This window comes from Coleofasciculus sp. E1-EBD-02, assembly GCF_040218245.1.
GTDB lineage: Bacteria > Cyanobacteriota > Cyanobacteriia > Cyanobacteriales > Coleofasciculaceae > Coleofasciculus.
This window is the reverse complement of the sequence record NZ_JAVJQN010000021.1, coordinates 57,672-115,342: the sequence shown is the minus strand read 5'-3', so window position 1 is coordinate 115,342 and position 57,671 is coordinate 57,672. Positions and strand designations below refer to the sequence as shown.

The following is a 57,671-nucleotide window of genomic DNA, read 5'->3' as shown; positions in this document are numbered from 1 at the left end:
TACAAACTTTTGGCTTTGCTGATCCCAGGCGAGTAGAGTGCGTTGACCGGCTCGTTTTCCGAGGTGGCGTTTGATTTGATAACGCCCTTTTAAAATTTTACTGGTCATAGAGGCTACCTCATTCTAGAAGGAATACTCTTATGTTCTATTTTACTCGAATTATACCTCTCCAATTCATTGGATAGCGCAGAAATTATCAACAACCTCTATTTGTATGTATCAAAAATAACTTTTCAAACCGGAAAAACGGCGAAAATACCGATGGTGACGAGTTGTAGGTGCGGTATGTCAGATATAGTTTGATTAGAGTCACGAACTGCCAACATGACAAAACCTGCTCATTTGATGATTAAATCCCTGTATCAGGCAATCAACCGCAGGGATATTTCAGCCGCTATAGACTGCATCGATGATGAGTGCGTCTATGAGGATCTTAACTTTCCCCAACCCTTTCGCGGGAAAGCCGCCGTTCAGCAGCTTTTTGAAGAATCCTATCAAGGTGTACCCGATGACTTACTCTTTGTTATTGATGATATTACGACAGGAGATTCATCTTCCACGGGTGTCCTTTGGCATGTTGAACTCGATGGTATTCCCTTTCCCAATGGACGAGGGGTCAGCTTTTATCGTCTGTCTGAAACCACGGGTAAGTTAATTTTCGCCCGTGATGTGGTGGAACCGCCCATTAAACCGGGTAAAGTTGCATTCTGGATTATCCGATTGGTTACTCCTTTGGTACGACGACTGCTGAAACACCAGCCAGAAACCCTTGCTACTGCTAAATCAGAACAACCTCAGCCTGGAGTTGCGATCGCGTTGGCACTGGTGGCGATAGTCTATACTTATGTCCTCTTGCTTTCTCCACCTAATCAACTGCTTCCTGGAGAACCAATTTGGGCAATTCAACCCGAAACCCTACAGGAAATTCTGGATGAGTCGCTCAATTTTTTCTTGATCTTACCGATTCTCAATGGGGTGGGTATTCATGTCATGGAGTCCCCGACGGTTCACCCTACCCTAGAAGCACTGTTCAACTTTGCCGAAGCCTGGATATTTATGTTTCTCCCCTTATTGTTAATGGATAAAAGGGGACGCCATTTACCTAAGGTTTTGATGTGGAGTGTGGCAATGTTCCTGACGAATGTTATTCTTACACCTTATATGGCGCTGCGTTATACTGTTCCCCGTCCTCAAGAAAAGGATGAACCTGAAAAAGGCTGGTTAGCTCGTCTTTTCGGATGGATAGGGCTGATTGTGGGTACTCTAGCTATTGTATGGGGTTTTGTGGGAAGACCGGAGTTTGGAGATTTAGCACAGAGGGCGCAGTATTTTAGAGAACTGTTTATGAGTAACCGCGTGACTATCGCATTTTGTGTTGATTTGGTGCTGTTTTCCATTTTCCAGGGTGTACTGTTAACCGCCGTCATTCCCTCTAATAAAAGGGGGCGATGGCTGCGATATGTTCCCTTTTTGGGATTGGCGGTTTGGCTGATTATCTGATTAGTGATTTGTCTTATGTCATTTGTCCTTTGTCCCAGTTTTTATGCCAATCATTTAACTTGCTGAAAGTGCAAAACGTGTCAAAATAGATAGATGTAAAGAAAGATGAATTTAAACCGATGGGAGAACAACTGAGTCAAGTCCTAGAACCGATCGCGGCGTGGTTTCGCACGTTAGGCGTTCCTGAACCGATTGTTCACTGGGGACATCCTGTCATGATGGGAATCGTGATATTTGTTCTCGGTAGTTTTGTCGCGTATATGGGATGGCGTAGTCGCCTGACAAAAGATGGGGAAGTGGCGGCGAAAAGTCGTGCGTCTCACCGTCAGCTTGCACCGTTGATGTACCTGTTTATTGCGCTGGGGTATACCGGAGGCGTTCTTTCCCTGGTGATGCAGCATAAACCTATTTTTGAAAGTCCGCATTTTTGGACAGGTTCTTCTGCCGTCATTTTGTTAGGAATTAACGCGGTGATGACGTTTGGTTTTGGGGGTGAAAAGAAAGAATCGTTTCGTACTGCTCATGCTTATTTGGGGAGTACAATTATGATTCTACTGGTTGTTCACGTTGTCCTTGGTCTAAAACTGGGTCTTTCAATTTAAAATCTTAATATCAACAACTGCAAAATCGTTGTAATGCGTTAAGCGAAGCCATGCCGCAGGCTTTGCATCTTGCTCGCTACCCATGTCAACAACTCAATGGTGCAACTACAGTTAATGACGATCGCCTTTCATAATAGTCATAATTGCAAAATCCAGCAGTTCAATCGCTTCATTTTCATAATGATAGGTTTTAAACTTTTGTCCAGGTTCTATCACTTCTAGACGCTTGGAGGGACGGCGACCATAATGGGATTGATAAAGCTGGAGCGCCAATGATCCAATCGAAGTCTTTTGCCCTTTGGTAGCATCAATATTGAGTTCACGGAGTCGCATCGCCACGCTAACAAATCGTTGATTTGGCGATGCTGGAGACTGGGTAGTTCTCACCTGATTCAGTGCATCCATTAAGCTTTGATCAGACTCAGATAATAATAAAGGCAACTGAGTATATCGACGCATTGGTTTATCGACACTGACGGCAAACTTTAAGGTTTCTGGTCTACCAACGGCGATAAATCCACCGTAGCTGGCACGAGTCATTGTGGTGTAGAGAAGTTGACGAGAAAGCATCCGGTGGTTTGAAGGTGACAGAGGCATAATTACATACTGGAATTCACTACCTTGAGCTTTATGGCAAGTTAGGCAAAACGAATGCATAATCTGCTCAAAAATGCCGGGAACATAATCAACAACCGCGCCGCCTTCAAATGCCACCTTAACCCGTTCTGGCTGGGATTTAGGATGAACCTCAATTACCCAACCCCCCTCGCCATTCATCACCGCCGGGATTGTATCATATCTATTTTTCAATTGAATCACGCGATCGCCAACTCGATACACCACCTCCCCCGTTTCCACTTCTGGCTGTTCCGGTTGTTTTGGATTAAATAGAGGCTGTAATCGTTTATTTAACGCTTGAACCCCAACCACCCCTTTCTTTTGGGGAGCAAGAACCATCACCTGATCTTTTAAGTTAACCTGATCACCCTGCATCTGTGCCACTAGCTCGACAATGGTATCGGCAATTGCTTCAGGGGTGTGGCGACACAGCAGGGCGCAATCGGAAACCTTTTGCCATTGGAGAGGAGAGTTAAACCGTTGCAAATTAGGAACCACGCCACGAATGACATCTTCTGCTGCATAGATAATCGGACTTTCTTCCGGTTGGCGGTAAATCTTTTTCAGGCGAGAACAGGGTACAACTTCAGATATCAGTAAGTCGCGCAGCACCATTCCCGCGCCCACACTAGGGAGCTGATTATGATCCCCAACCAATACGATTCTCGTATGGGGTTCTAAGGCTTTTAAGAGGGAATTAAACAGGAAAATATCGACCATACTAAATTCGTCGATAATTAACCAGTCAATCGGCAAGGGGTTATCCTGATTAAACTCAAACTTTTGACCATACCCTCGCCACTGAAGTAGACGATGAATCGTTTGGGCATCTAATTCGGTGGCGTTCTTCATTCTTGTCGCTGCTTTTCCGGTAGGTGCAGCTAAAGCCACCTTGAATCTACACTCCGTTAGCCAATTGATCAAATACTTCAAAATATGCGTTTTCCCTCGCCCAGCCCCTCCCGTAATAATGCTAATTGGTTGGGCATAAGACTTTAATAGTGCCTGTCGCTGTTCTGGAGCCAGCACACTAGACTCCCGCCATTCTACTGCTTCTAGTTTTTGTAACCACTCCTCTAACGGTTCGATAGGCAGTTGGTTGCGAGAGGCAAAATACAGAATCAATTGGGCAACATTAACCTCCGCCCGATAAATTGGTTTTAAGTAGAGCGACTCTGATAACCGTCCCTCCACTACAATTTTTTGGGTGAGCGCATTCTCTAATACCTGATGAAGTAACCGGGCATTTGGTGTATGTCCGGGACAACTCAATAACCCCAGTGCTGCTTCGATGAGTTCGGAGCTGGGGAGGAAACAATGCCCCTGATTTCTGGCATCTTGTAAGGTTTGAATAATCCCTTGTTCATAGCGCAGGGTACTATCAGGCGGCATCCCCAACTTGAGCGCTAAACTGTCAGCTATCTTAAATCCAATGCCGTCCAGATCATTAATAATCTGATAAGGGTTGGTGTTGAGGACAGATGCTGTACGCTGATCATAGTAGTCAGTCAGTTTCAGCGTTAACCCCAAAGATATCCCCATCCCCAGCAACCAAGCTTGAGTCCCTCGGACTGGGTTGCTCTTGCTTTTCTCCCAAGCCGAGAGAATGGCATCAATCCGATATTGGGATAACCCAGGAATAAGTGTGAGTCGTTGGGGTGAGAACTCCAGAACCTCAAGGGTATCCGAGCCAAAATATGCCGCCAGCAAAGCGGCTGTCTTCTTGCCAATGCCATGAAATATGCCACTGGCAAGATACTGTTCAATTTCTGCTTGCTCTAGCCTGGGCAAGTGATCGTTGTCGTCTGTAGGGAAAGCCATTGACATGATTGATTGTCCCTGAACAGGTGAACAAGAAATCCCAAATTGTATAGCCTATCCGTTATTGTACAATGCAGGTGCGACACGTCAGGCTCTATTAGTCGGATTAACTTGGCAGCACTAAGTTTTTACCCAATATCTACCCCATAATTTAAATTAAAAATATGGGGAATAAGCGAAAATATAATAAAATAATTTTTAAATGTTTATTCCGTGTCAAGAATTTGAGATCACACCACGGCAAGAAAGACCAGTGGAACCCTTGTAGGGGTGACCCGCTTGCATCAAGAAAAAATTCCAGTCCACTCAATGGGGTCGGGTCGCCCTCGGCTCAACCGAGTGCATGTCAGGGAAAGCACAAAATGTTCAAGTTAACCCGCCTAGGTTGGGTTACTCGGAAAGAATTATCCGCCTAGGTTCCAGGTCTAACCTACAACATGATCGAGCTAAAACGTTATTCGACGACTTTCAAGATAGTTGAGAGGGCAGCCAGTTTAGTGGTATCAATACTGTGCCGACGACGAACCCGTACTGACGCTATTCTACCGCGAGACATTCGGTCTAAATCACCCAGCAAACTGTCGATAACTGCCACGGGACTCTCACTATCTGAATTTTCCGTGATATCTTCCGTCAAACCCAGTGGAGTCCCCGATGCACCGCGACGTCTGGCAATGTCTTGTAACCCTTTCAACGCATCCCGTAAGGGTTCTGTACTGGTGAGAACCAAAAGTTCAAAGAAACCTGGGGGTTCCTGCACCACTAAGCGAAAATCCTTGGTCGGATCACCGATTTTCTGGGGAATCACCATCGACTCGCCACCGCCTAGTTTTGCTGCTTCTTCCGGCGCCCCCCAGGTTATCGGATGCAAGACATAGATATCACCATTGGCGAAAATGACTAGCACCCCGATATAGAGGCTGCGGTTTTCGTGGTTGTGAATGACTAACTCCACCTCAGTCCCTATCTGGAGTTGGGTTATCTCTGTTTCCAGGGTTTGGGTAACAAGTCCGGCTTTCGTCTCTGAGGGGCGTCCCGTACTCACAGAAGCACCTCGCCTCCCCAAGGGATTAATGTCAACGGTAATATTCAATTGAGAGGTATCGCTATTAAGGATAGAATGGAGTATCCGACCCGCCAATAACATGGTTAGACGGGGGCGTAGGCGTTGTACCGCTTGGATTATCGATTCCTCCGGTTGTCCAAAGGAGTCGGGAACAGGCGTGAGTCCGGCGGAAAATAGCCCAATACTGCCGATGGATGCAGAGGTAACGATATCACGCTGACGGGCTTGCTGGAGCGACTCCTGACTCATTCGTCCGAGGAGATAGTCGGCGACTGTGCTAGTATTCACGGGGACAACGTTTACCCGTTCAATCGTTTCTAAAACTGCTCTAGCCGCTTCCATCTGATTACCTAAAGACTCATGCAGACCAATTTTTAATGCTAAGTTAGCGGGTACGCCGCGAATCTGTTCTCGCATTAGCGTTCCTGGGGAAATCGTCTGCCGTTGGCTGGATTTTAATCTACCATATCCGACTAAGCCAAGGCGATGGGTTTGCACAACTTCCCCGACAACCTGTCCTTTGGTATCAATCAGGTTAAATTCTGCTCCTTCTTCAAAGGCTTGTAAACTCTGAGAGGAAATCCCCCCTAACCAGAAAGTAACTTGATCTCCCTCGATACGACGCACTACGGCTTCGGCGGCGGGGGTATCCGGGTCAAGGAAATAGAGGGGTTTTTGGGCATAGTCGCTACCTGGTTTAACCTGAAAGATGGGGTCTTGTTCTAGGTGCGAGGCTTGAGCCACATCCCGCGTACTCCGAGCCAGATTCGCAAAGACGGTAGCCAGGGGTTTATTGAAGGGCTGCTGCCAAAGGTAGCGGGTGAGGAGATAGGTAAACGCCCCGGCGTAGAAGTCGCCAAAGGGCGCATCCGCCGCCAGTTGATTAGCCTGGGCTGAACCTAGTGCCATTCCCTTGGCGATACCCTGGGTGCGTAAGGTTTTGAGTTGACTCAGTGACAATCCCAGTTTGGTCATCCACCGTTCTTGATAGGCTAACTCGGCGGCGCTGGGTTGAGCATTGTTTCCCGATAACCGAGAATCGAGGGCGCGATAGACGAGGTTTCCCCTGGTACCACCGCCAGAGTGACAGCTATCGAGGACGACGGTGACGTTTTCTGTGTTTAGGGCAGACATCAATAGAAATAGAGTCTTGCCCATGATATCGTTGACGTGGACATTTTGAGTATTTTGCCGAGAATCATAGACAACCATGGTGCCGTTGTACCCCTGGATATCGGGATGAATGGGAATTGCATCGGGGTCAAGCACAAGGGAACCATGTCCAGAATAGTGGAAGACAACAATATCACCCGGTTGCGCTTGCTCGATTAAGTGCGTCTCAAAGGCATCGAGGAGGTTCTGGCGTGTGGGTTTATTTGGGGTATCGTCGGTTAATAGGAGAATGTCCTTGGGGTTAAAGCCAAAGCGATGCACCAGGAGTTCGTATTGCATCTCGACATCGGTAAGACAGCCACGCAGGGAGGAAATTCCGGGGGGATATTTGTTGATACCGACAAGGAGTGCTAGTTTACGGGGTGTCTGTTGAGCGAGAACACGGGTATACTGGTGAGCTTGACGGTGGAAATCGAGTTGGCTCAAGCCCAGAGTGGCGAGGGTTGAGCCAGCGAATTGCAAAAACTGACGACGTTTGATTGGTGACATAATTGGTTTAAGTTGCGGTAAATTGTACCAATCGAGATTTTAGGCTAAAGCCCTAACTACGAACTCCATTAAGTAGGTGGGGACAATTAAAGTTAACGGTGGGGATCGTCATTCGTCATTCGTCATTTGTAAGGGTTTGAGGCTTGTTAAAACAACTTAACATGGTTGAGTTTATGTCCACCAACCTACTTACAGTCCATTACCAATAAGAATAAAGGGCGCCCAATAATAGGGATGGCTCAGATTCGTCGTCACGCTGGCGGGTAAGCCTTCAGGACTTTGTAACAAAAGTCCCGCTCGTTCTATATCTTCAACGGAAAAGTTTCCCCTCAATAAAGCCAGTTGTGCTTGTCGCAAGGCTTCAGCTTTAGTGACAGGGTTTTGTTCAGTTCCTTGAGCCAGATTGTTGTAAAATTGTCGCATCTTTAAGCTAGTGCTGGCATCATTCACTTTCCACAGAGAAGCCATCACCGCATCGGCTCCATTACTGAGGAAATAGTAAGCAACACTAGCAATCTCTACACCGTCTGGGCGCGAACCCGCTAAGGTTGTTTCGCAAGCAGAAAGTACGACGAGATGAATGTCCTGTAACTGAGTTAACGTTTGAATGTCGGGAATTCTTAGCTGTTCACCATCGCCTAACAACAGAAACGAGTCATCCGCACTACCCGGAACAAATACTCCGTGAGTCGCTAGATGTAAAATCTTGTGTCCCGTCAAATTATCGCGCAAACTGCGATAGTCAAACGTATCATTAAGAAACGTTTTCCCTGGATAAATCCCTAGATCATCATCGGTTGTTTGGCGCACAATGGCATTGAGTTCGGTTTGGACGTATGGCAAGGAGGAGAAACCACCAACCGCATCAGATACACCCATGGCTAGGACGGGGATATCTTGAGTATCCACAGGAAGGCGAGCGCCAATATTGGTTAAATCGGCTGAGAAGATGGTCGAGATGGTATAATTCTCAATCAAGTAGTTTTCCCCATCCGACAAAGCACTCATAGGAATATATCGCGTTACCCGATCTAAAGCGAACACTAAGTTCTGCACCTGGTTTTGCTTCAGTTCAGCAGCAAAGGGTTTAACTAACCAATCGTAGAGTTGTTTTCCCGTTTCTTTAATTTCGGCAATATCCGAGCGGTTATTTTCCAGTAATCTCCGGAATTGGTTAACCGTTTCTCCTAACTCTTCTTCTCCAATATTAACTTCTTGTTTATGGACAACTCCCCCTTCTGAGAACATGATTAACCAGAGTCTTTCCTCTAGCACCAACGGGTAAATTAAGACGGTATGCGGTTGAGCTTCTACAATTTCCCTGGCTTTGGCGAGTTTCCTGGGATCGAAGAACAGATCATCCGTCGCCCGGTTGGAGCGAATTTCTTTTTCAATGGTTTTCAAGTTTTGATTAAACTCACGGATTAAAACAGTCAGACGGTCATTTAACTCACCTTTTTCAGTACAATTCGTCCGTTCACATTCATTAATTTGTCGTCCTAAAGCAATTAGGGATTGGCTTTCAGCTTGAACCTTTTTCTCGGCTTCGCTGAGAAGTACATCCGGTTGGTCATCTGTTGAGACTGTACCTCTGGCTAAATCACGAATTTCCTGTATCTTCAACAGTTCCAATACCTGATGGGCTTCCTTATCTCGCCCTTGGGATAATAACAAGTCCGCTAATTGGCGATAAATATCAGCGGTTGTCAGTCCGTCAAAATCAATTATGGCTTGTAGAGCAGACTCTTGTAACTGGGGCGGTAGTTCTTGATTAAGCCGCCGAATTTCTTCAAAGTCATTGATCGCTTGTTTGTAATAGGTAATAGCAATATTAGGTTGATCTAACTCTGCATAAAGCCGCCCCAAACCTGCATAGCTATAGGATTTATCACCAATGACTTCCTCAAGCGTATTGATAGCTAATGCCTGTTGGTAAGTCGCGATAGCTTCTTGCTTTCTGCCAAATTTACGGTGTAGACTAGCGATGAGGTTCAGTGCATCCCTTTCTAAGGTAAGATTTTGGACATTTCGAGTGAAGGCTAAAAAAGCTTGGGCTGATTCCATGGCTTTTTGATCATCCCCTAACTCAGCATAACCAATACTTAGCACCACGTTAGCAATTATTTCTAGAAAAGGCTGTTGAATTTCCTGGGCTATCACTAACCCTTGTTGAGCGAAATCAAGGCTTTTTTCAGCTTCCCCTTGAACAAAGTAATTCCAGGCGATCATGGTCAAAACGATACTTTCGTCATGACGATTTTGCAATGTCCGCAAAATGGGTAGCGCTTGCTGATAGTACTCACGGCTTGTCTGGTAATCTCCTAAACTCGAATAAGCAGTCCCTAAAAGGGTTAATGGTAATGTCTGCGCTCTAGGACTGTTGTTATCCTGAGCGATTTCTAAGCTTTTTTGATACAGCTCCAAAGCTTGCTGATAATCCTTGAACGACGTATAAACATTACCCAACCTTGCTAGCGCCAACCCCTCTAAAGCTGGATTTTGAAGTTCTCGACCTATTGTTAAACCTTGCTCAATCAACTCTTTGCCTTTGCTGTATTCTCCAATAACGTTGTAAGCATTGCCCAAATTAATGAGTAATTCCGCTTCAGAATAGCGATCATTCAATTTCCGAGCTAGGGCTAAACGGGGTTCGGCAACACTAATGGCATTTTGATAATCTCCGAGTGCGGCGTAAGCTTCACTAAGAACCTTTGAAGCCTCAACTTCTCCAAAGAAGTTTTTTGTCCGCTGGGAAATGTCTAAACTCCTTTGCGCCAATTCAACCGCCTGCTCGTATTCTCCCCGTTGATTATGGATTTGAGCTAATCCAGTTAAAGCTATTTGCTCATCTGCGGGAACTTGTCTTTGCTGCGCTAATGCTAAAGCTTCTTTCCCATATTCAGTTGCTTTTTCTGTATTGCCCAGCCAAAGATAATTGGCACTCAACTTCGTTAAAGCTGTGATTTCAAAGCCATTTAACTGGTACTGCCGAATTAGGGTCAAAAGTTGCTGCGCTAACTCTAATGATTTGTCATAGTTGCCCTGGCTTTTGTAAATATCTATAAGCTGATCCAAAGCATTCCGTTCGAGATTTGGATCGCCCAATGCTTTAGCAATTTCCCCTACTTTGTTGGCGGCATCCAGCGCTAAGGGATGATCTCCTTGCTGGTTGTAAATTTCACTCAACTTGTCCCAGGCTTTCGCCTCTAGCTGAGGATGTTTTATTGTTTTAGCAATCGATAAAGCTTGTTGAATTAACTCCACAGCTTTAGCAGAATCTCGGAACAAAGTATATACATAAGCCAACTCAATCAGCGCCTCTGCTTCTTTATCCGATTTCGCGATACTTTGCGCCCAACTTACGTTTTGCTGGGCATAATCAAGCGCTTTATCGAAGTCTCCAAGATTGATATAAACCAGTATTAAACTCCTCAATGCATTGTTTCGCAAGTTCAACGCTGTGTCTTGTAAATTAGGTGCTAGTTCAGAACTATTTATTTCTCCTGTTATCACTAATGCTTGCTGGAGTAACTCGATCGCCTTCTCATAGTCTTCCACCATATTATAAGTACTAGCCAGACTAATTAAAGATAGCGTTTCTGAAAATGGATCTTTGAGTTGTCGCGCAATATCTATATCTCGCTTATAGACTTCAATCGCCTTGGCATAATCTCCCAGTGAACTATACACACCAGCAAGAACCGATAGAGGAAAAGCCTCTGCTTCTAAACTTTCAGACTGTCGCGCAATGGCTAGACCTTGTTCGGCAAACTCTTGGGCTTTTGGTAAATCTAACAAATCGTAGTAGATATAACCAATTTTTGCATAGGTACTACTTTCTATCTCCATTATCTCTTGTTTCTTTATTGAATCTTGTAGTTCTGTAGCAAGATTTAATGCTTCTGGAACTAAAGTAATGATCGTTTCGCTTTGTTTAAGAGCAAGAGAATAATCTTTTTGTCTATGGGCAGAACCGACACTTGCATAATACACTCTCATCATTAGAAGGATGGTGTTTAGTTGTGCTGTGCGATCATTGAGAGGTTGTTGCTGAATGGCTAATGCTTGTTGGTAGTATTCAATTGCAAGGTCATATTTTCCTTGCCTATAGTAACTAGAGGCTATGAATGATAGAAATTGAGATTCTTGTAGTTTATCGTCGAGTTCTCGTGCAAGGGTTAGTCCTTGCTGATAAAAGTCTAACGCACCGATGTAATCACCTTGCTGGTTATAACTATTGCCGAGCAACCTCAGGATAAGAGCTTCTTGCGACTTATCCTTTAGTTCTCTGGCAATAGGTAAGGCTTGCTGATAAAAATCCACTGCTAATTCATATTTTTCTTGGATAAAATAAGCCAATCCTATTTTTAAAAGAATGTTAACCTCTCGTGATTGATCTACTTCCCGCACTAAGGGCAATGCCTGTTGATAATAGTCCAGCGCTCGATCATATTGCTGTTTGTCAAAGTAAGCCTTTCCCAGCCAGAATAGAATACTACTTTCTAATGGGCGAATTCCGGCATCTTGAATTAGGGGTAAAGCTTGCTTGTAATGTTTCAAGTAGCGGTCATAGTCTTCTAAATTGTAATAAGCGTATCCTATCGCCAGTAAACTTTCACCCTCACCCGCGCGGTTACCAATCTCACGGCTAAGAACTAACGCTTTCTTTGACCACTCCAAAGCGCGAGAATAGTCTTCCAGGCTTTCATACGCCCTGCCGATTCTTCGCAGGGTAATTTCGGCATGAAATTTATCCCCGACTTCTTCCTGTATCGCCAGCGCTTGCTGTAAGGTTTCTAAGCCTTGGGACGATTGTGGTAAGCTAAAAGCGTAAACAGCGCCAATATTACTGAGAGTTTTGCCTTCTCCGCTGCGATCCTGTAATTCTTGGCGAATAGAAAGCGCTTGCTGTAAGGTTTCTAAGGCTTGCTCAGAGTCCTTTAAGCCGTAATAGGTTATACCCAAGTTATCTAAGGTTTCTCCCTCTCCAGCACGGTCTTTGAGTGCTATGCGAATGGAGAGAGCCTGCTGTAAGCTGGTTAAAGCAGCTTCATGTTGCCGCAACCAGTAATAAACCTCACCGATATTATTGAGGGTTTGCCCGATTCCCGCCTGATCATTGAGGGCTTGTTGTATTTCTAGCGCTTGTTGATAGGTTGCCAACGCCTGTTGGTATTGCCCTCGGCGGTATTCCTGCACTCCCTGTTGGAAGAGTCGTTCCGCCTCGGCTTTTTGATCTTCTACCGTTTGCGCCTGGGCAACAAGTGGCGCAATGCTACCCATGGGTATGACAGGAGCAGTCACTGCTAGGAGTGCTGTTACCCAAACTAAGCTCAGATATTTCAGTTGGTATTGCATCGCTGGAATTGCCAAGGTATATAAGGAATTATAACCGTCTCGTTCTCCTATCTCTCAGTCAGGGGGAGGTTATGCAAAAGGATAGACATAAGCACAGACGTTATATATCGTAGGGGCGCACTGACGTGCGCCCTTTACAGAGATGTAATATCATGTCCGGTTGAATACTTAGGCATGAAGAGCCACTAAAGTGGCTACTACAAACAGGCTATTACAAACAGGCTATTACAAACAGCGCGATCGCACGTTTCCTTTAACGCCAATCCTCCCAATCTTGATTAAAAATTGACGTATCCGGAAACGCCGTCGGATTATTATTCCGTTCTAACCGTCGCCGCAACACCTGCAACTGCGGATCATGGGGTGGAAGTCCATCCACCAATTCAAACGGCGCAATTCCCTTCTCCAACGCAAACGCCGCCGTCGTTCCCACTCCTGCACCCGATGACCATTCAAAGGAATGCACCCGATACGCCGCCGCCGCAATATGACTCGTGGCGATACTTTTCCCCGCCACTAACATATTGTCAATCTTTTGCGGAATCATCGCCCGCAGGGGAATTTGAAACGGATAGGCTTGACCCGCCCCCTGACGTTCCCCCTCCCGTTCCGTATTTCCTGGCGCTTCTGGGGGAGAGAAACTCATGCAGGGGTGAAAATCAATGGCATAATGTCCAATTCCCACAGAATCGGGATAGATTGTCGAACGAGTACGTCGATTCACCTCATCCGGTGATACCTCACCCTGAATCACCGAAATCGCTTCCCGCCCCGCCAAAGCCGTCCATAACTGGCGATACATTTTGGGAGATAAGGTTTGACGGTAATAATCCTCCCGGTAATTGCGGCGAGACATATCAATTTCCCAAATTGTAAACCCCTCCGGATACCCATAAGCAGGGCGTCCAATAATTCGCCGCCCTTCCCGCATATAAGGATACTTGGATAACCCATGCACTGTTCCCATGGGAGAGTCTAATCCCGATAAATAACGATAAGTGGGATGGGGTTCCTTCACCCCATCACCCAGTTGGGAGTCCGTATTTCCCGCCACTAACCAATAGAAATACCCCAGGGAGAGTTCCTCTGCTTTGCGTAAACTCTCGGTTCGCAAACCCCCCATCCAGCCTCCAGGGGCTAACTGTCCCGTCGCTTGCAATTGGTCAGGAGTATAAACCAGGTTATCCACCTCTGTACCGGGACGGTAGTCATTTCCCCACGTCCAATTTTGCATCGAGATATCCCCAACGGTGGGCGCGGTAAAGGGAATTCCGCCAAATTTCTCTGGTTCACCCGTTTTTGGACTCCAAATCCGCCGATAGGTAAACACTAAGTCAAAGTCGGCTAAGCGGGATAATTCATAGCTATAATAGGGTTCGTATTGGGGGTAAAAGGACGGCATTTCATGGCTTTGCGGTTCCTGCGTGGCTTCCATGGCAAAGGTGTAGGTAAACCCCTGAGTGCAATAAGGATTCCCTGTAACACTGGAAGACGAGGGTTCGAGATAAGAACGGGGGTCAATTCCTAAGCGGTAGGGGACATTGGTTAACCCAATCAGTTCCCCGGTTTCTGTAGCTTCCACAACATACCAGTCTGGGGCGTTTCCGGGTTCTGGGTTTTGCGGAACGAAGCGGATAATGGTTTTGTCAAACTGGGGGGAATCCGGGTACTGATACCAATCTTCAATGGTTTGTGATAGAGGAAATGTGTTCAGGGGGGGTGCATCAGGGGTGGGTTGATGCTGAATCGCGATCGCATGTTTAATCAAGTTCCCCGTCGGGTTATAATCGAGTTCCTTAATCACCGTGGAGGGAAACCACTTCAGTGTCCCTTTCCCCCGTTTGGCTGCATCCTGCAACATATCCAAGAGGATATCGTGGGCGTCACTGGGAATAAAACAGGATTCACTCACCCAACAATCCCCTGGATTCAGTTCCCCATATTTGCGTCTAATCCGTTCCCGCAATTCCAAATAACCGCGAGAATAGAAAAGGCGCGATCGCTGAGTCGGGCGTTCATCCAGTGCAGAGGTTCCCTGGGAGGAAATCTGTCCCCCTACCCAGTCGGTAATCTCCGTTAAGCAAACCGTTCGTCCGGCGAGTAACCCTTCATAGGCTGTCGCCGCACCCGCTAATCCACCGCCAACCACCAAGATTTCACAGGTGACGGTTTCATCGGGCGTGCCATCGGAAATGCTACGGGCAATTGGGGCGAGGGATAGTAGAGAAATCAGGCTAAAAGACAAGGAAATGATAGATTTTCCGGCAGATACACGTCGAGAACGCTTCATAAGAGTTAAAATGCAGTGCGTATCAGATGTTACATTACAGTGGATGCCTTGACGTTGCCATCCCCCAATAAGTTCATCTCCTCAACGAAATCTTTTTGTATTATAATTGTAGTATATTGATGTTATTTAGCGCTAGAGGCGCATATTTATGCCTTACGAACAACTGAAACTGCCCACCGATAAGCCCGTTTTATCCTGGGCGAATCATGATTTAGGTCATGAAGAAACCCAGATGGCAAAAAATGTAGCATCTTTGCCTTTTGTGTTTAAACATGTGGCGTTGATGCCCGATGTTCACTTAGGTAAAGGGGCATTAGTTGGATCAGTTCTTGCCACCAAAGATGCCGTAATTCCGGCGGCGGTGGGAGTTGATATTGGGTGTGGAATGGCAGCGATTAAAACCCCATTTAGCGCAGAACAACTTGAGGGAAAACTCAAGAAGATTCGCTTAGATATTGAAGCCGCCATTCCGCTTGGATTTAACCAAAATAAAGAGGTAGAGAAAGATGCCAGCAATTGGCAAGGCTGGACATATTTCAAAGACTTGCATCGCGGCGTGCAGGATGTGCAAGGAAAAGCGATGAAGCAGTTGGGTTCTCTGGGTGGCGGAAATCACTTTATTGAACTGTGCCTCGATACAGAGGATTCCGTGTGGTTAATGCTACATTCTGGTTCTCGTAATATTGGCAATCGCTTGGCGCAATGCCACATTAGCACCGCGAAGGAATTAGCGAAACTGGCAGAAAATCGCTTACCTGATCCGGATTTAGCCTACTTTATTGCTGGAACCCCAGAATTTGCCGCCTACTGGCGAGATTTACAATGGGCGCAAAATTATGCCCGTTACAATCGCGATGTAATGATGGCGCGTTTTAAGCGAATTGTGGAAAAATATTTGGCGGGAGGTAAGCCAATCAAGCCATTGTTAGAGGTGAATTGCCATCACAATTATGCCGAGAAAGAAGTCCATTTTGGGGAAGATGTGTACGTCACGCGCAAGGGTGCAGTACGGGCGCGTGAAGAGGATTACGGGATTATACCGGGTTCGATGGGGGCAAAGTCGTTTATTGTCAAGGGGAAAGGGAATCATGAAAGTTATTGCAGTTGTTCCCATGGCGCAGGGCGTTTGATGTCTCGGAAAAAGGCAAAGAAACAGTTTTCCCTGGATGATTTGGTGACACAGACTCAAGGAGTTGAATGTCGCAAAGATGGCGGGGTTTTGGATGAGATTCCCGGCGCTTATAAACCGATTGATGAAGTGATGAATAATCAAGCAGATTTGGTGGAGGTGGTGGCGACGTTAAAGCAGGTAGTTTGCGTGAAAGGTTGATTTGTAGTTAATTTGTAGGGTGGGCATTGCCCACCTTATTTGTTGGTATCAAATTCGCTTGTATAACCTCCCCTAAGGTTGGGTGGCTAGAAGTATAGCTTGGGATAAAATTCCATAACCTAAAGCTTACAGTATAAATATTTTAAGCAATTTTAACTCACATCTTGCACCATTATAAACAAGTCAAATTGTAGGGTGAGGAGAGCGAAGTGTAACGCACCGTTGCTCTAGAATAGTCATAGCCACTGTCTTACTTCATCAATAATGCCTGAAACTATTACCGCCATCTACGAAAATGGAGTGCTGCGCCCCTTAACTCCCTTGCCCCTGCAAGAACATCAAACCGTGCAGATTCAGATTTTGCCTGAAGATTCAGTAACTCAACTTGAACGTATCAGCCAATCCTTAACGGCGGCTGGACTGGTTACCCCTCCTCCTCATCGAAGCGATGTTGAACCTGTCTGTGAAGCTACTTGGCAAGAATTGACCGAAAAACTGAAAGCTATGCCAGGTAAGCCCTTGTCTGAAATCATTACAGAGGATCGGGGCGAATGGTAAATGCTTACTTCCTGGATAGCAGCGCCCTAGTCAAACGTTATATACCGGAAACAGGTAGTGCCTGGATACAAGCGATCGCGGATACGGCAACAGGTAACCTATTATTTATTACCCGGATTACTTGGGTAGAAGTCCTTATAATTATCCCTAAAACATTTATACACTCATCAAACTCAGCCGATAAATATAGTAACGTTAACTCCCAAAATTCGTCGCTATAAGGGCGCACGTCTATGCGCCCCTACTCATCCTCATCTGACTCATCTAAATACAGCCGGATAAATTCGGCTCTCCGGGAAGTATAGCTTGGGATAAATATCCATAACCTAAAGCTTACAGTATAAATATTTTAAGCAATTTAAACTCACATATTGAACGCATTATAAACAAGTCAAATTGTAGGGTGCGTTAGCAAAGCGTAACGCACCGTTGCTCAATTACTTACTCTATAGAAGTCAGGATTCAGGTAAGAGTGGGGATGACAATTCAGCCTCAAACAATTTAGTTTTTAGCTCTCGAATAACTGGCAAATCGCTGCTGAGAAAATTCTCCCAAACGGCTTGTACTTTATTTTTTAATTCATCACTATCAGTGACTTCATAATCAATGCCTTCAAGAATATTTTTCCTGTAAATAAGCATCCATTTTTCCTGGAGCTTAATTTTGTTAAATATATGCAGATTTTTTTGAGACATTTCATAGAGTGATCAGTGAACTGATTCAATATCTCCCGGTCCAATATCTAGGACTAAGGATAGACTCTTAGGGGAATTAGCAAACTCAAAGAGTAACACTCTTGTACTGGATGTCCAATTATGAGCAGAGCGTTGAGCTGGAAATCGATCTAATTCAAGATCAGCAAAGCGAATATATCTCTTAGGACTATCATCTAAAACCAGTTTATGTAATTCAGCATCCTTATGAATGAGTGTTTTAATAAATTACTTCCTGGATACCAGCGCCCTAGTCAAACATTATATACCGGAAACAGGTAGTGCCTGGATACAAGCGATCGCGGATACTGCAACAGGCAACCTATTATTTATTTAAACTTGGCATGACAATAACAGGTAAATGTGTTAGTATAAAAACTATATTAACACGACTCTACTATGATTTTGAGCTACGTTTACAAACTGCGTCCATCTGGCAGCCAGTCTGCCAAGATGCAGTCTTGGCTCGATATGCTCAGAAGTACCTACAACTGGTGTTTAGCTGACCGAATTGAAACCTATCATCAGCAGTTTATCCAGGGAGCCTATTGTAGTTTAAAGACTCAAGCCGAAGCTTACCCTTTAACCTGCTGCATCGTTAAAAATGGTGCGACGGGTAATCCCTGGCAAAATAGCGGCAAAAAACGCAATGCTGGCACAATTCAGGATGCCGCACTGGTAGACCTTAAAACTGCCCGTCCTTGGTATAAATCAATCGACTCGGACGTATTGCAACGCAATATTGCCCGGTTAAACACTGCCTATAAAAATTTCTTTGATGGGCGAGGTTTTCCGGCATTTAAAAACCGCAGTAACTTCCGGTCGTTTGAGTATAAGCCGGGTCGGGTTAAGTTCAAGGGAAGTAAGGTCTATCTGCCTAAAATCGGCTGGATGCGCTTTTTCAATTCCCGCCCTATTCCCGATGGATTTGCCATCAGGAGTGTAACGATTCGCCGCAGAACCGATGGATGGTTCATTTCGGTACGGATGGTGGACAAGTCAGTCCCAATGGCTACCCCTCGACCAACCTCCGAGGTTAAAACGGCGGTTGGGCTGGACATGGGCTTAACTAAGTTGGTGCATTGTTCCGATGGGAGTGATATTCCCAACCCCAGGTTTGCCACTAACCAGAAGACTAAGCGGACTCTCTCGATTCGCCAACGGCGTGTCAGCCGGACTAAGAAAGGCTCTGCTAACCGTAAGAAACGAGCTGCTGAGGTAGCCAAGCTACACAGTAAAGTCAGGAAGCGCAGAAATGCCTACCAGTGGCAGGTTGCCAATAAACTGGTCAAAAAAGCCGATGCCGTTGTAGTAGAAGATCTCAACATTCAAGGAATGGTTAGGCGGTGTAAACCTAAGCCAGACGAAAAAACCGGACGCTTCTTGGCTAATGGTCAATCAGCTAAACGGGGTTTAAATCGCTCCATCCTAGATGCTTCCTGGGGAGAGTTGATCAACAAGATTCAGTACACGGCTGCGAAGTCGGGAAAGGTTTTGCTCAAAGTTAACCCACGGAATACATCCAGAGAATGCAGCGCCTGTGGTTATATTGATAAAGCAAACCGGGACAGAGAGCGGTTTATCTGTACTGAGTGTGGGCATTTTGATCATGCCGATAAGCAAGCTGCACGAAATATCAAGCGTAAAGCCGTTGTTGAACACGGCTTAAAGTTAGTAACAAAAAAGGTACCCACGGACTGTGGGAAACCCAAACAGCTAACCCTGTTTGAAACGCCCAGCGTTGAATTAACAACGCCTAAAGGGAGAAAACACGACACCCGCAAGGGTAAACGTCGTGTGCCTGGGAACCTAGGAAGACAATTAGAACTGTTTTCTCAGGATATGTGGAATGTGAGTTCCGCAGAATCCCCCTTTTTCTAAAAGGGGGAGTGTCAACCAACGGTATACATTGGAGCGTCCAATCCCTAATTCTGCCGCTAATCGATATTGACTAATTTCATACGTTTCCAGCACCTTTTTCAAGGCTTTGCCTGCTTGTCCCATGACTCTGAATTGTGGCAAACCCTAACCACTGAGTCAACGGCTCCTTAATAAATTAGGCTATGAGCAGCTATAAGTAGACCATTAAAAACCACGATTGCATCATTCCATGACAGAAGATAGCGATCGCTTAATCCCCAAAACTACTATTCATCCTCATCTGACTCATCCAAATACAGCCGAATAAACTCTTGCGCCGCCGCCGGATCAATCTTCCGCAGTGCCTTCCTGATTTCCAAGACTGCCTCAGCGGACGGATCTTGAGTGTTTTGATACCAGTAGTGAACCGTTGATCGACCAATACCCATTGTCACCGCCAATTTATTTTGGCTGATTTTGTACGTCTGCAATACCTGCCTTAGCGCTTCACCTGCTTTTCCCATGGTTTCTATAGTGTCAGAGGCTTATGACTCAGTAAATGTTCATAACTATGAACTTTGTGCTAAACTGACCTTGTGTTCATAAAAACGAACACAAACCACAAAAATTAGGACAACTCCAATGACTCAAGACTTTATCCGCGATTCCTCCCCAACTCCCAATCCCACAACCCCTCTATCATCTACGCCCCCGCCAGACAACCGACACCCTCTAAAAGTGATCGTTATCAGTTCACCCCAAGGCGTCACCCGCACCATTCACACCTTCTATCGCCTCGGCTACGCCCACGTCAGCGAGTGGAGTAAGCCCCAACCCACCCAGAATCCTGGCGAAGTGATGAGTGTTCTCTACCGCCGCCTTCGGATCGATTAATGAATAGATCTCACCTCTAACCTCCTTCTCAATTCGGGAAGGGGGAAAAATCAAACCCCATCGAAAACCCAAAAATAGCCATGATGCGAATCCGACACCGTATTAATCCCCAAACCTTTGTTATCACTCTCAACCAAATCGCCAAATACTTGAATATTGATCCCCAACGCATCCTCAACTGGGAAAAATGGCACAATGTTCTTTGGGTACATATCCAAGGACGGGGTGGTTATTTTGTGAGTTATCGCAATCTCGAACAATGGATCGCGGCTTGCCGTACTCTGATCCGCTTCTGTCCCAACCGAGAAGCCCTAAACCTTCTCTGGTCATTGATTCAGCAAGAAGCCCAACGGTATACAAAACAGGTCTGGGATCGGCTTCAAGCTATGTGCCAGCAACGCTACACCGAGTTATCTAGAGGTGCAATGGTGATATCACTACCGTTGAAGTCATGGTAAAAATAGCCTCAAACCCTTGTCCTGTCGCCCTACCAGGATGAACCTGTAAACAATATGGATAGGATAGGGAGATCCTTAACGTGAAATTAGGGATTGAATCGCCAGACTTCATCACCCCTAAGCCGTATAATTGAAGTAATCGGATAAATCTTTCTTAAACATTGAATGCAGTAGTCTCGCCGTTTATCTTCATCAAACTTAGAATTTCTGAGAGGGTTAATTTAGGGTAATTTAGGCGGTTTCCTTTATAAAAATCACATCGTCATTGTGATGTAAATCAATTGACCCAGTGATTGAAAATACAAAGAAATACTGAATTATTCATAACAATAGAAAATAAGCAAATGGTGGGCTAAGTCAAAATAAGGAGCGATCGCCGAGCCAACGACCAAACAACGGCGATGTTCCAAGTCAGTGACAGCTAGGAACTAGACAGAACGTTTCCCCGTCAGGACTCAGACATTTAGAAACTCTAGATCTGACCCAACCGACTTATTGCCCAAAATCTTCTGGCTAAGGCTGGATGTAAGGGCTGCATCTATCGTAGAGCATCAAACAAGTGCGATTATTCACATCGATATCAATATCGATCGCGATCGCGCTCCGTGAAAGCATCTATGATAAAAGGATTTTAGTGCATGTCCGAACAATTCCGTCTGTTGCAATCTCTGATTCCGGCAATCGCCAACGTTCCAGATCTTCACTCAGCATTGGATCTGGTGCTGCATCGTGTCTGTGAAGTGACCCATTGGGATTATGGTGAAGCATGGCTGCCGACGCCTAATTCTCACAGTTTAACCTGTAGCCAAGCCTGGTCTGGTGATCCCTCTCAACTACAATCCTTTCGACACATACGAGAGACACTGACATTTTCTCCCAATATCGGCTTACCTGGACGGGTGTGGAAATCAAAACAACCAGAATGGATTGACCAAACCAAGGCAAATAGGATTGATCCGGATGCCGAATTCACTCTGCTTAGCGCCACGGATCAGCCGCAAGAGTTTCAAGCTGGAGGCGCTATCCCCATTCTCCTCGATGATCGGGTACTCGCTGTCTTAACATTTTTTACCCGCCACTCTCATCCTGGCGATCGCCAATGGATGGAATGGGTGAGTGCGATCGCGATACAGTTGGGGTTGGTGATGGAACGCCAACAGTTAACCGAACAACTGCACCAGCAACAGGAATTTAATCAAAATTTAGTCGAAACCCATGGTGGCTTTTTTGTCGCCATCGATCCCCAGGGAAAAACTCGGATGATGAATCCCAGATTACTGGAAGCGTTGGGTTATACCCTGGATGAAGTGAAGGGAACGGATTTTGTGACCACATTTATTCGAGACGTTGACCGCAAACCCTTTGCCAAATTAATCAAAACTCCTGATGAAAAGTCAGAATTAAAATCGCCCACCGTCCATGAAACCGGAGTCCTGACCAAAGAGGGTCGAGAACTTTGGGTAGAATGGCGTAGCCAACAGGTTTTTAAGAAAACTGGTGAACTTGACTTCTTTTTTGCCATCGGACGGGATCAAAACGAACATTGTCTCACCCATCAAGAAACAGCCCGTTTAGCCTCGTTTCCCCTATTGACCCCCAATCCCATTGTCGAAATTGATTTAGCAGGGCGGGTGCGTTATCTTAACCCAGAAGCCATGCGCTTGTTGCCTGAATTATTAGAGAGTGAAGCTGAACATCCATTTTTGGCAGAAATGCCCTCGATGATTCGATTGATGCAGCAGCAAAGTTCCTTGAGACGCGAGGTAAAAATTGGGGAAATTGTTTATGAACAAGTCCTGCATTACGTTCCCGAAATTGAGTGCATTCGCATTTATGCCTTAGATATCACTGATCGCAAACGGGCAGAAGAACTATTATTGTTTAATGCCTTTTACGATCGCCTCACCGGACTAGCGAACCGCGCCTTATTCATGGATCGCTTGCAGCAAGCCGGACGACGCGCCCAACCGAGTCAAGGGGAGAACCGAGATTCTCCATCCTATCGATTTGCCGTGGTGTTACTCAATCTCAATCGCTTCAAAGTGGTGAACGAAAGTTTGGGGAATCATTTGGGGGATCAAGTGCTGCAAGAGTTTGGACAGCGCTTACAAAACTGCTTGCGTCCCACGGATACCATTGCCCGTTTAGGCGGAGATGAGTTCGCTATCCTGCTAGAGGGGATTCAGGGGGTTTGTGATGCCATTCAAGTGGCAGATGCGATCGAGCAAACCTTGACATTACCGTTTAATCTAGAAGGGCGGGACGTGTTCATGACAACCAGCATTGGCATTGCCCTAAATACGAATCGCGATCGCAGGATTTTATCGCCTGAAGATATACTCCGTAACGCCAATACCGCCATGCATCGCGCCCGTTCCCAAGGCAAACCGGGCTATGCTATCTTTGATAACCAGATGTTGAGTCGCACGGTTGATCGATTACAGCTAGAAACCGATATGCGGCGTGCGATTGAACGGCAAGAATTTCAAGTTCATTATCAACCCATTGTCTCCCTACTCACTCATCAAATTACTGGCTTTGAAGCGTTATTACGTTGGCAACATCCGCAACGCGGTTTAGTCTTTCCCGCCGAGTTTATTCCCATCGCTGAAGAAACCGGATTAATTCTTCCCATGGGGTGGTGGATACTGCGGGAAGCTTGTCGCCAACTCAGTATTTGGCAGCAGCAATTTCAAAGTCCCCAACCCTTGACGATGAATGTTAATTTGTCCTGTAAACAGTTTACGCAACCGGATTTATTGGCGCAAATTGATCAAATATTAGAGGAAACTAATATTGCGGTTGGTAGTTTAAAGTTGGAGATTACCGAAAGTGTGGTCATCGACAATCCGGAACTGGTCAAAGATTTACTGTTGGAATTGAAAAAACGGCAAATTCACCTGTGCATTGACGACTTTGGCACTGGCTATTCTTCCTTAAGTCGCCTGCATAATTTTCCGATTAGTACGCTAAAAATTGATCGCTCGTTTATCAGTCGAATTGGGGCGTTAGGTGAAAACTCGGAAATTGTTCAAGCCATTATCACCCTCGCCCGCACCATGAGTATGGATGTCGTTGCTGAGGGAATTGAGTTATTAGAACAAGTTTCGCCTTTAGTGGCGTTGCAATGTCATTATGGTCAAGGATTTTTATTTTCAAAACCCGTAGACAGCGATTGCGCTAGAGAATTACTTAGAGGAAAATCGGTTCAGTTAGAGCGTCAGTTGAGTCATTCAGTGACTGTTAAAAATGAAGTCAAAAATTCTGTATCTATAGAGAATGATATAGGATAATAATCTTATCACCGTTTTCTGACATGAGCCGAATTTTTATGTCTGGAATTGTATTCGTTGTACATAGCAGATATAGGATAAGAATGTAATCCTCGATTTCTCATCCCATGCTTCAAGCTAACTGGGACAAAAGCACACGGCAAAGCATCCAAGGGAAAACAGCACTGGTTTTGTTAGGCATAGTCCTACTCTCGCTGTTTTTTCCTTTGTTCCTGAGTGGAGTCGGAGTGTTTCTGAGTCTCTGGGTGATTGTCCCAGCACCTACGTTTTGGATGTTACCGCTAGCCGTGGCTGCGCCAGAAGCGAGTTCTTGGCTGCTGGGTGTGAATGCGATCGCACTAATGCTGGCTATCTTCAATTTACAGCAAGGCGGTCTGTACAATGTTGCCGTAATCGGTAGCTTGCTGGGTTTAATCCTCAGCCTTTTGCCGTTAATTCAGTTTCCAGGGGCGAATGCACAAATTGCGGCTCAAATGCAGCAAGTTTTGGGTGTAGAGGATTTGGCAACAATTACTCCGGATGCACTGACACCCATGCGTCCCCAGCCTTTTAGTTTAGCCGATACGTTTCGGGGGATTGCGATCGCGGAGGTTCGCATTGACCGAGGGATTATATTTTCTCAGCCGGATGGGGTCAACCTTAAACTTAATGTTTACCGACCGTTGACTGTTGGTAAATATCCAGCGATTATTACAATCTATGGTGGGGCGTGGCAAGTTGGAACTCCCGATAATAATGAGACATTTAACCGCTACATGGCAAATCAGGGCTACTCTGTGATCGCGATTGATTATCGCCATGCTCCCCAATATCACTTTCCGGCTCAACTGGAGGATGTACAGGCAGCTTTATCCTATATCCAAAGCCATGCTCATGAGTTGGAAATTGATACGGAACGAATTGCTCTTATGGGGCGATCGGCAGGGGCGCAACTGGCAGCAATTGCGGCTTATCATCTAAATACAATTCCGATTCGGGCTGTGGTGAATTACTACGGACCTGTAGATTTAAAAGAAGGATACCATGACTTGCCCTTTCCTGACCCGCTCAATATTCGGGCGATTCTCCGCGCCTTTTTAGCCGGAACACCGGATGAAGTACCAGAACTTTATCAGGAAGCTTCTCCTATTGGTTATGTTAAATCTAATCTGCCTCCTACGTTATTGGTCTACGCGGGTCGAGATCATATCATTAAGGCAAAGTTTGGACGCCAACTTTATGAGCAATTAAAAGCGGCTGGGAATTGTGCTGTTTGGTTAGAAATTCCCTGGGCTGAACATGCCTTTGATGCGGTTTTTAATGGCGTGAGTAATCAGTTGGCATTGTACTACACGGAGCGATTTCTGGCTTGGGCGTTGAAGTCTTCTTGAAAATGAAGCTGGGAACTAAAGTTACCGCTAAAAGCTCAAACCCGTTCAAACGGGTTTTATCATATCCGATTATTAACTTTCAATATAGGTTTAGTCGAGTAAATATTGGTGAGTTGATTTCTCAACCCCCTTATCAAGGAATAAATATTTATTACTCAGATTACAGGTTTAACAGATGCCCAGAATGTCCTAACCTTTAGGGTGATAGGAATAAGTAGTCGGACAAAAGAAAACGGTACTGTATTAAGTTTTATAAATTGCCCTCAAACCCTTACTGTTCCCTGTTCCCTGTTCCTTACTGTTCCCTGTGACACACCGAGCGAAGCGTTCGACTGAACTTCGACAGGCTCAGGGGTCCGCGCTCACGCCGAAGTCCGAGGTGTTCCCTAATCTCAACCGTTAACTTTAATTGTGTCCAACCACTTATCAACCATTCTGCACCATCCAAACCAAAAATCCCAAAATTTGCTCAACTGGCGGTAGTGGATAATCTGTCAAATCGATGACAACCGACTGCCCTTCTAGTTTGAGAAACCGCCACACTGTACCACTCGTCACGGTTCCGTAAATCGTTGAAATCGGCTGCTGCTTCTGTTGATTAAACCGTTGAGCTGCCACCATCTCTGCTAAACATTGCCCCAGGGCAGGTTTCAGGTCTTCTTTCTTCGCTTCCACCAAAACTATCACCGGGGCTTTAATAAATAATTGTTCGGGAGAGCGACTAATTAAAAAATCAACATAGCCCGTCAAGTCAACATCGGGCTGCACGGGGAACTCTTCCCCAGAAAAAACACTAATTTGTCCCTTGAGTTGTCGTTTTACTTCTAATAAGACTGGATTAATAATCCCTTCCGAACGCGCCTTTTCACTACTCACGGCGATTGCCCAAGGAATTGTTTCGTTTAGCGTATCTTGGAGTAAGGGGCTTGGCTGAACTAGGGGAACGTCTGGTAGAAAGCGCTCTCCTTCAATGATTGTGAGTTGAAACTCTTCTACAACTTTACTCAGAGTAAATTTACTGTAGGGCATACTAATGATTCTAAATGTTAAAGAACGTATTTTCTAGGATTAGGGGTCTAATAGTGCGAAAATGATTGGGTAAACTGATAATACTGGATGCTGTTGGTAAAGTCGAAAAACCTAACCCCCCAGCCCCCTTCCCGAATAGATCCCCCTCTTCCCTTTTAGATCATCCTTCCGTCCCCCTACCCTTGCTCTCGGAGGCGTCGGGAGGGGTCAGATCTTTCAGTTGAATGGCACTGACAAGGCTGGTGGGCAGTGCCTACCCTACGGTATATAAAGGGTTTCGGCGATCCAAAAATGCTTATTAAAAAAAACAATTATGAAACACCTTGAGGGTAAAATCACAGTAGTCACAGGCGCAACGCGAGGTCTAGGTAAGGGAATTGCGATCGCGCTTGGTGAAGCTGGGGCGACGGTCTATATTACAGGGCGCACCCTGGAGCGTTCAACCTCTGATAATGGTGTATCCGGGAGTCTCCAGGAAACCCAATCCGCCGTTGAGGAAGCCGGTGGCGTATGTATTCCCATGCAAGTGGATCACAGTGACGATGAGCAAGTGCGTTTGTTGTTTGAGCGTATCCAGGATGAACAGGGACAACTTGATCTGCTGGTTAATAATGCTTACGCCGGGGTACAAGCCTTAACAGATGCTTCAGGAAAGCCGTTCTGGGAGAGTGAACCGAGTTTGTGGGATGCTTGCAATAATGTCGGGCTGCGTAGCCACTATGTCGCCAGTATTTTTGCCGCCCGGATGATGACCCCCCATCAGCAAGGACTTATCTGTACTATCTCGTCTTGGGGGAGTTTATCCTATATTTTTAGTCCTCCCTACGGTGCAGGTAAATCAGCGTGCGATCGCCTAGCGGCAGATATGGCGATTGAACTCAAACCCCAGAATATTGCATCCCTGTCAATTTGGCCCGGAATTGTGGGTACAGAAAAGTTTACTCAGTTTGCTGCCAATATGGATGAAAGTACGGCGGCTAACCCGAAAAACTCAGCCATAAAAGAGAGGTACAACTGGGAAACACCGTTACTCACCGGACGAGTGATTGCCGCCCTAACCACAGATTCTACAGTGATGCGACGAACCGGGCGGGTGCAGATTGTGGCGGAGTTGGCTAAACACTACGGATTGGTAGACAAAAACGGGGAACGTCCTGTATCGTTACGATCGCTGCGTTTCCTGCTTCCTCTAGTTTTTCCCGCCCTGAGAAAATACCCCTGGCTGATGCCTAATATTAATGTACCTTGGTCACTGCTACTGCTACAATCACTCAGCTCCCCTAAAATAGGGGCTGTTGAATAAGTGTTGTGGTGGGGGAAGCTGGGGAAGCGGAGGGAGCTGAGGGAGCTGGGGAAGCTGGGGAAGCTGGGGAAGCTGGGGAAGCTGGGGAAGCGGAGGGAGCAAATGACGAATGACAAATGACTAATGACTAATGACTAATGACTAATGACTAATGACGAATGACAAATGACTAATGACAAATGACTAATGACGAATGACAAATGACTAATGACCAACCTACTACAATAAACAGATGACCCAGCTACGTTCAGCCGTTATTCTGATTACCGGTGCCGTCGGTGGTTTTGGACAGGAATTAACCCGACAGTTATTGATGGCGGGTAGCCGATTAATCTTAACGGATTTGGATAAACCCACCCTAGATCAACGGGTGGCGGATATTCAGCGTCAAGTCGCCACGGGGGAGGTACTGGCTTGCTTTGAGGCGGATTTGTCATCTGGCGAGGGCTGTGAAGCGCTGTATCATCAGGTCAAAGCCCTGGATATGCCGATTGACATTTTGATTAATAATGCTGGAATTGCCGTATTTGGTCGCATGGACGAAGTTCCAGCACCGGAATGGGAACGGTTGATGCAGGTGAACTTAATCACACCAATGCGTTTAAGTTCCTTGTTTGTGGCGGATATGATTGCGCGTCAAAAAGGGCATATTGTGAATATTTCATCCGTCGCGGGTTGGTTTGCACTCGCAGGATTGACCCATTATTCTGCTAGTAAATATGGGTTACGGGGATTTAGTGAAGGGTTATTCAATGAAGTCAAGGACTACCATGTCAAAGTGACAGCCGTTTATCCATTTTTTAGCCGTACCCCCATTCTGCAAGCAAAACGGTATGGCACACTCGCTGAGGGGCATCAAGGTGTGCCAGACTCCTGGACAACTGATCCAGTGAAGGTGATGGCAGCGACGATTCAAGGCATTCGGCGGAATCAACTGCACGTCTTCCCGGATGCGATCGCGCAAAATGTCCAGCTTTTCAAACGATACACTCCTGGCTTATTAGACTGGATCAGTAATGAGTTTGCCAAAAGATTAAATCGTGGTGCAAGTTAGTCATTCTCGCTCAACCGTACAGCAGGTTAATACCAGTCACAAGCAGTTGATTCTCGGCGCAGGGTTTGTGGGATTGGGTATGGCTCAAGCCCTAAAAGCGGCGGGTATTGCCTATGATCAGGTGGATGGCAGTGATGATATCGGTGGTAATTGGTATCACGGGGTTTATGAAACTGCCCATATTATTTCATCCCGGACTATTACCCAATTTACTCATTTTCCCATGCCCGATGATTATCCAGATTTTCCCAGCGCTCAACATATCCGGGATTATCTGAATCGTTTTGCCGATCATTTTCAGTTACGGGAGGAGATTGAACTCAATCGTACTGTTGAGTATATCCGACCGATTGAAAACAATCTCTGGGAAGTTACCTTTGCCAATGGAGAACAACGGATTTATAAAGGCGTATTACTGTGTAACGGACATCACTGGTGCAAACGGTTTCCAGAATTTGAGGGACAATTTCACGGGGAGATTATTCATTCTAAAGATTACAAAAAACCCGATCAACTTCGCGGGAAACGGGTGCTAGTGATTGGTGGTGGAAATTCAGCCTGTGATATTGCCGCCGAAGCCGCACGGGTAAGCCGTAAGAGTGTTTTAAGTATGCGTGAATCCGTCTGGTTTCTTCCCAAAACGTTTATGGGAGTGCCGACGGCTGATCTCCTGCGATGGTGGATGCCAGAATGGTTTCAACGGCTGGCGATGTCCGGCATCATTCGTCTGACGTTTGGAACTCATCAAGACTATGGTTTATCTAAACCGAACCATCGCATTTTTGAGAAACACCCCACGTTAAATAATGAAGTGCCCTACTATATTAAACATGGTCGAATTATTGCCAAACCTGGAGTGCGTCGGCTTCAGGGAAAAAAAGTCGAGTTTGTCGATGGGAGTGAGCAGGAATTTGATTTAATGGTTTGTGCTACTGGCTATCATGTTGCCTATCCCTTCCTACCGGAGGAGCTTCAGCGCGTTGAAGGATCTGTGGTTAAATGTTATGGTAGCTCGTTTATTGAGGATTACAAGGGACTCTATTACATTGGGTGGGGACAAGCGCGGGGCGGGGTTGGCTCATTGATAGCAGCTTACGGTCCCTATTTTACCCGTTGCCTGCAACTCCAGGATGAAATCAATGTGCCGCTAGGATTGGTGTTGAAAGAAATGGGACAAGAGTTACCCACGACACATCTGTCTGATCCGCAGCAGATTTTTAGGCAACTAAAACTGGCTCATTTTTTCTTTAACTGGATTGCTAAAAAAGCTGATCAAGTTGATGCTAAGTATCCTAACTTTGAGAACCGTCCACTCCCGGCTAAACATTGATCGAAAAAAGGCAGAAAAATTCAATGGATTTATCCCCAGGTTTAGGGGCGCGTTTAGGGACTAAATCCCTACGGTAGACTTGCTCTATAGGGCTTATCTATGGGGTAAAATTACCAGGCATAATCGCACCTCTGAGATCCGTATTTTTAAGCTTAGTCCCTGTCAACTTTGCCGCCGTTAAATCAGCGTTTCTTAGGTAAGCGCCCTTAAGATCTGCATCAATCAAATTCGCCTCTCTCAAATTGGCATTCTCTAAATTAGCACTTTGCAAATTCGCCCCTTGGAGGTTAGCTTCACTCAGATTAGCCTCTCTCAAGTCAACGGTTCTCAGATCCATTTCCCTCAAATCAGCGCCACTCAAATTACATCCAGCACATTCACCCGTTTGCTGCAATTGCTGAATTTCAGGTAGAGACGCGCCATGGCGCGTCTCTACTAACTGCACAGGATTGGTAATCCGAGACGCGATCGCGAAACCTGTACCAATCACCGCCAATACCCCAACTTTCAATACCAACATTGGCGTAATTCCAGACTGGAGTCGCTGAAATTGATCCGAAGTTGGCGAATTTCCCACCACATCAATCGGTAACAACTCCGCCAGCGCCATCGCCGCATTGGGGAAGCGATCGCGCAATTTAGGTGCGACCATTTTATCTAGCCAGGTGATAAACTGAGGATTCAGACCCGATACTAGGGATTTATAGTTAATTCGACAGTCCTCATCCATTAAATTGCCAATATCAGCCGATTTAGTCTGAGTGAGTAAACAAATCAACGTTACTCCTAATCCATATAAATCAGACGCTTCCGTGAGTTGACGATTAAACATCTGTTCCGGTGGCATAAATCCTAACGTTCCCTTCACCACACTACTCGCCGCCAAATCATCCCCAAACGCACGCGCTAAACCAAAATCGACTAAATAAACCTTAATCTGGGGGGAACGTTCGACTAAAATATTTTCCGGCTTAATATCTCGATGGATAATTGGCGGAACTTGCTGTTGTAGGTAAACCAACACCTCCAAGAGTGCGATCGCAATTTGTTTAACCTCCTCTGGGGTAAAGGATTGGGGAACGGCTAAAGAGGAGGCTTGCTTGTATTCCTGAATTAAGCAAAAGCCATCCGGCGTTTCAAATGCATCCAGGTACTGAGGAATACTAGGACAATCCAATTGTTGCAGCAGCGTAATTTCCCGTTCATGGGCGTCAAAATCTGACCAATTCGCACCCGTTTTGGCAAATTGAAATTGTTTAAGCACTACAGGTTGTTCGGTAGATTGATGGGTGGCTAAGTACGTTACCCGCCCACTACTGCGGTTGTGTCCCAATTCCCGCTGAATCAGATAACCTTGCTGGGAAAATTCTGGGTAGTTATTATTTGAGTTTTGAATAATATAATTCATGACAATAATCACAGAATGCGTTTGTAGGGGCGACCCGCTTGCACCAATCAACAACTGTGTTTACTCAATTGGAACGGGTCGCCCTTTACTTAATCTAGCTTTTCCGCGAGTAAAACAAATAACAAATGACCAATGACAAATGACCAATGACAATAGCCGCGATTAACCTTAATTTTGCCCACCGACTTATAGCGATTTCGCTCGCTTGACTAACCGAATAAACTCGGCTCGGTATCCATCTAAATCTGCTCCCTGAGATTGACTAGCAAGCTGTAAAACATGATCAAGATTACCATTCCCTTTGTACTGTGATTCTCTCAATACCATACCAAATTCAGCAACCGAAGCGGAGAATTTAAAATTATTCGAGGCTTGGGCTAAGGTTAATCCTTTATCCACAACAGGTGCGGTAATCAGTTGGGATGTATCCTGATCCGGCTGCTTATATCGTAACTTCACCTGCATTAACTCATTCCCGGAAAAGGTCATCGATTCATCAGTTTTCTGTTGAGAGTCTACGAGATCAACCTCGGATAACGAGACTTCACTCTTCACACCCACAGGAATAATTTCATAGAGGGCGGTAACAGAATGACCCGCACCTAACTCGCCCGCATCTTTTTTATCATCCTCAAACGCTTCATTTTGCAGTCGCCGATTTTCATAACCGATCAGCCGATAGCCTTGGACTTTTTCCGGGTTAAATCCCACTTGAATTTTCACATCCTTGGCAATGGTGAGTAAGGTTCCACCGATTTCATTGACTAGGACTTTATTCGCTTCTAGGATATTGTCAATATATGCATAATTGCCATTGCCTTTATTGGCGATTTTTTCCATCTTGGCATCTTGGAGATTCCCTGTGCCAAATCCTAGCACGGTAAGGAAAATGTCTTGCTCTCGTTTCTCTTCAATCAGCTTAACCAATTGCTCATCGCTAGAGATACCGACATTGAAATCTCCATCAGTAGCGAGAATCACGCGATTATTACCCGATTGGATAAAATTGTCTTGAGCTAATTTATACGCCAGTTTAATTCCCTGACCTCCAGCCGTTGATCCTCCAGCTTCGAGTTTATCAATTGCTGCTAAGATAGTGTCTTTTTGGTTTCCAGGTGTTGGCGGTAGCACTGTCCCCGCCGCACCTGCATAGACGACAATACTAACCTTATCTTCATCTCGCAGTTGGTCTACGAGTAACCGGAATGCTTCTTTAAGTAAGGGGAGTTTATTGGCGTCCGACATGGAACCAGAAACATCTAACAAAAACACCAGATTACTGGGCGGTAAATTTTCTGTGGAAATGCTTTTTCCTTGTAAACCAATGTGAACTAATTTGTGTTTCGGGTTCCAAGGTGCTTCGGCAACTTCTGTGGTGATAGAAAAAGGTTTATCTGCTTTAGGTTGGGGATAATCGTAAGTAAAATAATTGATTAATTCCTCAAGTCGCACGGCATTGGGGGGTGGAAGTCGATTCTCATTGATAAAGCGCCGCACGTTACTATACGAAGCCGCATCAACATCAATGGAAAACGTAGAGAGAGGATTGCTGTTAGCCTTTAAAAAGGGATTTTCTGGGATAGTGCTGTAGGTTTCGCGGTTAGATTCTTCTGGAATTTGGCGATTAAGAGAGTTGGAACCGGGTGATGGCTGTGCTTTTGGTGGTAGTTGAACCGCAGAAGGAGCTTGTTTTATTTGGCCTTGAAGTTGTGAATCAAGTTGCGGCGTTGTACTTTCCGCTTGTTGCGTAGCTGCTTGTTCTGTAGTCGGTGCAACGCCTGATCTTGATCCACCAGTCCCCTCACTTTCGCACGCTATGGCAAACTGTGCCAACATAGCGGCTAGTCCTAACGTCGCGATCGCTCTATGTCTAGTTTTCATGATTTCCCCTTCAGACTGCTCCCCAGTCTGTTCTATAACAAAGTTTAACAACTAACCATTTGCGGTTGTAACGTCTCCGTTTTACTATTAAGGCTAGGAATTAGACCCCGTGGTTGCTAAAACTGTAACATAGGTGATTAGCCCAGAAGCTTCCGGGGTTCCAAACGGGTTACAATCTTCAATGATATAGCGTATACACTTATCTCTCACGGCTTCGGGACTTATGCAATTTGGGGTTAGCGTTGGAAACAGAGCCAGATATGGCTGTCGTTACACTGATGCTATCTATCCTACAAATGTAGCGCAGTAGTTATTTAGTATTTTGATCGAGTTTTTGATTATGAAAGTAAAACGTACTATTCACTGGAACAAGCTAGCCGAAATCCAAGAATTAAAAGAGTTTTTCGCAGAAGATTACCAGACATTTAAAAAACTAATAGAAAAGGACATTGAAGAATTTGAGAAATTTTCTGATGAAGCGCTAGATAAATTTGCAAAACTGCGAGTTTTAGAAGTAACCAATGGTTGTACTCAATGGGCATTTCGTCGCGGCGATAAAGAATGTTTATCAGTAGAACAGACCCGTGAATGTATGAATCTACTGATGGGTTTTATAAAACGAACAGAATTATATTTTCCGAGTGAAGGGCAACTTGAATTTGACGACGAACAAAAAGCATTTATTAAAACAGTACGATCGCTCTACAAAAGCGCATTTAAGGAAAATAATAAGGAATCAGAACGAAAATATTATGCAACATCTACAGCCCAGTTTATTGTCTATGGTCATGAACGGATGCAGCAAGCCATGGCATTAGTCAAGCAAGATTATGAAACTCTTTTTTCACCTTATTACATTGAACGAGGACAAAAATATATTGCCCCCTATTTAGAAGGATTTGAATAGTCTGTTTGGCGAGATCAGGAAATGAAAACTCAAGTGTGCCAATCGACAAATAGGGAATAGAGATAGGCGATCGCTTCCCCAATCATAGTTCGTACTCCTTCGCTCGATTGCCACCACTGTTGCGGATCATACTCTTGAGGTTCAGCCGCAATCACACCAACTCGGATTTTGGGTTCCAATACGGCTTTAAATATAATCCAGCTTCGACGGGCATGAGGTCCCAACGAATAGAGATTAATCGATTTTACCTCTAATTCGGATGTCGATAACCATTCCCGTAGGGCGATGGCGCTAGCTTGAGTCCGATGTTTAATCACATTGGGGGCGGGAACAGCCACTAATTGTTCTGGATTAAACCCCAAGGTGATAAAGGTGGCGGCGGTGAGTTCGGCAAAATTATTGTATTCGGCTAAATAATATCCCTTGGAGACAGGCAAACCTGTGGTAATCAGATAATTATAAGACCCGCGTTGAAAGAGTGCGATCGCCTCCTTAATCGCATAATCCGGTATCCAGCCTTCCACCACCATGACATCAGCCGCCACGGGAGAGTTAACCGCTAAGAATGGATAGATCGTGCTGAGGGTGAATAGCATGAGAGAAAATATACAAATCAGTGTCACTATCCATCCCTGAATAGTCAGAGTCCACTGGGTTTTGCGATGGATTAAACGAATTTTCATTTTAGTTTATATTTGTCCATTAACACCAACCTATTTCAAGGACTCAGGCGCTCCAGTAAACGTTGAAATAGATGTTCTTTTGCTAATTCTTCAGACTCAACACATAGCAATAAATTTACAGCAACATTTTTCGGATCATGAAAAATCTTTCTACTTTTGGCAAGTTTATTCTTTATGTACCAACACAAAACATCAATAAAATCATGTCCACGTATCTTACATCTTTGCTCGGTTATCGTATTTGTTTTTAATTCTTGTAGTTTAGCGATGAATATTTGCTGACTGCTATATTGGCTATTTTTGTTAAGGTATTTTGTAATAAATGATTCCGTCTGAAATTCGATAGCTGTTCCCCTAATACTACAGCATTTCCCCAGATCTAACCAAGTCATCTTCAGACCAAGTGCCTCATTTGTTGCCCTAATTAGAAATAACTCCTCAAGTACTTTCGATAAGTCATTTAAAATTTTCTTGACTGGCAGGTTAGATAATCCTAAACCAAGTGTCATAAATTTCTCCAGTACCTTCTCATTAAACAAGTACATTTCAAGAGAAGAGTAATCGGTAAACAGTAAAATATCACACTCATAACTTTTCTGAAACAACCAATCAAAATCTTTATCCGCAATACAAGTTAAATGAGAAGGAATCTCTGAAAGCTGACGTTGCATATCCAGAGCAAGAGCAATAACACGATCTCGATTATTGTTATTTAATTCAAGTTCATTCAGTCTCTCAGGCGGAATATCAACTGTATCGATTACATATACGGCAAAGTCTTGCTGTCCTTTCTGTTTCAGAAACCATTCTATTAAATCTTTGTCTGTCGTACCTTCAACGTATATATCACGTAAATCAGGCTCAAGTTCATATCTAGCGACCAATTCCTCAAACTTATGTCGATACTCACTCTCCATTTTTAACTAATCAGTTTGGTTTTCTAACTTGATAACGTTACGGCGGTATTGAGCCAGTAATTCCAAGGAATGAGTGGCAAGCATAAACTGAACTTGACTCCCCTTAGTAAGTTCCAGCAACGTCCGAATAAGTTGACGTTGCCATTTAATATTTAGGGATATTTCGGGTTCATCAATGATGAAGATTGTTGCTTGTTCGCGTGCCGTTAGCGTATTACAAAATAAGAGTAAGAGTTGCTTTTCTCCAGAAGAGAGCATCTCTGGCATAATTTCCATGCCTGATTCTGTCATTATACTGATTCCCTCTCGCACATCTAATCGTATCTTTTTATCTCGAAAGAATATATTATTTATTGTGTCAACAAACAAGGTCAATAAATCTTGTGTATTTTGAAGAGCTTTCATTCTAGCATTTACACTATCAAGGTATGGTTTTAAAACGTCCAAAATAATAGGATGTGTGCTTTCTGGAGCATTTTTTAATGTCTCGATAAGTTTTTGGTTACTTAGGGGTGACATTAAACCAAAAGCCGAAAAATCCACACTACGTTTCTCTTGAACTTTTAGATCTTCAATCAAATCATCAGGTAATTCTTTTCCTTTCTCTATAGCCGCTTCGCCCGAGTTAATAATTCTGGCAAGAATATCTTCATAAAGATTATGAACATTAGCGGCTCCTGCATTGGAACCCTTCAAGGTTTGCTCACGAATCCACTCCTCAGCTCGCTGCATAGATGTTCTCAGCGCGATATCTCTATGGATGCTATTAGAATTGATTATAGATAAAGGTCTAGATAAAACTTGTTCCATATCTTCAACTAGAAGTCTTCTAGTTTTTTGCATTTGCATTTTCATTTTAATATGATAGGGAATAAGAATATCACTATCATCTTCCTCAAAAGTATCACTACTTAAAACTCGGTCATCACCCAAAAATAAAATATTAATTTGCAACTTTGACAATGATTGCAAAAAACCATCATCTTCACCTCTAAGTTTACCATTATGATCTAATTTGTAGTTTGCCGTAGTAACATTTTTACCTCGCGATAGCTGAATGTTAAATGCTCCAGTCAATTTTCCATGTTCACGGTTAGCAACGATATGAGTTCCATCAGCAAGTGAAACTGAAAATTCGGCAAAAGGAATTTGTTCCAATACTGTACGATGACCACGATTTTGCCTGGGGGAAAGAAGGTGAAACAGAAGCTTTAAAATAGTCGTCTTTCCAGAGCCATTATCTCCATATAGAATTAGAAGTGAATCCTCTAACTGAGTATCTTTATCTTTTATCTGTAAATTGTATGTATATCTACCAAATAATTGTTTCACGTTAATACACACCACTGATAAAGGAAAAGTAACTGTATTAACTTCACTAATAACCATGGTAAGCTTTATCACTAACGAGTTGGACAAAATCAATTTTCAATGAATTTGGAAAAAACAGGGAGCAGCAGGATTTAATGATTTTTACAATCTTTACTCAGTTCCCAAAATTCAGGTCTAGTTACTTACTACATTTTAAAAGTTAGAATCAGGGGATAAATTCACGACTGTTTCAGTTGCGCTATCATATCGGCGGGATTCCAGTAAGCACGAGTGCTTTGGATTTTACCCGCTTCATCCACCTCAAAAACGGTGATTCCTTCAAACGTTATGGTTTTGTCACTCTTACTGAGTCCCTGCATTGTCCACTTAACGGCAGCTTCATTACCCGCCACAAAAATATGCTCGATTGTTGCTTCAAGTTGTTTAAATACTCCCTGTAGCTGAGCAAAAAATTCCTCAAATCCTTCATGAACTTTTGTGGGAGGTTGTCCTACCGGATCATGACTGACAGCATCTTCGGCAAAGTCGTCCAGCCAACCGTCGGGATTCATCGCTGCCACTTTGGTAAAATAGGTTCTGACCAGTGCTTCAATCGATTTTGTTGACATTGTTTTATTCTCCATTGCTGAATACTTCTAGAGTAAAACGGGTAAAACCCGATGCGTCATAATGGCAGATTCCCCGGTGTAAAACAGTAGGACTTGCCAACCAATCAACAACAAACAAGAACTCTTGTCCAGATTCAATACTCTGAGGATAACTGATTGAAACGTTGTTGGGTAGATGTAATGTCAGATAATCTTCTATCAACTGTTCGATGGGTTTCCAGGAGGTGGCGATTGCAGCAGAAATAATCCAATCGAGCGTTATTGTTTTTTGACATCCTATCCAATTACCACACAACTCTTTTGCTGATAGATTGGACGATGCTTCTGAAAAATGACCAAGCTGTTCACTAATAACTGTAGTTCGTTGCAATTTACCCCGATCATTACAAACCACACCCATACTGGTACGCCGATCTTCGTGGCGAAAACCTATCTCGAAAGCAAAATTAGCTCCGGGTTCTAGCTTCGGTGATCCCCAGAAAAAGCTATTATCTAAAAATAAGGCTCTAGTAATCGGCTTTTTGTAGGGACCAAAGGTTTTCGATTCCTTTGTCCCATCAGTATAGGTGTAGTGATTCTGGTGATGAATTTCACCACCATCTTCGCTAACCTGAAAACTTCTGACACCTTGAAAAGACTCAATGACATCTCCAGCCGGGGAATATTTCGTCCAAGTCCCGTACCAGTCAGCGTTAGCATGATAGTGACAGAAATTATACCAATTTTGGAGCTGTGCTTCGTTTGCCGTTTTACTCATATACCCTCGTTACATTTGACTGTTGATGTTGTCTCTAGCCTAGGATATGACTGCTGATAATCAGTGGGGATTGAGCCAGTCAATTTTAATACCCAACTCAGATTTTTATGGGTGAGTTTTGGCGGATATTTAATTAAATGGTTATTTGACCAGATGGAACTTGCGCCTAACCCACCCGACAGAGAATTAATAGTTTCTTGATTAAGTTTCCACGAAAACGGTAACGGCGGCAACAGCAATTAGCATTTCGTCATTTTTATCATTGAGTTCAGGAATGGCTCGACCTTGAACCACCATTCCCCCGGATTGTACGGTGAGTGATTTTTGCCCAAAGGGTAATACAGCGAGAACCTCTTCCTGTCGCACTTGATCCGGGTAAGGTACGGCGACTTGCACCTCTACAATCATTTGATTGGGATCGCTCAAACCTGCAACTTCCCAGACACCGGGTAAGGCGTTGTGCGCGATCGCGTTCCGCACAGCCCTAGATGCAGCTACAGTGGGTTCCTGTCCATGTTGGTCTACCCCCATACCCATTTCAATAATTAAGCGTTTGCGAGTCATAGTGCTTTCTTGATTACCTCAACGTTGAACTGAGATCGCATCTAAATTTAACAGTTGGCGCGTTTCATCGGCGGCTTCCTGCATCAACCTGGTTATCTCATTATTATCAACTCGTTGAGCAAGGGCGGTTCTAGTAATTAATTTACTCAGATATTTCTGTAAGATAAAAGAGACTTGATCATACTGAGGAAGGGGAGGACGCAATATTGAATTTTTGACTGCCTCTTTCAACGACGGTAAATAGGGATATTTAGCGGTAATTTCTGGGTCATCAAATAACGCTTCTCGACTGGGTAAATATCCTTTCTCTAAAATTAACTTTTTCTGGGCTGCTTGACTGGTAAAATATTGAATCGCTTTCCAGGCTTTATCTTGATGTTTTGAATTCTTCGCGATGCCTAAGCCCCAACTCCCATTACAGGCACTTGGACGTAAATTATTATTAGTTGGATGGCTTGAAAGATTCAAGACTTGTACGCCGATATTAGCGGGATCAGTAAATTGGTTCCATACATAGGGCCACTGGCGCAGGAATATCGTATTCTGATCTTGGTTAAACGTTTCCAATGATTCCTCTTCGCTGTATAAGATAACTTCTGGCGACGAAATATTATCTCGAATTGTATTGAGTAAAAACTGGACAGCTTGTTCAGCCGCAGGTTGATCCAATCCCACCTCTAAACTTTCCGGCTTAATCCAGAATCCGCCATAGCTTTCTAATACCTCGACAAAGGTAGCAACCAATCCTTCATACCGCCATCCCTGCCATAAATAAACGCCTTGAGAGTTCCCTTGATTTTGCCAACTTTGGGCAAGGGTTTTCAATTGCTGTAAGGTGGCAGGTGGCTGAGTATTACCCAGTAAGTTTTTGCGGTAGTATAAGAGACCAATATCTGAACGCAAAGGCATCCGATAGAGCTGACCTTTATATTCTCCTGCATCAATTGCACTTGGTAAAAATCCTTCGTTGATGAGGGTATCTTTAGCCGTCCATTCATATAGATTAACTAGACACCCCTTGGCAGCAAACTCCGGCATCCAGATAATATCTGTATACACTAAGTCATAAAGCGAATTCCCCGCTTGGCACTCCCGAACAAAATCTTCCTTCAGCCGATAGGTTATGTCACCTGCTAGGTTAGTTCTCGTTTTCAAGTTAATCCGGATTTTGGGATAGGTCTGGTGAAAATCCGTGATTAACGACTGCCAAGCCGAGGCTTCATCAGCCGGAACAAATAAGGTTAAATGCGTGGGGGACCAGGTTAAATAGATTAGTAATAATAGTAAAACTTGGATAACGGCAACGAATATCCAGATGGAACGGGAATTAAGTCGTCGGCTAAATTGCCCCAGTTTTTTCACAAGCTGCTTAGTTTTCATAACCTGTCCTTGAACAAGGTGACGGGTCAAACTTTTTCATAAGACAAGGGATCTTGTAGTCCGAGTTCAGCAAAAGCGGCAAGCCGCAAGCGACAAGAATCACAGACACCACAAGCCACCTCATCCCCAGCATAGCAAGACCAAGTTTCTTGCCAAGGCACTCCCAGTTTATTGCCTAACTCGATAATTTCTGTTTTTTTTAGCTGAATTAGCGGGGTGATAATTTGAATCGGCTCTCCCTCGCGCCCCTGTTTTGTGCCTAGGCGAAAGACTTCCTGCATGGCTTGGATATAATCAGGACGGCAATCGGGGTAACCGGAATAATCTAACGCATTAACACCCAGATAGATAGCTGTAGCACCGATCGCTTCGGCGTAGGATAGCCCAAAACTCAAAAAAATGGTATTTCGGGCGGGGACGTAGGTAATGGGAATACTCTGGGACATCTGCTGGAGCGATCGCGTCTGGGGCAAATCGAGGGTATCATCCGTTAAGGCTGAACCTCCCCACTGGCTTAAGTCAAAGCGTACCACCTGATGGTCTTTGACACCTGCACCTTTAGCAATTGCGATCGCGGATTCGAGTTCCCGTTGATGTCGCTGTTGATAATCAAAGGATATCGCATAACACTCATAGCCCTCTGCCTTAGCTTGATAGAGAACTGTAGACGAATCCAATCCACCAGACAACAAAACTACAGCTTTGGACATCTTTACCCCCGTCATTTGTTATTTGTCATTTGTCATTTGTCATTTGTCATTCGTCATTTGTCATTCGTCATTTGTGATAATTGAACGGTTGGGTAGGGGCGGGTTTAGTTATATCAGGGTGCAAAGCAAACGTTAGCGGTAAAACCCGCCCCTACAATTTCCTTGTCTCCTCCCATCCCCTCCAGCTCCCCCATCTTCCCCAGCTCCCCCAGCTCCCCCAGCTTCCCCAGCTCCCCCAGCTTCCCCAGCTCCCCCAGCTTCCCCAGCTCCCCCTCTGCCCCTCTGCCCAAAATGGACAACCCAAAAACTGACACATTTACCTACACCTAAAGTAACCGTAAACCCACAATGAAAACAGAATAGCCGTCCGAAAGACTTCCGTTATCTGGCAAATTGGGGCAATCTTTGGAATTCTTCACATTTAAAGGTGCTGTGGTACTATCTGGATGGTTTAAGGCGGCTCAACATAAGTAAATTGACTTAGTTCCCGTGGTGGAGGAGCATATAAGAGTGCAAGATAGCATGTATCAAAGACATCTGGATACTCATGTCCAACGTAGCCTGCCGCAGCCAATCCGAATTGGCGTGATTGGCGTTGGTAACATGGGACAGCATCATGCCCGCGTTTTGAGTCTTTTGAAAGACGTGGAAATGGTAGGCGTGGCAGACATTAACGTAGAACGGGGTTTGGACACGGCAAGTAAATACCGTGTCCGCTTCTTTGAGGATTATCGCGATTTACTCCCTTATGTGGATGCGGTTTGTATTGCCGTACCCACCCGACTACATTATGAAGTGGGAATGACCTGTTTGCGATCAGGGGTTCATGCCTTAATCGAAAAACCGATTGCTGCCAGTATCGCTGAGGCAGAATCCCTAGTCAACGCTGCTGCTGAGTATCAATGTATTCTGCAAGTGGGTCACATTGAACGGTTTAATCCTGCCTTTCAAGAACTTAGCAAAGTCTTGAAGACGGAGAAATTGCTGGCACTAGAGGCGCATCGCATGAGTCCCTATTCCCACAGAGCTAATGATGTATCTGTGGTTCTGGATTTAATGATCCACGATATTGACCTGCTGATGGAATTGGCGGATGCGCCCGTAATCCAATTGACGGCTAGTGGTAGCCATGCCTCGGAGTCGGGGTATTTAGATTATGTCACTGCTAATTTAGTTTTTGCTAATGGCATTGTGGCAACACTTACCTCAAGTAAAGTAACCCATCGCAAAATTCGTCGCATTGCCGCCCATTGTAAAAATTCACTCACAGAAGCCGATTTTCTCAATAATGAAATTCTGATTCATCGGCAAACGACGGCTAATTGTGAAACCGACTATGGTCAGGTTCTCTATCGCCAAGATGGGTTAATTGAAAAGGTTTACACCAGTAATATCGAACCGCTTTACGCCGAGTTAGAACATTTTGTCAACTGTGTGCGTGGCGGAAATCAACCCTCTGTCGGCGGTGAACAGGCGCTGAAAGCCCTCCGTTTAGCGAGTTTAGTGGAGCAGATGGCTTTGGATGGTCAAGTTTGGCATCAGGTAGACCGAGAGACTGATAAACTCAAATCTCCCATGATTGCGGTGTCTTAATCGGAATGGTAGTGAATTAAGGCTGGTGGGTTTCGACTTCGCTCAACCCACCCTACTGGTGTGGCACACCTTAATTGATGGATTAGAATTGGTTCGTAGTGAGGGCTTCAGCCCTCTCCAGCTAAGCGTTATAGCACTCTTCGTGCTTACTACAAACAAAACCCTATTTTAGCTGTGTCAGTCCACTACGATATATCAGACGAATGACGAATGACGAATGACGAATGACGATCTCAGCCGTTAACTTTTATTGCCCCTACCTACTTATCAATGACAAATGATGCTCAAGCGATCGCGCAATGACTTCGCTGACTTGCTGATTACCCTGGGGACTTAGGTGGATGTGATCCCGATACCAGGTTTCTGGGGTTGGCGCGTTGTTGAACAGGGGTAAACCGTCGATATAGGGAATTTGCTGGTCTTCGGTAAACGCTTTCAGGCGATTTCGGGCTTTGATTTCATAATCACGGGGTCCGGGTTCGCCAATTTCTCGTAATAGGGGAGTCATGACGAGCAGAAACTCCGCCCCTGCCTCCTGAGAAAGCCTGTAAGCGTGACCAATGGCATCTAAGTTAAACCCCACGCGATCGCCTTTTTCCGCCCGGACAGCCGCCATTTCCGGTGGAGATTCGTAGGGCAAAAAACGGTTCATTGCCTCAATCAGGGCTAATGGGGGTCGATGACTGGGGTAATTGCGATCGCGTCCCACGGGGATGGTGGTGGGGGCGGTGGCAAAGAGGTCATCGGTATTAATCACTAAGACGACAGCTTGGGCGTTGAACGTGCCAAACTTTTGTAGATACGCCAATTCATTCCGAGGTCCCCAGGAATTAGCAGAGGCGTTAAGCACTTCGATTTGCTCAAACGCCTTCTGGGACTTGAACGGTGTCAATTGAGTGGCAAGCTGCGCTGAAAGGGTTTCGTCTTGGTCAGTCCACCAGCCCCCATTCACGATAGAATCACCCAAGAGTAAAACCCGCAGCGTAGAGGGCGATCGCTCTGGTGTAATCGCATCACTTCGCATGGAATAGGCGTTAATGGCAATCCGATTACCCATACGAGTCGTCTTTTGGTTAGGGGCTAATAAATAGCCAATTTGCTCATCGGCAATATAAATCGGCGGTTTCCCCAAGCCAAAGAGTAAACGCAAGCCGACTTCCACTGTCACCACCAATCCCAGCAACACTCCGAGAATGATTAACAACGCTTTCACCCAATCCTCTCCTTCATTTGATCGACAATGACCACTATTGACCCTAATTTAGCCTGAGTAGGGTGTAGGGGTACGATATTATCGTGCTTAAGCTCAACCCCTCTCCCCCAGCAGTATCCCCCTTTGAAAGGGGGGTTAGAGAGAGAGGCTTTGAATTCTCCTCCTTCCATGAAAAAAAAGCGCTGTAATTTTTCCCAATGGCGTGAAAAGTCAGAACCTGGTTTTATGTAGGGGCGGGTTTCACAACTATCTTTTCGGTTGCACCCATAAGTGACTAAACCCGCCCCAACTCTTGTCGGTTTCAAGTATCAGGACTTACGCACAGCCTCTATTATTCCTCAAACCTTTACGGGAGATTACTATGCCCTTAGAAGACCACGAATTTGCGGCTCGACTAATTAAATTATTTATTCGCATTTTAGTGGTCGAAATGGGATTAAAGATCAAAACGATGGGATCGACTACCTTAGAATGAGAAGACCTCGATCGCAGTCCAGAACCAGACAATGCTTATTATATTCAAAATCAACATCGTGTCGCTGGGCGCAAAGTCGATCTTCAACATGATCCACCGCCGGATTTAGTGGTTGAAATTGATATCACCCATACCGATATTGACAAATTACAACTCTACGCCAGTTTGGGAGTCCCAGAATTTTGGCGCTATAACGGGCGGATTTGGCGAATTTATCAATGGCAAGCTGGACAATATCAGGAAGTAGAATCTAGTCTAACTTTTCCGTTTATTACCAAAGAAAACCTCTACGACTTTCTCGAACAAGCTCAACAGGACGAAGTAGAAGCAGAACAGGCGTTTCGCGCTTGGGTACGGCAACAGGTTCAACCGTCTTGATTCCTGGGATACTTTTTCCTTGAAATCTTCTGTCCTCTGCTTTCCAATAAGGTGTGATCAGAAAACTGTTCCCTGTTCCTCACCACAATCCTGATTCAGCAATCCCTATAGAGGCACTAAAGTGCCTACTACGAACGAACAAAATAGTAGGTTGGGTCAAGAAATGAGACCCAACAAAACTCTTTGTAGTAACTTGATTTTAAAATGAAAGATAAGGAACGCTAGTTCTAACGGGGCGAATGTACTTGGAATTAGCCCGCACGAAACAAATGTCATTCATTTGGTTGTTGGCGGTTGGCATATCAATGATTACCTTTACCCAGGGTAAACCCCGTTCATCTTTCATAATTGTTGCACCAGCAGGCGCGTTGTCAGCCATGAGAACTGTCTGTTGAGGAAAACGTCGCACCACAGACCATTCTCCGATATTAAAATCATCTTGCCAACCACCAGGGCGAAAGTCTTCTAGCCAAAATTGGCGGAATTCTGGCGAGACGCGACAATTCAAGCCTCTGGGATCAGGATCAACAACCTGCCAACTCCACCAGGTATTCGCGGAGGCGGTATAATCACCTTGAGCGTTGGTTTGGGGTAAGGGTGGCAGTTCATTGGCAAGAAGTTTGCTGGGGAATAGGGCTAACCCCATTGAGATGCCCAAGATCATAGCTTTGAATTTGATTGTCTGAGTTAGATTGGGTTGCATATCTGTAATGCTACTTCTACTTATTGATCCTAGCTTAGAACACTAATCCCGTCATAGAATCATTCCCAAATCAGCTATGGAATATATGGCGCATAAGGGATTAATTTTTGCCAGGTTATTTGTTCATTTATCGGTGAGGCAGGGCGGGTTTTGTTGTTCATTTATGGGTAACAAGTAGATTGAGTGGCTAAACCCGCCCCTACACTTCCGCTCCTACAATTGATGTATAACTTATGATGAATAAAGAGAAAATTATTTTTAGTACCGATTGGATTACGGTTAAGGAAACAGCTTGGGGGTATCACTACCTAGAACGCAAGGGACGAGATTCTGTGGCGATATTTCCGATTAGAAAACGTCAGAGGAACAGAGGAGACTATGAGGTTCTGATTAGACAGCAGCCCCTTTGTATCCATATTCCCGATATTAATCAAGAGCATAAACTCTATCCTTGTCCCATTACTGGGGGTATCGATGCAGGGGAGTCGCCAGAGGAAGCGGCGATTAGAGAGGTGCATGAAGAAGCGGGATTTTCAGTTCAGGTTTTGCTGTTGGGGAAGTATATTGTCGGAACTCAAACTAATGAAATTTGTTATATGTATTATGCCGATGTAACGGATATAGAGCCGGAGATTGCACAGCAAGATGGCAGCTATTTTGAAGCGATTAGCCATAATGAATGGCATCCGTTGGATTATTTGAATGAATGCGATTATTCAGCCTGCCAGATTGGGTATTTTCGGCTCAAATCTATTCTTGGATAAGATACGGCATAGTGGATTAGAATCGTAGGGACGCACCGACGGGCGTCCTTTTCCCGCAAAAAAAGGGCTTTGTTTGTAGTAAGCACTTTAGTGCTTTAACGCCTAGCTTTAGAGGGCTAAAGTTCCCTGACTACAAAACAGCTTCAGTCTCTTGATCAAAATCTATCCTCATAATTTCCTCTTACGCTTGCGCCCAAAATAAACGCTCAACCCCTCACCCCCAGCCCCTCTCCCGCACCGGGGAGAGGGGAGCAAGAAAGGTGTTATAGCACTACGCACACACATTAGGACAAATGAAGAAAAATTAAAATCGCTCAATCCCTTATAAGGTAAGCTTTTTTTTTCACTATTGCCTATGAAACACCGAGCGAAGCCGAGGTGTTGCCTATTGCCTATTGCCTATTGCCTAGCGCGTAGCGCTATATATTGCAGGCGTAGCCACCTACATTTTTTATCATTAATTGTTCCAATTCCCCTTCTCCCCACGGTGGGAGAAGGGGTTAGGGGATGAGGGGGAAAATGTCGAGAAACCTCTACAACCCCATCTCCCTCATCCCTCCACTCCCACAATCGCCGCCAACGCCTCAGCATATTGCTGTAACTCCTTTCCCAGTACGAGCAACTCCTTATGCATCTGAGGTTCTAACGACCAATTTTTCTCATGCTGTTTAGGACTCGTTGTGGCAGGTTTCTGGACTTCCCAGGTTTGTAATAACGGATGCCATTTTGATAAAAACGGGCGCAATCCTTTATTAAGAACGGCAATGGCAATTCCGCCAACGGATTTGGAGGATATGCCAACATCGGGACCCGCGTCTCTGAGGATTTGCCGGGTAATCGCAAACATACTATAGAGTGAGTTGAGCGCTTCTCGCAGCAGTCCTTGGTCGGCTTCTAGGGATTGTACCGTGATGCGAGTGACCAGTTCAACGTAGAGTGACCAAGCAGCTTGACGTTCGGTTTCATCGGCTTCCCATTCCGCACCGCCGATGCCAAATGGGAGGCTGACAGAGACTTTTTTTAATTTGGCGGGGTCTTGTTTGGGCATGAGCTTATTCTCTGTGTCTTGGATAATAATTCAAAATATATTGGCAAAAATATTTTTTCCAAATCTTTCAATCAAATCCACTCAGTAGTTTTTGGATTTTTGCTGCCTTCTCAGGATATAGCCGCGCCAGATGTCCGCACATTCGATGAGCAGCGTACAACGAGTAAGAACAAGGAATCAATAGCTGCTTGAAGTTTGTTTTATCGCCCTTTTCAACAAAAGCAGCGGCAATTTCTGGCAACTGCCAATTTCGCTCAGTGCGAATCATCTTTAGGGTTTTGATTGCTTGGTCAATAAACCCAGCTTGTACCAGCTCTTTGGCAATATTTCCTAGAGTGTGAGATCTAATAGACTCCGAATCAATCTCTTGGGCTGTTTTTAAAGCAACCGAGAAAGCGACCTCTATCTCTTCATTCTGTCCATTTTTCGTTTTCAACCTCGCTATTTTACCAACAATCTCAGCTTGCTTATATGCACTATATATTGTTTTTACAGACTCAAGACAATTAGGTAATGTATCTATTTCTGCCTGGGCGAGAATAACTGCTTCAATTGCTTCGGTGTCGTACCCTTCATTAACTTTCTTCGCTATCCTTAAAGCATCAGCCAAAATCGCTAGTGCTGCTTTTGTTTGACTTCTCATGGTTTGCGATTCTGCTATTTTTATGAGAGCTTTTGCCTGGAGCTTAATGCTTTCAATTTTCTGTACTATCTCCAAGGCAGCAGTTACATTCCCTAACTTTAATTGAGCAAGAAATTCTTTTGTAATCTGAAAATATTTAATTTCTTTGATTACTCTTTCTCTATACTCTTTAAAGCCAATTGATTGTAGAACCTCAAAGGCAGTATCGAAATCTCCATACTCTGCATGAGTGACCGCAATTTCTTCTAGTACTGCGTTTCTTGTTCTACTCTCTCTTATAGAACAAGCAGTCTTGAAGGCGACATCGAAATTTTTCAACTTTAATCTAATCTTTGCTAGTTCCTCTAAAGCAAATGACCGATCAGTTTCGCTTTGAATGCTCTGGGCTATCTGGTCAGCAGTAGCAAATGTAATTTCTGCTTCCTGTTTATCTCCAACTTGTATTTGTGCCATCGCAATACTGCATAGCTCCATCACTTGAAATCGCCGATCCTCAATTGTATTTGTCACCTGCTGGGCAGTAGCAAATGCATGTTGAGCATTTTCTCTATCTCCTATTTGAGCTTGTGCAACCGCAACATCAATGAGCGCTGCTATTTGTGCCTGCTGATTATCAAATATATGACTAGCCTGCAAAAATTCAGAGAAAATAGTTCGAGCTTCCTGTCTATAGCCTCTACTATAAAGAATTTTGGCTATTTCTAAACGAATTGAACGACGCTCCATAAAATCAACTTCTTGAGCAGTTTCAAGAGGAATAGCAGTCTTTTCTGCCTGTGCTTGTTCTATGGCTATTTCCCCAATTGCTTCTGAGCGTACTTTCCGTTCTTTTATAGAGCGTGCTATATCAATAGCAACCTTAAATTCTTTCACTTTTGCTTGTCCTAACGCAATTCCCTTCTGTATGTTGGCTTGCTGCCATTGATCGGGAATTTTTTTGAGGTTTTTGAGAGCCTCACTTAACTGTCCTACCTCCACCTGAGCATGGATTATTATTCCTAAACTTTTTGTTATTTCCCAAGTATTCGTAATGTTTTGTATCGTGTAATCAAGCGTCTCATTGAAAGTAAGTCTCGCTCTATCAGTCTCTCCTAATTCTTTTATTGCCTGTGCAATTCTGGCTAAGGCTGTGACTCTTATATCTTGTTCCTCAATTCCTCTACTGATTTCAAAGGTATGAACTATGATAGCTTCAACTTTTTCTAGTCTTTCTTCTATTTCTAAATTATTTTGAAGTAATGCAATTCTTAAAAATTCATCAATTTGTTGTAGTTTGTATTTAATTCGCTCTACTTTCTGGAGAGCCTCTCTCAAATAGAATTGAGCTTTTTCTATATTTCCTGACTGCCACTCAGTTCGTGAATTGATTCTAAAAATCCAAGATTCTAATGCAGGCATATCGTTTAAATGAGCCAATTTTAAAGCAGCGTCAAGCTGATGGTTTTTAACTTGTTTTTCTACAATTTCTTCTATTGCCGCTAATCTGAAAACATTTATAGGGATTTTTTGGGCAGTTATTAAAGCATCAGTAATATCACCTATTTCCGCTCTTGTAGATGCAATCTGCTGGAGAACTTCTGCTAGATTACGCTCAGCATCAGAATTGAGCTTAGAATCAATTTTATCTGCCGTTTCCATAGCAGTGGACAAAGTAGCGCGTGCTGCCTCTCTGTCACCTGCCTCAAAATATGCCTTTGCAATAGCAACTAGAGCCTTGACCTGATACCAGGAGTTAACATTTAATATATCTCTGGCTTGAATTTCTGTTTGCACCTCTGGTATTGAGTTTGAAGAAATACCGGGCTTTCTTGAGCAGTCAATTTCTTGAACTGTTTTGAGAGCGATCTCTAAATAGCCCTCCGAACTGAGACATATACATAAATCATAGTATTCTTTAGCAGGCAAAATCCGTTTGTATAGGATGGTAAAGGTATCTTCATCGACTTGACAAATTTGAGTGAGAAGGTAAATAACCCATTTACCCGGCGGAAAAAAATGTATTGAAAAGTGCGGTAATTCTTTTTTCAGCAATTGCTTCAAAAGTCTATGTGCCTCCTCTACCTTATTTTTATCCTTTAGCTCCCAAGCCAATAGCAGATACCAAAGTACAGAGCGTTCACTCTCATACATATCCGCTAGTGCTAAGGCACGCTTGAGATTGCCTGAACGCAGCACATCTAACGGTGACTCTTGCCTCATGATTCGTTGTGCATTCGCTAACAGAAACTCAGCCATTGCACCTGCATCATCCGTATCAGCAGCACCCTGCAACGCTGTCTGCACCGTCTTCAGAGGCAAATCAGGCTCATCGGGTAACTGTTGACGTTGGGTAGATGCAAAGTCTGGGTTACGTGCGATCGCATATAACTCCTCCCACCGCTTCACATCCCGCAAATGTTCAGCATAATGCCGCAACGCATAAGCGCTATGGTATTCCTGCCAGTGGGCGCAATAGTTAATCAGTTCCTTCTGAGCTTTTTTTGTATTCGCTTTGATTGCAGGCAGGGCGGCAAATCGTTCGGCTAAACTCGGATGAGCAAAAGAGTATAGAAAGCAGTCCTCTGATTCTCGAATTTTGAACCATCGACTCACCTGCCACGGCAGTCGTTGTGGGCTGTTGTCCATCAGCTCTACTAAATCCTCTGAGGATAGCTCCCCTTTGGCAATAGTCAGAAAATAGAATATTTTTTGCAGCTCTAACCGAGACCAATCTTCTAATCGATCTAAGGCTTGGTACTGCTGACGAATGTAGTTAGTAAAGCCTTTAGGTGTTGCTTCCAGTGTTTTGCGAATTGCACTTTCCTCACCTTGTTTTGCCACTTGTACCAACTCATCGATTAGGTATTTGAGGAACAGGGGTATTCCTTCGGTGCGATCGCACACCTGCGCCACCAAAGTTTCGTCCTCTGCCAGAGTTGCTAACTCTCCATTACCCGCCCGTCGCAGCCAATCTTTAATAGCAGGCGATGGCAGATGCTTCAGGTGTACTTCTTTAGTAACTTGAATCCAAGAGGGTAAATTATTATCTAACTTTTCTGCCTCATTCACCCGTACCGAAGCAATCACATACAACCCTTCAGGCAGAGGTTGGGGTAAGAATTGAGAAAGCGATCGCTCTGGCGAAGCTTCATCCAGAGCATCAAGTAAAATAATCAGTGGTTTTCCGTCGGGGCGCTTTAGGGGTTCCTGCAAAAGTTGAAAAATGCGCTCTGGATTATTTTGATCGGAAGGTATTTGCGGCGTGGTCAGTTCATAATATGTATAGAGTTGCTGTAGCAGATGGCGATAAGCTTTAATGACATCACTAATCTCCTGCCCCTGCCTAAAAAAGTGATAGGCGATAAAACAGTTACCTTGCTGTTGCTGCTTCTGCTTCCAGTTCGCTAATAGAGCTGTTTTTCCCATACCAGCATCAGCTCTAACCAACAACATTCCACTAGAATTTTCTGTGAGGAAATTATCGAGCTGCTGCTCCTCGTCATCTCGTCCGACAAATAGCTTGGTGTTGTCACTAACAATTTGGTCTACCTGGACTTTAGTCAGACTTGCAGGGGATTGTAAGCTAAGTTTTTTGATGGCAGCACTTTCAAGCGTACTTTCCAGAAGTTGAAGTTTGTCTTGTAGCTCAAGAAGTCTGATGAGTTCAATAGCTTTATCAGATTGAGAGGCAGTAGATCCAGGAAGATCCGCTTCCTCAATATCATCTTTAAGACGAAAAACAACTGCCTGAAATTGCTCACTACTGAGTCTTATGAGCTTTTCCAAGAGTTCGTCTTCTAGAATAGACATTCACGCTACCTCTTCATAGCTTTATCAATAGCGCTGAACAGTTTTGAAAGAGATTCTCCTTCTTGCTGAACTGCTAGTCTAACAATTTCCATAGCTTTTTCAGCTTGTGAAGCGCTAGCATCTGGCAAGTCGTATTCGTTTAATTTGTAATAAAAAATAACTCTTTTAAACTGAGGGGGTCGGAGGCGCTGGAGTAGCTCTAGAGCTAGGTCTTCTGGAGCTTCTGGTAAATCATTCTCTGAAGGTTTTCCTGTCGATGATGAGAATACGTCCGTAGTGTTATTCTCACCTCGCTCATCTGGCTTCTTTCCTGTAATCCCCCATTCCAGTAAATCCAGAGCTTTGATGTCATCAAGACGGCTAGCAAAAGCTACCCAGTTTCGTTCACTGAGAAACAGCAAATCATCGGGAAGTTGGTTAACTCCTGGTAGCAAAACGGGAATGACAGGAATATTAGCTTTTCGAGATTGACTAAGAATTACGGGGATTTCCTCTTCCTGGCAATTTCCTGTTCCCTCAAGCCCCAAGAATATGGCAGCAGATTTAACATTGGGAATTGCCTGTTGAATTACCTTTTGAAAGGATTGTCCTGGGGGGATTTGCTCGATGTCTATCCAGGGCTTTAATCCACGCTGCTTAAGCTGCTCTGCAATCTCCAGCACTTGCGGTCTGTCCTTGCTGTTGTGAGCCATGAAGACATCAAACTGAGGTTGCTTATTTAGTTCATTCATCTAAACCGCTCCATCCATGGTTACGACAACTCAATCCCTTCGCGGCTGCGGAAATCCGTTACCAGAGGCTCGACAAAGGGTTTATCGATACGGCTATGACTAATAAAGGCTTTCTTGCATTATTCCATATTATTATAAATAATATGACTATTATAAACGCCTCTTGGTGTTTAATGTATCATCGGCAACCCCCCACCTGGTAAGGACACGGCAATGCCGTGCCCCTACATGGATACATTTCTTACAGAGTTGAGCGAGTTTGAGAAGCGTAACGCACCTTAACCAGTATATCTGGTGTGGCTGCGTAAGTCCTGTTATCAATATTAATCATTATTCCTTCTTGCTCCCCTCTCCCCTGGTGGGAGAGGGGCTGGGGGTGAGGGGGTTGTGGCTTAAGTTAACACCTTGCGTTGCCCCTACAGGTATACATTTATTACAGAATTAATCGAGTTTGAGGGTAGGATTTGTATCACCAATTACAAATGCCTTGACCCCATTTTCCTAGACTATTTTGTATTGAGTTAGCTAATTGCTAATGTAGTCGATTGGATGTGTGCGATCGCGGCAATAACTTCAATTCTTTTAACTGAACTCAGACACGATAACACTCACCAAACTTATGGCTAAAATTCGCTGACTTTTAGCCATGGATAAACCCTAATAAATTCCTGGGTTCTCGCGCAATAATGCTTGGATAAGCGGTAATTTTGAATAGTTTGCTCCAGCTTGCGTCAACTGAACCTTTATGGGGTACTTAGACAAAAAATTGTGCCAGAAACTGTCTAAGTACCGCCGTTAGGGTGTCAATTAAAAATCACCAATATAGGTGTCGAGGGCTCTAGCTGTTTCCACTAGGGGATGATGGCGATCTACCAAAATCGGACTGTTGCTAGTTACCTCATCAATGGGAATACTCACAACAACTCCATTTTGCCAAGCGACCATTTTTTGATAGTCATCCTTGGCAATTAAATCGACAGCCACTTTACCAAAAGAGGTGGCTAGTAAGCGGTCTAAGGCTGAAGGCGCACCACCCCGTTGAACATGACCTAAAACCGTCACCCGCGCTTCAATCGTATCCCCGCTGAAGTGAGAAATCTGATCCGCGACATAATCTCCAATCCCCCGTAATCGAATCTCACCCTGGGAGTCTGTGTAGTAGCGTTCTTGACCCTCAATGGTTTTCGCCCCCTCAGCCACAACCACGATCGCAAAGCGGCGATTCCAGCGATCGCGCAGGTCGGTGATATGCTTACAAACACCACTAATGGAATAGGGAATTTCCGGGATCAGGATTACATCAGCACCGCCAGCAATCCCGGCATTTAGGGCTAGATGTCCGGCTTCGCGCCCCATCACCTCAACCACCATCACGCGATCGTGACTAGCGGCTGTATAGGAGAGGCGCGATAGGGCATCAACAATGGTGTTCACCGCCGTATCGAAACCAACGGCTAAATTCGTGAACGCCACATCATTATCAATCGTCTTGGGAACACCCACAATATTCATATTCCCTTTATGGGCAAGCTGGTTCATAATAGCCAGACTCCCGTCACCACCAACAACAATTAGGGCGTCCAGACCTAATTTCTGATAACCAGCAATAATCTGCTCGGCTTGAGCCTCGGTATCCCCTTTATTAATTGAACCGAGGATAGTACCACCCGTACTCAGGAGTGGGTCAATTCCCCGACTATCTAGACCATGAACATTCAGTGAGACTGATTTGCCTTCCAATAAACCTTGGGTGGCGTAGGGAATGCCTAAAACTTCCCAATCATAGCTCAAGGTAGCATGTCTAACGGCAGCGCGAATGACCGCGTTTAATCCGGGACAGTCACCGCCACTGGTGAGTAGACCAATCCGTTTGCGAGTTTCCATAGGTCAATCTCAAGTTGTGTTCTATTGTGGATAGTTTTTAACGAAGGCTGTTTGATGCATCACATCCAGATTTACTCCCCAGACAGTCTGACAACACCTTGAAACCACAACTACAGTTTTGCTGTTACGGGAATGAGGATCAAGCTGAATTAGGATTGAGCGCCAGTCCGATTGAGTGATGCAGTTGTGGCACTCGTCTCTTGAGAGTCGTTTGTCTCAAAAACGCTTGATCAGCAGTAAGTCTAGGGTAGTCAGCCTCAAACCCTGTTGGCAAACATGGTTCTCAATCCCCTCATAGCAAAAAACCTCAACCCTTGCTGAGATCTGTAAACATCTAGTCCAAGATAGCCAATTTTCTTTGATCTGAGAGTATCAAGCAGCACTGCGGTTGGGAAACATGGTGATTGAGGAGTCGTGATTGGTGATGGGCAAGACCAATATCTTTTCTCCACCCAGGCTGGTATCATCGTTGTTGATTCTGACGTCAAGGCTTTTGAGTCCCTGGTTTCCATGAATGAGCTACGCGGCAAACAGGCATTTATCTGTGATATGGATGGCGTGATTTACCACGGCAACCGCTTACTGCCAGGAGTGGAGGCATTTTTGGACTGGTTGAAGGCGTCGGACAAGAAATTTTTGTTTCTCACCAATAGTAGTGAGCGATCGCCTCGGGAGTTGCGGGAGAAGCTAAAACGGTTGGGCGTAGAAGTCCCAGAAGAACATTTCTACACCAGCGCCTTGGCAACGGCGGCATTTTTAGCTCAACAATGTCCCGGAGGAAGTGCATTTGTGATTGGGGAAGCGGGGTTGACAAATGCGCTGTATGATGATGGGTTCTCGATGAACGATACCAACCCGGATTATGTGGTGGTGGGCGAGACGCGCAGTTTTGACTTCTCCACGCTTTGAAAAACGTGGATTCTGAGACGTTGTTCAGTGACGGGTTAAAACCGCATCACTTCGCTTTATCTCTCAGCTTAATTTTACTTAAGCTTTGGCGCAGTCAACACGCCCTATCCACCTCGACCCTTCGACCAAGCTCAGGGCTGTATGGATACTTTGGTATCTTCCAACCGTGAAGATTTTACGCACCAACGGCTATATATCTATACTTCTTGGTGCAACCCTATATCTTCAGTTGTCGTGGTTCAGTGACTTAGCCAACACGTTTGTTTTTGGAGTTTCTCATCCTATGCTGCTAATATAATCTCATATTAGCACAAATATGGGATTATACAACGATACAACTTGAGGTTGTCAGACAAAGAGTATGAGGCGCTCAAAAGACTATCAGCAAGCACCGAAAGGTCAATAAACGAGCTAATCAGGGAGGCTATTCGACAATATGCCGGAGTCAAACAGGACACATTAGGTTAAAACCTTGTCGAAGCTTTCATCCCCCGGTTAAACTTGCCCTCGAACGAAGTGAAGTGAAGGGACACGGGGGTTCTCAGCCTCGGTTTTGATAGCTTTGAGAAGTTAGAACATGCAGCGCAGTTGGTGATTAACGGGGCAAAACTGATTGGTACAAATCCCGACTTAACCAGACCGAGTGAGAAAGGAATTGTGCCAGCGACAGGGGCGTTAATTGCACCCTTGGAACTGACGACGGGGGCGAAAGCCTATTTTGTTGGGAAGCCAAATCCCCTAATGATGCGTCATGCTCTGAAGAAGTTAGGCTGTCGTCGCGAGGATACAGCCATCATTGGCGATCACATGGACACCGATATCATCGCCGGAATTGAATCAGAAATCGAGACGGCGTTGGTGTTATCCGGAGTCACCCGCCAAGAGAATTTAATTCATTTTGCCTATCGTCCCCATTATATTTTGCCAGGAGTGGGGGATTTAGTCCCTTGATTAGACTAAACCTAGATCGCAATTGATCAACCGGACATGATATAGTACCAAATTAGGGTTAGCTATCCCCGTTATAATCCAGTCCGCGCAGGCGGACTACCCTTCGGGAAGGCTTCGCATACATTTGTGTAGCAGCGATTTCAATCGCCGTAGCTTACTATTCACGTTGAACTGAATCCCATCACATCAGCGACGGCGGTGGTGGTTGGCTCAATTCCCCGCTGTAATTGGTTGTTGCAGTGTTGAATAGCTGTATCTGGATCTTTTAAACCATTCCCTGTCAACACACAAACCACCGTTGCTCCCGTGGGAACTTGATCTTTCACTTTCAATAACCCCGCCACCGATGCAGCGCTAGCGGGTTCACAAAATATTCCTTCTTTTGATGCCAAAAGGCGATAGGCTGCCAGAATTTCCTCATCGGTAACGCTATTAAACTGTCCCTGACTGGCATCTTTTACCGCAACAGCTTTCTGCCAACTGGCTGGATTACCAATCCGAATCGCGGTAGCGATTGTTTCCGGATGCGCCACTGGTTCACCCAGAATTAACGGCGACGCGCCAGCCGCCTGGAATCCCATCATCCGAGGTAAGCGATCGCACTTCCCATGTTGATGATACTGGCAAAAGCCCATCCAGTACGCCGTAATATTCCCGGCATTTCCCACCGGAATACACAGCCAATCTGGGGCATTCCCTAAATTATCAACAATTTCAAACGCGCCCGTTTTTTGACCTTCCAATCGATAGGGATTAACCGAATTCACCAACGTTACCGGATAATTTGCCGCTAACTCCTGGACAATCCGTAAACAGTCGTCAAAATTCCCCTCAATTGCCAATACCTGCGCCCCATAAACCAATGCCTGCGCCAACTTCCCCAGGGCGACATAGCCATCCGGAATTAACACAAACGCTTGCATATCCCCCCGAGTCGCATAAGCCGCAGCCGAGGCAGAGGTATTCCCCGTACTGGCACAAATAACCGCCTTTGCCCCAGCTTCCTTTGCTTTAGAAATCGCCATGGTCATACCCCGGTCTTTAAAGCTACCTGTAGGATTAAGACCATCATATTTAACCAATACCTTGACTCCCTTACCCACCGCTTCTGAAAGGGCAGGGGTAGGGATCAGAGGCGTATTTCCCTCCAAAAGAGTCACTACGGGAGTTGAGGCGGTGACGGGTAAATAAGACCGATAGGTCTCAATTAGACCCGACCATTGACAAGGCTTGGCAAAGGTATCTGTAGTTTGAGGAATATTGGTAGCAGACAGAGTCATGTGATTTCTTTCTGAATTTTGGTCATGACAAATGACCCGAAAAAACGTTTGAGT

44 protein-coding genes and 3 pseudogenes (2 of these 47 cut by a window edge) are annotated in these 57,671 nt (G+C 44.8%); 22 read left to right on the top strand and 25 right to left on the bottom strand.

The genetic code is table 11. From position 1 onward, the window contains the following. Positions 1-108, bottom strand: partial view of a serine/threonine protein kinase gene (locus RIC07_RS03835; protein WP_446393349.1) — the start only. The gene continues 1,263 nt to the left of window position 1, outside the view; the window shows 108 of its 1,371 coding nt (coding positions 1-108); its start codon is at positions 106-108; its stop codon lies off the left edge, out of view. Between the two features lie 216 nt (positions 109-324). Here RIC07_RS03835 and RIC07_RS03830 point away from each other — a divergent pair, with 216 nt between their 5' ends. Together RIC07_RS03830 and RIC07_RS03825 are read left to right on the top strand one after the other, a co-directional pair. Continuing rightward, positions 325-1,500 (top strand): nuclear transport factor 2 family protein, encoded by a 1,176-nt coding sequence (locus RIC07_RS03830; protein ID WP_446393348.1) that lies wholly within the window; start codon positions 325-327, stop codon positions 1,498-1,500. Between the two features lie 119 nt (positions 1,501-1,619). Further along, positions 1,620-2,102: a DUF4079 domain-containing protein gene (locus RIC07_RS03825; RefSeq protein ID WP_446393347.1), complete on the top strand. Its 483-nt coding sequence runs from the start codon at positions 1,620-1,622 to the stop codon at positions 2,100-2,102. Positions 2,103-2,213: 111 nt separating this feature from the next. Here RIC07_RS03825 and recD2 read toward each other — a convergent pair whose 3' ends face one another. The 4 genes from recD2 to RIC07_RS03805 form a co-directional block, all read right to left on the bottom strand. After that, on the bottom strand, positions 2,214-4,547 hold the full coding sequence (recD2, locus tag RIC07_RS03820; protein WP_446393346.1) for an SF1B family DNA helicase RecD2: 2,334 nt from the start codon (positions 4,545-4,547) through the stop codon (positions 2,214-2,216). Positions 4,548-4,995: 448 nt separating this feature from the next. After that, complete coding sequence (locus tag RIC07_RS03815; RefSeq protein ID WP_446393345.1) at positions 4,996-7,269, bottom strand: caspase family protein; 2,274 nt, start codon at positions 7,267-7,269, stop codon at positions 4,996-4,998. A gap of 189 nt (positions 7,270-7,458) precedes the next feature. Continuing rightward, positions 7,459-12,627: a tetratricopeptide repeat protein gene (locus RIC07_RS03810; protein WP_446393344.1), complete on the bottom strand. Its 5,169-nt coding sequence runs from the start codon at positions 12,625-12,627 to the stop codon at positions 7,459-7,461. A gap of 253 nt (positions 12,628-12,880) precedes the next feature. Next, on the bottom strand, positions 12,881-14,917 hold the full coding sequence (locus tag RIC07_RS03805; RefSeq protein ID WP_446393343.1) for an FAD-dependent oxidoreductase: 2,037 nt from the start codon (positions 14,915-14,917) through the stop codon (positions 12,881-12,883). Between the two features lie 148 nt (positions 14,918-15,065). Here RIC07_RS03805 and RIC07_RS03800 point away from each other — a divergent pair, with 148 nt between their 5' ends. The 3 genes from RIC07_RS03800 to RIC07_RS03790 all read left to right on the top strand — a co-directional run bounded on the left by RIC07_RS03800 (position 15,066) and on the right by RIC07_RS03790 (position 17,026). Then, positions 15,066-16,247 carry an RtcB family protein gene (locus RIC07_RS03800; protein ID WP_446393342.1) on the top strand — a complete coding sequence of 394 codons (1,182 nt, stop codon included), beginning with the start codon at positions 15,066-15,068 and terminating at the stop codon, positions 16,245-16,247. Between the two features lie 264 nt (positions 16,248-16,511). After that, a complete protein-coding gene (locus RIC07_RS03795; RefSeq protein ID WP_446383364.1) occupies positions 16,512-16,805 on the top strand; it encodes an antitoxin family protein in 294 nt (97 codons plus the stop codon). Then, positions 16,799-17,026: a type II toxin-antitoxin system VapC family toxin gene (locus RIC07_RS03790; protein ID WP_446393341.1), complete on the top strand. Its 228-nt coding sequence runs from the start codon at positions 16,799-16,801 to the stop codon at positions 17,024-17,026. Before RIC07_RS03795 ends, RIC07_RS03790 begins: the two co-directional genes overlap by 7 nt. 234 nt (positions 17,027-17,260) lie before the next feature. Here RIC07_RS03790 and RIC07_RS03785 read toward each other — a convergent pair whose 3' ends face one another. Then, positions 17,261-17,500: a hypothetical protein gene (locus tag RIC07_RS03785; RefSeq protein ID WP_446393340.1), complete on the bottom strand. Its 240-nt coding sequence runs from the start codon at positions 17,498-17,500 to the stop codon at positions 17,261-17,263. Between the two features lie 229 nt (positions 17,501-17,729). Here RIC07_RS03785 and RIC07_RS03780 point away from each other — a divergent pair, with 229 nt between their 5' ends. Both RIC07_RS03780 and RIC07_RS03775 read left to right on the top strand, forming a co-directional pair. Further along, positions 17,730-17,855, top strand: a complete 126-nt coding sequence (locus tag RIC07_RS03780) for a hypothetical protein (protein WP_446393339.1) — start codon at positions 17,730-17,732, stop codon at positions 17,853-17,855. Between the two features lie 62 nt (positions 17,856-17,917). Continuing rightward, complete coding sequence (locus RIC07_RS03775) at positions 17,918-19,399, top strand: RNA-guided endonuclease InsQ/TnpB family protein (protein WP_446393338.1); 1,482 nt, start codon at positions 17,918-17,920, stop codon at positions 19,397-19,399. Between the two features lie 266 nt (positions 19,400-19,665). On the opposite strand, the gene RIC07_RS03770 is transcribed toward RIC07_RS03775, so the two are convergent. After that, positions 19,666-19,902 carry a helix-turn-helix domain-containing protein gene (locus RIC07_RS03770; RefSeq protein ID WP_446342566.1) on the bottom strand — a complete coding sequence of 79 codons (237 nt, stop codon included), beginning with the start codon at positions 19,900-19,902 and terminating at the stop codon, positions 19,666-19,668. A gap of 118 nt (positions 19,903-20,020) precedes the next feature. Here RIC07_RS03770 and RIC07_RS03765 point away from each other — a divergent pair, with 118 nt between their 5' ends. The 4 genes from RIC07_RS03765 to RIC07_RS03750 all read left to right on the top strand — a co-directional run bounded on the left by RIC07_RS03765 (position 20,021) and on the right by RIC07_RS03750 (position 25,393). Then, a complete protein-coding gene (locus tag RIC07_RS03765; RefSeq protein ID WP_446393337.1) occupies positions 20,021-20,272 on the top strand; it encodes a hypothetical protein in 252 nt (83 codons plus the stop codon). 80 nt (positions 20,273-20,352) lie between these two features. Next, complete coding sequence (locus tag RIC07_RS03760; RefSeq protein ID WP_446393336.1) at positions 20,353-20,730, top strand: hypothetical protein; 378 nt, start codon at positions 20,353-20,355, stop codon at positions 20,728-20,730. 638 nt (positions 20,731-21,368) lie between these two features. Beyond that, positions 21,369-24,023, top strand: a complete 2,655-nt coding sequence (locus tag RIC07_RS03755; RefSeq protein ID WP_446393335.1) for an EAL domain-containing protein — start codon at positions 21,369-21,371, stop codon at positions 24,021-24,023. Positions 24,024-24,130: 107 nt separating this feature from the next. Next, positions 24,131-25,393 (top strand): alpha/beta hydrolase fold domain-containing protein, encoded by a 1,263-nt coding sequence (locus tag RIC07_RS03750; protein ID WP_446393334.1) that lies wholly within the window; start codon positions 24,131-24,133, stop codon positions 25,391-25,393. 426 nt (positions 25,394-25,819) lie between these two features. Here the strand turns inward: RIC07_RS03750 and RIC07_RS03745 are convergent, their stop codons facing one another. Further along, positions 25,820-26,422, bottom strand: coding sequence for a hypothetical protein (locus RIC07_RS03745; RefSeq protein WP_446393333.1), 603 nt, complete (start codon positions 26,420-26,422; stop codon positions 25,820-25,822). Between the two features lie 313 nt (positions 26,423-26,735). Between RIC07_RS03745 and RIC07_RS03740 the strand changes: the two genes are divergently transcribed. The 3 genes from RIC07_RS03740 (at position 26,736) to RIC07_RS03730 (ending at position 30,109) form a co-directional block, all read left to right on the top strand. Next, positions 26,736-27,725, top strand: a complete 990-nt coding sequence (locus tag RIC07_RS03740; RefSeq protein WP_446393332.1) for an SDR family NAD(P)-dependent oxidoreductase — start codon at positions 26,736-26,738, stop codon at positions 27,723-27,725. A 232-nt stretch (positions 27,726-27,957) separates the two neighbouring features. Next, positions 27,958-28,779 carry an SDR family NAD(P)-dependent oxidoreductase gene (locus RIC07_RS03735; RefSeq protein WP_446393331.1) on the top strand — a complete coding sequence of 274 codons (822 nt, stop codon included), beginning with the start codon at positions 27,958-27,960 and terminating at the stop codon, positions 28,777-28,779. Next, positions 28,769-30,109 carry a flavin-containing monooxygenase gene (locus RIC07_RS03730; protein ID WP_446393357.1) on the top strand — a complete coding sequence of 447 codons (1,341 nt, stop codon included), beginning with the start codon at positions 28,769-28,771 and terminating at the stop codon, positions 30,107-30,109. Before RIC07_RS03735 ends, RIC07_RS03730 begins: the two co-directional genes overlap by 11 nt. A 97-nt stretch (positions 30,110-30,206) precedes the next feature. Here RIC07_RS03730 and RIC07_RS03725 read toward each other — a convergent pair whose 3' ends face one another. Then, entirely contained in the window at positions 30,207-31,517 is a 1,311-nt protein-coding gene (locus RIC07_RS03725) for a protein kinase domain-containing protein (protein WP_446393330.1), read from the bottom strand. A gap of 186 nt (positions 31,518-31,703) precedes the next feature. After that, positions 31,704-33,398 carry a vWA domain-containing protein gene (locus RIC07_RS03720; protein WP_446393329.1) on the bottom strand — a complete coding sequence of 565 codons (1,695 nt, stop codon included), beginning with the start codon at positions 33,396-33,398 and terminating at the stop codon, positions 31,704-31,706. 340 nt (positions 33,399-33,738) lie between these two features. Here RIC07_RS03720 and RIC07_RS03715 point away from each other — a divergent pair, with 340 nt between their 5' ends. After that, complete coding sequence (locus tag RIC07_RS03715; protein WP_446393328.1) at positions 33,739-34,305, top strand: hypothetical protein; 567 nt, start codon at positions 33,739-33,741, stop codon at positions 34,303-34,305. 29 nt (positions 34,306-34,334) lie between these two features. Here the strand turns inward: RIC07_RS03715 and RIC07_RS03710 are convergent, their stop codons facing one another. The 8 genes from RIC07_RS03710 to queC all read right to left on the bottom strand — a co-directional run bounded on the left by RIC07_RS03710 (position 34,335) and on the right by queC (position 41,271). After that, positions 34,335-34,988: a cytosine deaminase gene (locus RIC07_RS03710; protein ID WP_446393327.1), complete on the bottom strand. Its 654-nt coding sequence runs from the start codon at positions 34,986-34,988 to the stop codon at positions 34,335-34,337. A gap of 35 nt (positions 34,989-35,023) precedes the next feature. Continuing rightward, a complete protein-coding gene (locus tag RIC07_RS03705; RefSeq protein ID WP_446393326.1) occupies positions 35,024-35,905 on the bottom strand; it encodes a hypothetical protein in 882 nt (293 codons plus the stop codon). A 6-nt stretch (positions 35,906-35,911) separates the two neighbouring features. Beyond that, positions 35,912-37,294: an AAA family ATPase gene (locus tag RIC07_RS03700; protein ID WP_446393325.1), complete on the bottom strand. Its 1,383-nt coding sequence runs from the start codon at positions 37,292-37,294 to the stop codon at positions 35,912-35,914. Between the two features lie 161 nt (positions 37,295-37,455). Further along, positions 37,456-37,845 (bottom strand): nuclear transport factor 2 family protein, encoded by a 390-nt coding sequence (locus RIC07_RS03695; protein WP_446393324.1) that lies wholly within the window; start codon positions 37,843-37,845, stop codon positions 37,456-37,458. A gap of 4 nt (positions 37,846-37,849) precedes the next feature. Continuing rightward, positions 37,850-38,602 carry a DUF3598 family protein gene (locus RIC07_RS03690; RefSeq protein WP_446393323.1) on the bottom strand — a complete coding sequence of 251 codons (753 nt, stop codon included), beginning with the start codon at positions 38,600-38,602 and terminating at the stop codon, positions 37,850-37,852. A gap of 201 nt (positions 38,603-38,803) precedes the next feature. Continuing rightward, a complete protein-coding gene (locus RIC07_RS03685; protein WP_446393322.1) occupies positions 38,804-39,166 on the bottom strand; it encodes a Lin0512 family protein in 363 nt (120 codons plus the stop codon). A gap of 18 nt (positions 39,167-39,184) precedes the next feature. Then, positions 39,185-40,546, bottom strand: coding sequence for an extracellular solute-binding protein (locus tag RIC07_RS03680; RefSeq protein WP_446393321.1), 1,362 nt, complete (start codon positions 40,544-40,546; stop codon positions 39,185-39,187). Between the two features lie 26 nt (positions 40,547-40,572). Next, a complete protein-coding gene (gene queC, locus RIC07_RS03675; RefSeq protein WP_446393320.1) occupies positions 40,573-41,271 on the bottom strand; it encodes a 7-cyano-7-deazaguanine synthase QueC in 699 nt (232 codons plus the stop codon). Positions 41,272-41,778: 507 nt separating this feature from the next. On the opposite strand from queC, the gene RIC07_RS03670 reads away from it, so the two are divergent. Next, positions 41,779-42,849: a Gfo/Idh/MocA family oxidoreductase gene (locus tag RIC07_RS03670; protein ID WP_446393319.1), complete on the top strand. Its 1,071-nt coding sequence runs from the start codon at positions 41,779-41,781 to the stop codon at positions 42,847-42,849. A gap of 256 nt (positions 42,850-43,105) precedes the next feature. Here RIC07_RS03670 and RIC07_RS03665 read toward each other — a convergent pair whose 3' ends face one another. Continuing rightward, complete coding sequence (locus RIC07_RS03665; RefSeq protein ID WP_446393318.1) at positions 43,106-44,062, bottom strand: SGNH/GDSL hydrolase family protein; 957 nt, start codon at positions 44,060-44,062, stop codon at positions 43,106-43,108. Positions 44,063-44,414: 352 nt separating this feature from the next. Between RIC07_RS03665 and RIC07_RS03660 the strand changes: the two are divergent. Further along, a pseudogene (locus RIC07_RS03660) lies at positions 44,415-44,915 on the top strand (Uma2 family endonuclease); the annotation flags it as partial. A 199-nt stretch (positions 44,916-45,114) separates the two neighbouring features. On the opposite strand, the gene RIC07_RS03655 reads toward RIC07_RS03660, so the two are convergent. Next, positions 45,115-45,579, bottom strand: a complete 465-nt coding sequence (locus tag RIC07_RS03655; protein WP_446393317.1) for a hypothetical protein — start codon at positions 45,577-45,579, stop codon at positions 45,115-45,117. Positions 45,580-45,851: 272 nt separating this feature from the next. On the opposite strand from RIC07_RS03655, the gene RIC07_RS03650 reads away from it, so the two are divergent. Next, complete coding sequence (locus RIC07_RS03650; RefSeq protein ID WP_446393316.1) at positions 45,852-46,382, top strand: NUDIX hydrolase; 531 nt, start codon at positions 45,852-45,854, stop codon at positions 46,380-46,382. Between the two features lie 550 nt (positions 46,383-46,932). On the opposite strand, the gene RIC07_RS03645 is transcribed toward RIC07_RS03650, so the two are convergent. From RIC07_RS03645 to RIC07_RS03630, 4 genes are all read right to left on the bottom strand, one after another. Beyond that, positions 46,933-47,430 carry a hypothetical protein gene (locus tag RIC07_RS03645; RefSeq protein WP_446393315.1) on the bottom strand — a complete coding sequence of 166 codons (498 nt, stop codon included), beginning with the start codon at positions 47,428-47,430 and terminating at the stop codon, positions 46,933-46,935. A gap of 67 nt (positions 47,431-47,497) precedes the next feature. Further along, on the bottom strand, positions 47,498-51,862 hold the full coding sequence (locus RIC07_RS03640; RefSeq protein WP_446393314.1) for an AAA family ATPase: 4,365 nt from the start codon (positions 51,860-51,862) through the stop codon (positions 47,498-47,500). Positions 51,863-51,867: 5 nt separating this feature from the next. Next, positions 51,868-52,593: a toll/interleukin-1 receptor domain-containing protein gene (locus RIC07_RS03635; protein ID WP_446393313.1), complete on the bottom strand. Its 726-nt coding sequence runs from the start codon at positions 52,591-52,593 to the stop codon at positions 51,868-51,870. Between the two features lie 807 nt (positions 52,594-53,400). Next, positions 53,401-54,477, bottom strand: a complete 1,077-nt coding sequence (locus RIC07_RS03630) for an ATP-dependent 6-phosphofructokinase (RefSeq protein WP_446393312.1) — start codon at positions 54,475-54,477, stop codon at positions 53,401-53,403. Positions 54,478-54,987: 510 nt separating this feature from the next. On the opposite strand from RIC07_RS03630, the pseudogene RIC07_RS03625 reads away from it, so the two are divergent. The 3 genes and pseudogenes from RIC07_RS03625 to RIC07_RS03615 form a co-directional block, all read left to right on the top strand. Beyond that, positions 54,988-55,383, top strand: a pseudogene (locus RIC07_RS03625) (TIGR01457 family HAD-type hydrolase); the annotation flags it as partial. A 342-nt stretch (positions 55,384-55,725) separates the two neighbouring features. Further along, positions 55,726-55,854, top strand: coding sequence for a ribbon-helix-helix protein, CopG family (locus RIC07_RS03620; RefSeq protein ID WP_446393311.1), 129 nt, complete (start codon positions 55,726-55,728; stop codon positions 55,852-55,854). Positions 55,855-55,944: 90 nt separating this feature from the next. Further along, positions 55,945-56,337, top strand: a pseudogene (locus tag RIC07_RS03615) (HAD hydrolase-like protein); the annotation flags it as partial. Between the two features lie 161 nt (positions 56,338-56,498). Here RIC07_RS03615 and thrC read toward each other — a convergent pair. After that, positions 56,499-57,617: a threonine synthase gene (gene thrC / locus RIC07_RS03610; RefSeq protein WP_446393310.1), complete on the bottom strand. Its 1,119-nt coding sequence runs from the start codon at positions 57,615-57,617 to the stop codon at positions 56,499-56,501. A gap of 24 nt (positions 57,618-57,641) precedes the next feature. On the opposite strand from thrC, the gene RIC07_RS03605 reads away from it, so the two are divergent. Continuing rightward, positions 57,642-57,671 carry the beginning of a hypothetical protein gene (locus RIC07_RS03605; RefSeq protein WP_446393309.1) on the top strand. Its footprint extends 120 nt past the window's final position, so the window shows 30 of its 150 coding nt (coding positions 1-30); the start codon lies at positions 57,642-57,644; its stop codon lies off the right edge, out of view.

Coding starts and splice junctions, on each gene's coding strand:
- RIC07_RS03650 (WP_446393316.1), top strand. CDS start 45,852: ATGATGAATAAAGAGAAAATTATTTTTAGTACCGATTGGATTACGGTT.
- RIC07_RS03825 (WP_446393347.1), top strand. CDS start 1,620: ATGGGAGAACAACTGAGTCAAGTCCTAGAACCGATCGCGGCGTGGTTT.
- RIC07_RS03735 (WP_446393331.1), top strand. CDS start 27,958: ATGACCCAGCTACGTTCAGCCGTTATTCTGATTACCGGTGCCGTCGGT.
- RIC07_RS03775 (WP_446393338.1), top strand. CDS start 17,918: ATGATTTTGAGCTACGTTTACAAACTGCGTCCATCTGGCAGCCAGTCT.
- RIC07_RS03785 (WP_446393340.1), bottom strand. CDS start 17,500: ATGTCTCAAAAAAATCTGCATATATTTAACAAAATTAAGCTCCAGGAA.
- RIC07_RS03800 (WP_446393342.1), top strand. CDS start 15,066: ATGCCTTACGAACAACTGAAACTGCCCACCGATAAGCCCGTTTTATCC.
- RIC07_RS03635 (WP_446393313.1), bottom strand. CDS start 52,593: ATGAATGAACTAAATAAGCAACCTCAGTTTGATGTCTTCATGGCTCAC.
- RIC07_RS03710 (WP_446393327.1), bottom strand. CDS start 34,988: ATGAAAATTCGTTTAATCCATCGCAAAACCCAGTGGACTCTGACTATT.
- RIC07_RS03705 (WP_446393326.1), bottom strand. CDS start 35,905: ATGGAGAGTGAGTATCGACATAAGTTTGAGGAATTGGTCGCTAGATAT.
- RIC07_RS03805 (WP_446393343.1), bottom strand. CDS start 14,917: ATGAAGCGTTCTCGACGTGTATCTGCCGGAAAATCTATCATTTCCTTG.
- RIC07_RS03755 (WP_446393335.1), top strand. CDS start 21,369: ATGTCCGAACAATTCCGTCTGTTGCAATCTCTGATTCCGGCAATCGCC.
- RIC07_RS03740 (WP_446393332.1), top strand. CDS start 26,736: ATGAAACACCTTGAGGGTAAAATCACAGTAGTCACAGGCGCAACGCGA.
- RIC07_RS03695 (WP_446393324.1), bottom strand. CDS start 37,845: ATGTCAACAAAATCGATTGAAGCACTGGTCAGAACCTATTTTACCAAA.
- queC (WP_446393320.1), bottom strand. CDS start 41,271: ATGACGGGGGTAAAGATGTCCAAAGCTGTAGTTTTGTTGTCTGGTGGA.
- RIC07_RS03670 (WP_446393319.1), top strand. CDS start 41,779: ATGTATCAAAGACATCTGGATACTCATGTCCAACGTAGCCTGCCGCAG.
- RIC07_RS03810 (WP_446393344.1), bottom strand. CDS start 12,627: ATGCAATACCAACTGAAATATCTGAGCTTAGTTTGGGTAACAGCACTC.
- RIC07_RS03745 (WP_446393333.1), bottom strand. CDS start 26,422: ATGCCCTACAGTAAATTTACTCTGAGTAAAGTTGTAGAAGAGTTTCAA.
- RIC07_RS03780 (WP_446393339.1), top strand. CDS start 17,730: ATGAGTGTTTTAATAAATTACTTCCTGGATACCAGCGCCCTAGTCAAA.
- RIC07_RS03760 (WP_446393336.1), top strand. CDS start 20,353: ATGATGCGAATCCGACACCGTATTAATCCCCAAACCTTTGTTATCACT.
- RIC07_RS03795 (WP_446383364.1), top strand. CDS start 16,512: ATGCCTGAAACTATTACCGCCATCTACGAAAATGGAGTGCTGCGCCCC.
- RIC07_RS03720 (WP_446393329.1), bottom strand. CDS start 33,398: ATGAAAACTAGACATAGAGCGATCGCGACGTTAGGACTAGCCGCTATG.
- RIC07_RS03815 (WP_446393345.1), bottom strand. CDS start 7,269: ATGTCACCAATCAAACGTCGTCAGTTTTTGCAATTCGCTGGCTCAACC.
- RIC07_RS03725 (WP_446393330.1), bottom strand. CDS start 31,517: ATGAATTATATTATTCAAAACTCAAATAATAACTACCCAGAATTTTCC.
- RIC07_RS03830 (WP_446393348.1), top strand. CDS start 325: ATGACAAAACCTGCTCATTTGATGATTAAATCCCTGTATCAGGCAATC.
- RIC07_RS03655 (WP_446393317.1), bottom strand. CDS start 45,579: ATGATCTTGGGCATCTCAATGGGGTTAGCCCTATTCCCCAGCAAACTT.
- RIC07_RS03715 (WP_446393328.1), top strand. CDS start 33,739: ATGAAAGTAAAACGTACTATTCACTGGAACAAGCTAGCCGAAATCCAA.
- recD2 (WP_446393346.1), bottom strand. CDS start 4,547: ATGTCAATGGCTTTCCCTACAGACGACAACGATCACTTGCCCAGGCTA.
- RIC07_RS03790 (WP_446393341.1), top strand. CDS start 16,799: ATGGTAAATGCTTACTTCCTGGATAGCAGCGCCCTAGTCAAACGTTAT.
- RIC07_RS03770 (WP_446342566.1), bottom strand. CDS start 19,902: ATGGGAAAAGCAGGTGAAGCGCTAAGGCAGGTATTGCAGACGTACAAA.
- RIC07_RS03685 (WP_446393322.1), bottom strand. CDS start 39,166: ATGACTCGCAAACGCTTAATTATTGAAATGGGTATGGGGGTAGACCAA.
- RIC07_RS03645 (WP_446393315.1), bottom strand. CDS start 47,430: ATGCCCAAACAAGACCCCGCCAAATTAAAAAAAGTCTCTGTCAGCCTC.
- RIC07_RS03640 (WP_446393314.1), bottom strand. CDS start 51,862: ATGTCTATTCTAGAAGACGAACTCTTGGAAAAGCTCATAAGACTCAGT.
- thrC (WP_446393310.1), bottom strand. CDS start 57,617: ATGACTCTGTCTGCTACCAATATTCCTCAAACTACAGATACCTTTGCC.
- RIC07_RS03690 (WP_446393323.1), bottom strand. CDS start 38,602: ATGAGTAAAACGGCAAACGAAGCACAGCTCCAAAATTGGTATAATTTC.
- RIC07_RS03680 (WP_446393321.1), bottom strand. CDS start 40,546: ATGAAAACTAAGCAGCTTGTGAAAAAACTGGGGCAATTTAGCCGACGA.
- RIC07_RS03700 (WP_446393325.1), bottom strand. CDS start 37,294: ATGGTTATTAGTGAAGTTAATACAGTTACTTTTCCTTTATCAGTGGTG.
- RIC07_RS03630 (WP_446393312.1), bottom strand. CDS start 54,477: ATGGAAACTCGCAAACGGATTGGTCTACTCACCAGTGGCGGTGACTGT.
- RIC07_RS03765 (WP_446393337.1), top strand. CDS start 20,021: ATGACTCAAGACTTTATCCGCGATTCCTCCCCAACTCCCAATCCCACA.
- RIC07_RS03750 (WP_446393334.1), top strand. CDS start 24,131: ATGCTTCAAGCTAACTGGGACAAAAGCACACGGCAAAGCATCCAAGGG.